Source organism: Pseudomonas sp. KB_15, from assembly GCF_052114525.1.
GTDB lineage: Bacteria > Pseudomonadota > Gammaproteobacteria > Pseudomonadales > Pseudomonadaceae > Aquipseudomonas.
Genome location: NZ_JBFREX010000005.1, coordinates 1 through 57,671, shown reverse-complemented (window position 1 = coordinate 57,671; position 57,671 = coordinate 1). Strand labels below are relative to the sequence as shown.

Below are 57,671 nucleotides of genomic sequence, written 5' to 3'. Positions count from 1 at the left end.
AACAAAAAACGGCTTACTGTCGCAGAGGTCTTTGCATGTCTAAACATCAAAAACAAGTGCCCGGCACCGTGCGGGCGGCTGAGCAGCGCCTACGGCTTACTCGCCTGACGGCGACCTTGCTCGGCTGTTCAGTGTTATCCAGTGCGTATGCGATGGAATTCGACACCGGCAACCCCGACCTGAAGGCCCGCTTCGATACCAACGTCAAGTACTCCAGCGCCTGGCGCGTCAGAGACCAGCAAGACAAACTGGTCGCGGATGCGAACCTGGATGATGGCGACCGAAACTTCAACAAAGGCCTTATCTCCAACCGCCTGGACCTGTTTTCGGAGTTTGACGTCTCTTACCAGAAGGTCGGCGCGCGTGTCACCGGCGCGGCCTGGTATGACGATGTGTACAACAAGGGCAACGACAACACCTCACCGGGAACAGTCAACTCCTATAGCATACGTTACGACCAGTTCACCAAGGATACGCGCGACCTGCACGGGCGGGACGCGGAGTTTCGCGATGCGTTTGTCTACGCCAACTATGACATTGGCGATGAAATGTGGGGGGTGTCGCGCCTTGGCCAGCACTCGTTGATCTACGGCGAAAGCCTGTTTTACGGAAACAACGGCATTGCTGCAGGCCAGCAACCGATCGATGCGGTGCGTGCGCTGACCGTACCCAACTCTCAGTTCAAGGAGCTTGCACTACCGGTCAAGCAGTTCTCCACCCAATTGCAGATCACTCCAACGATCTCGGTCGGCGGTTACTACCAGTTCGAGTGGGAGCGTACCCGCATACCTGGGGCCGGCAGCTATTTCAGCCCGGCTGACCTGCTCGACGAAGGTGGTGAAAGGATCGTCGTGGGGCGCCTGCCGGACGGCGTGCCAGCGGCCTCCTTCTATCGGGGTAAAGACATCGAAGCGCGCGACAGCGGTCAGTGGGGCGTGCAGTTGCGCTACCGCTCCGAGGCCCTGGACACCGATTTCGGCCTCTACGCCATCAACTACCACGACAAGAACTTCCAGACCCAGTTGCGTCCCGGGGTCGGTGCGGGCGCGCGCCCGGACCAGATCGGCGAATACATGCTGGTGTTCCCCGAGGACATCCGCGCTTACGGCTTCAGCGCCAACCGCGGCTTTGGCGACGTCAACATCGGGTTTGAAACCTCGGTGCGCGACAACGCACCGTTGGTCAGCCTGACCATGGTCGATCTGGCGGGCAATGGCGATAACGATGGCAACCCGCTCTATGCCGTGGGGCGCACCGCCCACGCCCAGGTCAACATGATTTACATCATGCCAACCAGTGCGTTCTGGGATACCGCCAGCCTGCTGGGCGAATTGGCCTGGAACCGAACCCTCAGCGTCCAGAAGAATCTCGACAACCTTGACCCCAATGGCACACGCGATGCCACGGCGATTCGTGTCGCATTTTCCCCGACCTATTTCCAGGTCATGAACGGTGTCGACCTCTCTGTGCCAATGGGTTTGAGCTATGGCATAGACGGACGCTCGTCAGCGGTCGGCGGTTTCAGCCAGGCCAAAGGCGGCGACTACAACATCGGTCTGACGGCGGACTACCTGAAGTCGGTCACCTTCACCCTGGCTTACAACGGCTATTACGGGCCTTCAGCGCCCATCAACATCAACGGTATCAAAACCTTCAAACAGACCAATGCTGATCGGGATTTCGTGTCCTTCAGCGTCTCCCACACGTTCTGAGGATTGGACAATGCATAACAACAAAATCGCTCAGTTGTTGACCTGTTTCACTCTTTCCCTGTCTGCCATGACCACCTATGCAGCTGTCAGCGCGGTGGACGCTCAGGCACTCAAAAGCACGCTGACACCGATGGGCGCCGAGCGTGCCGGCAATGCTGATGGCAGCATTCCAGCCTGGACCGGTGGCTACTCCACGGTGCCGGTGGGCTATCAACAGGGCCATCGAGCGGTCGACCCGTTCGCCCAGGACAAGCCGTTGTACACCATCACTGCAGCCAACCTGGCCAAGTATCAGGACAAACTCAGCGACGGCGTGATCCAGCTGTTCAAGGACAATCCGCAGACGTTCCGCATCGATGTGTTTCCGACACGTCGCACTGCATCGGCACCACAGTGGGTGTACGACAACACCCTGAAAAACGCCACCCAGGCCTCTCTGGACAGTGACGGCCTGATAGTTCACGGAGCTTACGGCGGTGTACCGTTCCCGATCCCCAAGTCGGGTATAGAAGTGCAGTGGAACCACCAACTGTTGTGGCGTGGAGAGTCGACCCACAGCAAGTACAAGGTATGGACCACCACTGCCGATGGCCAGCGGGTATTGGCCACGGCGGCCGAGGACGAAGCCCAGTATCCCTACTACTTCAAGGACGGTTCGGCGGAGTCTGCTGGCATCAACTACATGATGGCCATTCAGTTGACATACGCTCCGGCCTTCCGTGCGGGCGAGGCGTTGATGGTTCACAACGTGACGGACTACGTACAGGGCCGCACGTTATGGCAATACCTGTCGGGTCAACGCCGGGTGCGTCGCGCCCCAAGCATCAACTTCGATACACCTAACCCCGTGGCCTCGGGCGTCAACTTCGTCGATGAAAACTTTGGCGGGTCCGGCTCGCCGGAGCGTTATGACTGGAAGCTGATCGGCAAGAAGGAAATGCTCATTCCGTACAACAGCAATCAGCTGTTGGCCAACGCCGATGAGAAAGTCATGGCTCAGCGTCATGCCAACCCGGACTACATGCGCTGGGAGCTGCACCGGGTCTGGGTGGTCGAGGCGACCCTCAAGGCCGGCAAACGTCATGCGGTGCCCAAGCGCAAGTTCTACTACGACGAAGACAACTGGGGTAACGCGATCATCGACGGGTGGGACGCCGAAGGCACTCTGTGGCGCACGTCCCTGACGACTCCGTTCGTGGCCCCGGACATCCCGGCGACTGTGAACTACTGCACCGGTTTCTTCCATGACCATCGAACGAAGGCCTGGATGTACAACTGCGCGTTGGGGGATGCGGGTAACGAGCAATACGCGATCACCGATCGTCGTCGTGAAAGCTTCTTCTCTCCCGAGTCGCTGACCAAGATGAGCGCACGCTGATGTTCTTAGCGAGCCCTGGCCTCGCGGCGGGGCTCGTCTGTCTGACCGGAGGTATGCGGTGAATACACACAAATATGCGTTGGCGTGCTTGCTGCTCCTGGGCGTGATTGGTGAACTGGCGTCAGCCGCCAGCAGCACGGGTGACAGGAAAGTGGCCGACACGCTGGAGCAGAACGCGCCGCTCTCAACGCTGGCCAGCCGTTCCGCGCTCAATGCCGTGGCGATGGCCGGTGAGCGGTTGGTGGTCGCCGGCATGCGGGGCGCCATTCTTTACTCCGACGATCAAGGCCAGCGCTGGCAGCAAGCCAGTGTTCCGGTCTCGGTCAGTCTGACCGGCCTGTGCTTTGCCGATGCCCTCAATGGCTGGGCCGTCGGTCATCGCGGGGTGATCCTCGCCACCCGCGATGGTGGTGTCCACTGGGCCCGGCAACTGCAGGGCGAGCAAGCCGCCCAGGCGATTTTGCAGGAGCGCCAGGACCCCGGGCAGATTGACGAAGCGCGACGCCTGGTAGTCGAAGGCGCCGACAAACCGTTTCTGGCCGTGCAGTGCATGGGCGATGGACGCGTGTTGGCCTTGGGTGCTTATGGCTTGGCCTTTAGCACACAAAACGCCGGTCAGAGCTGGCAGCCTGCGCTGGCGTTACTCAATGGCAGTGAGTCGCAACATCTCAACGCGGTGCAAGCCTTGGGGGGGCGGATTTATCTGGCCGGGGAGCAGGGCGCTTTGATGCGTGTCGACCATGACCTGCAAGGATTCAAGCGTTTCGCCAGTCCTTACGACGGCAGCTTTTTCGGTCTGTTGGCCACGCGTAACAACAGCCTGCTTGCGTTTGGTTTGCGCGGGCATGTGTTCCGCTCCATCGATCAGGGAGCCAGTTGGCAGTCAGTAGCCGTGGCATCGAGCAAGAGCCTGACGGCTGCCACTGAACTGCGCGACGGCTCGCTGCTGTTGGCGGATGAGTCGGGGCAAGGGTGGCTCAGCCATGACGACGGTCGCAGCTTTCGGCCGGTGGCGCCTGAACAACGCTTCCCGCTGATCGCGCTGTTGGCCTTGCCCGATGGCGGCAGCCTGGCTGTCGGTACCCAGGGTATCACTCGTTTCCCGCCGAGCGCGTTGCGCTGAGTCGGCCGGTATAGAAAAAGGAAACTGACAATGGCTATCAGCAATTCAGATGGCTTTACCGCTATCGCCTCCCTGTCGGACTTCGACAAATATTCAGGCAATCGCCTGGAACGCGTGTTGTTCAATCACCGGTTCCTGGTGGTCGGCTTCTGCCTGATTGTCACTGTGTTGCTGGCCGTCGCGGCCAGCCAGGTCAGGCTTAATGCCAGCTACTTGAAAACCATTCCCGCGCACCATCCCTTTACGCTCAACTATCTGGAGCATGCCCGCGATCTCAAAGGCACCGGCAATGCGTTACGGGTGGCCGTGGCGATGCGTGATGAGGGCGATATTTTCAATGCCCGGTACATGGAAACCCTGCGCCAGCTCAATGATGAGTTGTACCTGCTCAACGGTGTCGACCGCGCCTTCATGCGTTCGCTCTGGACCCCGGCGACCCGCTGGCAAGGGGTGACCGAAGAAGGGTTCGACGGTGGTCCGGTGGTCCCCGACGGCTTTGACGGCGACGACCGAAGCCTGGATGACTTGCGCGTCAACGTCGAGCGTTCCGGGGAAGTCGGCCAACTAGTGGCGGGCGATCTGCGTTCGAGCATCATCTACTTGCCATTGTTGGAAATCGATCCTAAAACCGGTCAGGCGCTCGACTACAAACAACTTTCCGACAGCCTGGAAACGTTGCGCGGCACCTATCAACAACGCGGCGTGGACATCCACATCATCGGTTTCGCCAAAGTCATGGGGGACCTGATCGATGGTCTGTATGCGGTGCTGGCGTTCTTTGCCATGGCGGTGTTGATCACCAGCGCGATCCTCTATCAATTCACCCGCTGCGTGCGCAGTACCCTGGTGGTGCAGAGCTGCACGCTGATCGGAGTAATCTGGCTGATCGGCCTGTTGCCGCTACTGGGTTATGAGCTGAACCCGTACTCGATTCTGGTGCCATTTCTGGTCTACGCCATCGGCGTGAGCCATGGCGCGCAGAAGATGAATGGCATCATGCAGGATGTCGGGCGCGGCACTCATAAGCTGATCGCGGCACGTTATACCTTCCGCCGTTTGTTTGCCGCGGGGATGACCGCGCTGCTGGCCGACGTTGTGGGGTTCGCGGTGTTGTCCATCGTCGATGTGCCGGTGATCAAGGAGTTGGCGCTGATCGCCAGTCTGGGTGTAGGCATCCTGGTGTTCACCAACCTGGCCTTGTTGCCGATCATGCTCTCGTTCACCGGTGTTTCACCACGAGCGGCCGCCCGTAGTCTCAAGCATGAAGCCCCGGTTGCAGGACAGCCGTCGCAACTTCTGGTGCGCCTGTTCGAGCATTTCACCAGTCGGCGTTCGGCAGGACTGGCGATCGGTGTGGCGGTAGCGGTCGGGCTCGGCGCATTGTGGATGGGCAAGGACTTGAAGGTTGGCGACCTCGACCCGGGGGCGCCAGAGCTGCGCGCCGATTCGCGCTACAACTTTGATAACCGGTTCATCATTGAGCATTACCAGGCCAGCAGCGACGTGTTCGTAATCATGGTCGAAACCCCGGCCGGCCGATGCGTCGACTACTCGACCTTGCGCAAGGTCGAAGAGCTGGAATGGCGCCTGCGCGAACTGCCTGGCGTTGAAACCACTAAATCCATCGCCGGCTTGTCGCGCAAGATCAACGTCGGGATGAACGAAGGCAACTTCAAATGGGACGAGTTGCCGCCTAACCAATCGATGATCAACGCCGCCGCCATGCGCTCACCGCGCGAGCTGTTCAACGGCACCTGCAGCTTGCTGTCGATCTATGCCTACCTCAAGGATCACAAGGCCGACACCCTCGACTCCGTGGTCAAGGCCAGCGCCGCCTTCGCTGAAAAATACAACGACGAGCAGACCACGTTTCTGATGGCCGCCGGCAATGCCGGGATCGAAAGCGCTACCAACATTGTGGTGAAAAGCGCCAACACGCGAATGCTGCTGGGGGTGTATCTGGCGGTGACGCTGTTGTGCTTCATTGCCTTCCGCTCATGGCGTGCGGTGCTCTGCGCGGTGTTGCCGTTGATCCTCACGTCATTGCTGGCCGAAGCGCTGATGGTCCAGCTAGACATGGGACTGAAGGTCGCGACCTTGCCGGTGGTGGCATTGGGCGTAGGGATCGGCGTCGATTACGCGCTGTACATCCTTAGCGTCACGCTCTTCTGGTTACGCCGTGGCGAAAGCCTGGCGATGGCCTATCGACAGGCCCTGATGTTCACCGGTCGGGTGGTGGTCTTCACCGGCCTGACGCTGTCCCTGGGTGTCGTCACCTGGGTGTTCTCACCGATCAAGTTCCAGGCCGACATGGGTGTGCTGCTGACCTTCATGTTCCTGTGCAACATGCTGGTGGCACTGGTCCTGGTACCAGCGTTGGCCTGCTACCTGCTGCGTCCGGCGAAGCCGATTGCGCAGCCGGCAATATCTCTCAAGGAAATCTGCGTATGAGTCTGGACATTCCCTTTGCCGATACCCAGTTGGCCGACCCGTTAAGCATGGCGGCTGCCCGGTTGGCGCTGGATACGGCCCTGCAGTATGCCGGCAAGCATGGCTGGCGAGTCAGCGTTGCGGTATTGGACGCTGGTGGGCACCTGCTTGCGTTCGGTCGAAGCGCCGGGGCACCGCTACACACCATCGATCTGGCCCAGGACAAGGCTCTGACCGCGGTCTCTTTCGCCTTGCCCACGGCCGATGTCGGCAAGCGCTTGCGTGATGCCCCCGAGCATGTCCGTCAGTGTTTGATCCTGCGGCCGCGACTGGTGCCCATGGGCGGCGCCTTGCCGCTGCAACTGGGCGACCGCCTGGTCGGCGCGATCGGTGTGTCCGGCGCCAGTGAAGACCAGGATTGCGAATGTGCGACGGCGGGCTACGACGCCATCACCCAACACCTGCACCGATAATTTTGCCAACTGTCAGGAGTCGCTCCATGAACCCTTCAACACTCAATCCGCAGCATCTGGGTGACCAGTTGTTCAACGCTCTGGTCGAGGCGCAGGCCATCGCGCCGCTGACCGAAAGCCATCCTGAGCTGACCCTGGAACAGGCGTATGAGATTCAGCAACACCTCATCAGCCGCCGCCTGGCCGGCGGTGAGCGAATCGTTGGCAAGAAAATCGGTGTGACCAGTCAAGCGGTGATGGACATGCTCGGCGTGCGTCAGCCGGATTTCGGTCAATTGACCGATGCCATGGTCGTCAATCCGGGCTCCAGCGTAGCTATGGCCGGGCTGATCCAGCCCAAAGCCGAAGGCGAAATCGCCTTTGTGCTCAAGCACGATCTGACCGGACCGGGCATCACGGTGGCCGACGTATTGCGCGCCACTGAAGGTGTGATGGCTTGTTTCGAGATTGTCGATTCGCGGATCCGCGACTGGAAAATAAAAATCCAGGACACAGTGGCGGACAACGCCTCGTGCGGCGTGTTTGTGCTCAGCGATCGGCTGGTCAGCCCACGGCATTTGGACCTGTACACCACGGGCATGGTGCTGGAGAAAAACGGTCGGATCGTCGGCACCGGGGCAGGGGCCGCAACCATGGGTTCACCGGCGATCGCCGTCGCCTGGCTGGCCAATACCCTGGGCCGTTTAGGGATGAGTCTCAAGGCCGGTGAAGTGATTCTTTCGGGTGCACTGTCGGCGATGGTGCCGGTGGTGGCGGGGGACAACCTGCGGGTCAGTATCGCGGGAATCGGCAGTTGCTCTGTGCGTTTTGACTGAGGATCTACAAGACTATGAACAAGAAAATCAAAGCAGCGATTATCGGCTCCGGCAACATCGGCACCGACCTGATGATCAAGATCCTGCGTAACGCCAAACACCTGGAAATGGCGGTCATGGTCGGCATCGACCCGGTCTCCGACGGTCTGGCCCGCGCCCAGCGCATGGGCGTGGCGGTCACCCATGAAGGGGTTGAAGGCCTGACCCGCATGGATGTGTTCAAGGATATCGACTTCGTCTTCGACGCCACCTCCGCCGGCGCCCACGTGAAGAACGATGCGTTTCTGCGCTCGATCAAACCCGGCATTCGCCTGATCGACCTGACGCCTGCGGCCATCGGTCCGTACTGCGTGCCGGTGGTCAACCTCGAACAAAACCTCGCTCAACTCAACGTCAACATGGTCACCTGCGGTGGCCAGGCGACCATTCCGATGGTCGCGGCGGTGTCGCGCGTGGCGAAGGTGCATTACGCCGAAATCGTCGCCTCGATCGCCAGCAAATCCGCCGGCCCCGGCACCCGTGCCAACATCGACGAATTCACCGAAACCACCTCCAAGGCCATCGAAGTGATCGGCGGCGCGGCCAAGGGCAAGGCGATCATCGTGATGAACCCGGCCGAACCGCCTTTGATGATGCGCGACACGGTGTTTGTGCTGTCCGAAGCCGCCGATCAGGCGCTGGTAGAAGATTCTATCGTCGAGATGACGGCCGCCGTACAGGCCTATGTGCCGGGCTATCGCCTCAAGCAAAAAGTCCAGTTCGACGTCATCCCCGAAGACGCTCCGCTGCACATCCCCGGCCTCGGCAAGTTCTCCGGACTCAAGACTTCGGTGTTCCTCGAAGTCGAAGGTGCCGCCCATTACCTGCCGGCCTACGCCGGCAATCTCGACATCATGACCTCCGCAGCCTTGGCCACCGCCGAGCGCATGGCGCAGTCGATGCTGAACGCCTGAGGAGACCGACATGACTTTTAACCCCGGCAAAAAACTCTATATCTCCGACGTCACCCTACGCGACGGCAGCCACGCGATTCGCCACCAGTATTCGATCCAGAACGTGCAGGACATTGCCCGCGCCCTGGACAAGGCCAAAGTCGACTCGATCGAAGTCGCCCACGGTGATGGCCTGCAAGGGTCGAGCTTCAACTATGGCTTCGCGGCGCACACCGATCTGGAATGGATCGAAGCCGCGGCGGACGTGATCAGCCACGCGAAGATCACTACGTTGTTGTTGCCCGGCATCGGCACGGTGCATGACCTGAAAGCGGCCTACAACGCCGGTGCCCGGGTGGTGCGCATCGCCACCCATTGCACCGAAGCAGATGTCTCGAAACAGCACATCGAATACGCCCGCGAGCTGGGCATGGACACCGTCGGTTTCCTGATGATGAGCCACATGATCCCGCCCGAGCAGTTGGCCGCCCAAGCCAGGTTGATGGAGAGCTACGGCGCGACCTGCGTGTACATGGCCGACTCCGGCGGGGCGATGAACATGCAGGACGTGCGCGAGCGTTTCCGTGCGTTCAAGGCTGTGCTCAAGCCGGAAACCGAAACCGGCATGCACGCGCACCATAACCTGAGCCTCGGTGTGGCCAACTCGATCACAGCGGTGGAGGAGGGCTGCGACCGTATCGATGCCAGCCTCGCCGGGATGGGCGCCGGTGCCGGCAACGCACCGCTGGAGGTGTTCATCGCCGCTGCCGAGCGCCTCGGCTGGAACCACGGCACCGATCTGTACACCTTGCTCGATGCCGCCGATGACATCGTCCGCCCGCTGCAGGACCGGCCGGTGCGGGTCGACCGTGAAACCCTGGCGTTGGGGTATGCCGGTGTCTATTCGAGCTTCCTGCGCCACGCCGAAATTGCCGCCGCCAAGTACGGCCTCAAGACCCTCGATATCCTCGTCGAGCTGGGCAAGCGGCGCATGGTCGGTGGGCAGGAAGACATGATCGTCGATGTGGCGCTGGATCTGCTCAAGCGCTGATCCCCTCACCCCGTAGGAGCCACCCTCGGTGATTTCATGTTTTTCATGTCGATTTTCATGAACCTTCAAAAACTTCTGAATTCGCTCGCGTGGCGAGCCCGCTGCAAAGTGACTTAGAGGTTGCGGTGATTACGTTTAATTATCTGATAAATAAGGATTTATCCTGTTTTTTAGGCTCCGCAAACGGACTGGCACAGTCGTTGCTCTCTTCAAATACAAAGGCAGTTTTTCCCAGGACATCAGCGTGTTGCGTGGTGTTCGCTGCTACTTCACCCCCCCCATAACAAGGTCTAACTCCCATGAGTCGATTCACCCAAGAAAACACCAGTAAATTCGTGCAGACCCCTGAGTGGAAAATGCATTACAACGAGGCCGGCGAAGGGCCGGTCGTGATCATGGTCCATGGTTCTGGTGCCGGTGCAACCGGGTGGGCCAACTTTCACCGCAACGTCGATGCTTTTGTAGACGCCGGCTACCGGGTGATCCTCATGGACTGCCCTGGCTTCGGCAAGTCCGATCCGCTGGTGACCGCTGAGCCGCGTTTTGTCATCAACGCCCGGGCGATCAAGGCCTTGATGGATGCCCTGGACATCGATAAGGCGCACCTGGTCGGTAACTCCATGGGCGGCGGCAGCGCGCTGGGCTTTGCCGTGCAATACCCGGAGCGCCTGGACAAGATGATCCTGATGGGGTCGGGCGGAGTGGGGCGCACCAGCCTGTTCACACCACTGCCGATGGAGGGCATCAAGTTGCTGTTCGGGGTGTACCGCGACCCGAGCCTTGAAAACCTGAAGAAGATGCTCGACGTGTTTGTCTACGACTCAAGCGCCCTCACCGAGGAGCTGATCAGCCTGCGTCACAAGAGCATTCTGGCCAACCCTCAGCACCTGGAAAACTTTCTCAAGAGCATCGATTTGAGCAAGTTCCAGATGGGCGATTTCACCGCGAACTTGCCCGACATCAAGCACCCGACCCTGATTACCTGGGGCCGCGACGACCGCTTCGTACCGATCGACTGGAGCCTGAAGCTGCTTAACGGCCTACCTGACGCGCGCCTGCATGTGTTCAGCCAATGCGGCCATTGGGCACAGTGGGAGCATGCTGATGCATTTAACCGTCTGGTGATCGATTTCCTCAACCACTAAGTCGTGGCGCCTGCCTCTCGTTGCCATAGCGACGAGAGGCAGGGCGGCGATGGCATTGCATCAAATCTCCTCGCTTGTGTTCTCCCTCCGCTGCATGCGCACGTTGAGTCGTGCGCCACTTTACGGTTTTGCTGAAAAGCCCCTTTGGCCGTGCGGGCTAAATCCGCTCGCACGCTTCTGTTGATAATCACGCACGCAGTTCAATGATCAGGAGCGGATATGCAGCCTTATGACGTTATCGTGCTGGGCAGTGGCAATGCCGGGCTTTGCGCGGCCCTTTCAGCCCGCGACCAAGGGGCCCGAGTGGCCTTGCTCGAACGTGCGCCGCAGGAACAGCGGGGCGGTAACTCGGCCCATACCGGCGGCGCTTTTCGCGTGGCGTACCAGGGTGTCGACGACTTGCGCCGGCTGATGCCGGACCTGTTGGATTCCGAGGTGCAAAACAGCGATTTCGGAGCCTACAGCCAGGACGATTTTTTCGCGGAGTTGGCCTCGATGAGTCAATACCGCTCCGACCCCGAAGTGCTGGACACGGTGGTGTCGCAGAGCCTGGATACCTTGCACTGGATGACCGGTAAGGGCGTACGTTTCATGCCGATCTACGGACGTCAGGCTTTCATGGTCGAGGGCAAGTATCGTTTTTGGGGCGGCCTGACCATCGAGGTTTCCGGCGGCGGTCTGGGGTTGGTCGATGCCCTGTTTCGTCGCGTCGAAAAAGAAGCGGTGGAGGTTTTCTACGGCTGCCGCACTCACCGCATCAGCCGCCATCCCGACGGCTTGTGGCAACTCGATTGCGCGGACGGTCGGCAGTTTTCCACCCGCTCGCTGGTACTCGCCACGGGAGGCTTTCACGCTAACCTGGAATGGCGCACCAAGTACCTGGGGCCGGGATGGGATCTGGCCAAGGTCCGTGGGTCGCGCTACAACACCGGTGACGGGATCCGCATGGCCATGGAGGTGGGCGCCGTGGCGCACGGGAACTGGTCCGGTTGCCACGCAGTGTTCTATGACGTCAACGCACCGCAAATGGGCGACCTCAACCGCCTAAACCAGCAAAAGAACTACTTCCACCTGGGTGTAGTGGTCAATGCGCACGGCAAACGTTTCGTTGATGAGGGCCAGGATTTTCGCAACTACACCTACTCCAGCATGGGCGCCAGCGTCATGGCGCAACCAGGGGGCGTGGCCTGGCAGATCTTTGACCAGCACAGCCACCACTTGCTGCCCGATGAGTATCGGGTACGCCAGGTGACGCGTCTCCAGGCAGACACGCTGCAAGGGCTGGTCGAGCAGATGGAGGGGGTCAACGGCAACGCGCTGCTGCAAACTCTGGAGACCTACAACACTGCCGTGCAGCTCGATGTGCCATTCAACCCGGCCATTCGTGACGGTAGAGCGACTCAAGGCCTGGCATTGCCCAAGTCGAACTGGGCCAACCCGCTGGATCGCCCGCCCTTCGTGGCCTACGCGGTGACCTGTGGCATCACTTTCACGTTCGGCGGCTTGAAGGTCAACAGCCAGGCCCAGGTGCTGGACGAAGAGGATCAACCGATTGACGGGCTCTACGCCGCGGGCGAGTTGGTGGGCAATCTCTACTACGTCAAATACGCCGGTGGGGCGGGGCTGACATCGGGTTCGGTGCTGGGACGTATCGCAGGTGCAGAGGCCGCTGTTCAGCGAAAGGCGCATTGAGAAATGCGTCGTTTACGATGGCAAGCAATCGAGCGCCTGACGTCAGGTCATAAGTTGATAGGCGGGTTGGCTCTGGCTGCGGGAATATTCATTGTGTCTGCCCACTTTTCTTTTGATGAAAGTGATCGACTGTTGCCTCAGGGGATAGCCAATATCGATTTGTTCGCGATTGAAACGTGCAGGGCAGAATCCGAACCGGATCAAAAATCAGCTTCCCGCCATGCGCTCGCTACGACTCCCGGAGCTTGTCTGGGGCAACAAACAAGTCATGAGCTGCAGGATGAAATGGAGAGCGCCAAGGCTTATTGTCGACAGTTCGAATACCAGGGCGGGGCTCAATGGATGCCGCATAGTTTTTGAGCACTATCAGCAACAGCATGTGGGGGCATTTGCTAAAGGTTGTTCATTGTCTGGCCCTCTTGGCCTGAGGCTTTAAGCAAGCACTCGCGAAAGTCCACAACGGCATTGTCGATGTAGGGTTCATCGCGCCAGCAGACACCAATGCAGCCTTCTGCATCCATTTCAAAGTTCAAGGCCTTGACCAGGCCACGATTAGTGAAGTGCTCTGCGACCCGGCCGGAGGCTATCGAAAGCATGTCGCTGGTTTGCAGCAGCCACAGATTAGCCATTAGCGATGACGACTCGACCCGACTTGGCAAGGGTTTGAGCCCCGCGTTGCTCAAAGCCGAGTCCAGACGCTGGCGAATGGGCGTTCCCTCCGGCCAGAGAATCCAGTCGAACTTATAGAGATCGTCCCAGCAAAGGTCCGACTTCAAGGTCAATGGGTGGCCGGGGCGGGCGATGACCTGCATGGGCTCGCGAAACAGCATCTGGCTGTTCAGCGTTTGCCGCGGCTGATAGCTGTCGAGACGCCCGACGACCAGGTCCAGTTGGCCAAGCTCCAACCGTTCGAGCAGTACGTTCATGGTGCTCTCTTGCAGAGAGATATGTGCCCGAGGGTGCATGGTCAGGAAATGAGCGATGGCATCGGGTACCAGGCTGGGCGCCGATGCAGGCGAAGTACCGATGGCGATGTTCGGCGCGTTGCCTTCCTTGAGCGCATCCATGTTGTTCTGAGCACGCTCCATCTCACTCAGGATGCGTCGCACGTGGTTGATCAGCAGCTCGCCCTGGACCGTTGGGCGCAACCCGCGAGCGTGGCGCTCGAACAGCGTGGCACCGGCATCTTCCTCCAAGTCCTTGAGCCATTTCGACAGGCCGGGCTGGGTGGTATTGGCGGTGCGGGCGGCGTCGCTGACGCTGCCGGTTTCGGCGAGGCTGATCAATAGCTGCAGGTGTCGCAGGCGCAAACGGGTTGTCCAGGTCATGGTGCTCATATACGTAAAAAAGTATGGATGCATCGGAAAATATCATTATTCGAGTAAGGCTGGCAGGTTTTTAATGGGCCAACGCCGGTGGTAGCTGCATGCCAGCGCAACCTGCTTGCCGTGGTCAGCATGACCCACCCTTTTACCTGGAGCCCTCCCATGAGCTACGTATTCGAGCCACAAGCCCCTGTGACCCTGGAGGTCGCTGGCAGTGAGCAAAAGTTTGCGGTACGCCGCGTTTATTGCGTAGGCCGTAACTACGCCGCTCACGCCCGTGAAATGGGCTTCGATCCCGACCGCGAGCCGCCGTTCTTCTTTTGCAAACCCGCCGATGCGGTGATTTCGGTTGCCTATTACCAGCCCCTGGAACTGCCTTATCCGGCCGAAACCAGCAACTACCACTATGAAATCGAGCTCGTCGTGGCCATTGGTAAGGCGGGTCGCGATATTCCGCTGGAGCAGGCGAACGACTATGTGTATGGCTATGCCGTTGGCCTGGACATGACCCGCCGTGACTTGCAGATGAAAATGCGCGAAATGGGCCGCCCGTGGGAAATCGGCAAGGCATTCGATGCGTCGGCGCCGATCGGCCCATTACACCCGGCGAGCCAGATCGGCCACCCGAGCCAGGCCGGTTTGTGGCTGCAGGTCAACGGCACCGATAAGCAACGCAGCGATATCGACAAGCTGATCTGGTCGGTACCGGAAACCATCAGCTATCTCTCGCGCTTCTTCGAACTGCAGCCTGGCGACTTGATCATGACCGGTACACCTGAAGGTGTGGGGCCAGTGGTGGTCGGCGAGCGCATGACCGGAGGCGTAGAGGGATTGGGCGAGATCCAGGTCGACATCGTTTAATACGTTCCGGGGTCGGCTCCACGCCGTCGACTCCGAATCGAATTTCCAATACGTGGCCCGCACAATTGGCAGGCCCGGAGGATTAGCTCATGTCTTCCACCGATAACAATAAAAGTGTGGACGTACAGGATTTCATCGACAGCCGACCGGTCAGCCGCTTTCAGTGGATGATTCTAGGGTTGTGCTTTCTGGTGACGGCCATTGATGGCCTTGATACTGCCGCCGTCGGTTTCATCGCCCCGGCCCTGCGTGACGAGTGGGGTTTGACTTCTGCGCAACTCAATCCGGTACTCGGTGCGTCATTGCTGGGCCTGATGCTCGGCGCTTTCATCGCCGGCCCGCTGGCTGACCGTTTCGGCCGCAAAACCATTCTGCTGGTTTCCGTTTTGTTCTTCGGCGGCTGGAGCCTCGCTGCCTGCGCCTCACAAGATGTCTTGAGCCTGACCGCCATGCGGTTCCTGACCGGCCTCGGCTTGGGTGGTGCCATGCCCCAAGCGATCACCTTGACCTCTGAATACTGCCCGCAACGCCGTCGCTCGTTGATGGTCACCACGATGTTCTGCGGATTCACGCTGGGATCAGCGCTCGGAGGCGTGATTGCTGCCCAGATGGTACCGCTCTACGGTTGGCGAAGCGTGCTGTTTCTGGGTGGCGTATTACCACTGTTGTGCCTGCCGATTCTCTACGTGTTCTTGCCTGAGTCAGTGCGATTCCTGGTGCAGCGCGCGGCGCCTGCGAAGAAGATCAGCGCCATTTTGCAACGCATCTCGGGGCAGCCTCTGTCAGGTAATCCGCGATACGACATTCATGACGGTGTCGGTGAATCCAACAATCTCCAATCACCGGTTCGGCAAATTCTCAGTGGTAGCCATCGCACAGGAACCTTGCTGCTGTGGAGTTCATTTTTCATGAGCCTGCTGATCATCTACATGATGACCAGCTGGTTGCCGATCCTGATCAAGGACACCGGCCTTTCACTGAGCCAGGCAGCTAGGGTCAGCGCCATGTTTCAGGTTGGTGGCACCCTGGGGGCCATTCTCCTGGGCGCAGCGATGGACCGATTCAACCCCTTCCGGGTGCTGGTCTGTGCCTATATCACCGGCGCTTTCTGCTTGATGCTTATCGGTCTGTTTCACGATCAGTTCACCCTGTTGACCATCGGGGTGTTCGGCATGGGCTTTTGCATCAGCGGTTCGCAAGTCGGGGCCAACGCCCTGGCAGCGAGTTTCTATCCGACCACCATGCGTTCAACCGGGGTCAGTTGGGCCCATGGTGTCGGCCGCATCGGCTCGGTCATCGGTACGTTGGGCGGTGGCTGGATGCTTGGCATGGGCATGGGCTTCAACGGCATTTTTACCGTCCTGATGTTGCCCGCCTTGGTGGCCGGCACCGCGATTTTCGTGATGGGCCTGTGTTACAGCCGCTCGCTGGCGCAACCGTCAATCGCCGCTCATTGATACATCATAGGAATTTGTCACCATGAAGCTCTACAGTTTCTTCAATAGCTCCACCTCCTACCGAGTGCGTATCGCGCTCGCGTTGAAGGGGCTGCCTTACGACTACCAGGGCATCAACTTGCGTGAGGGCCAGCAGTACAGTCCTGCTCATCGCGAGCTGAGCCCGATTGGCGGTGTGCCGGTGCTTGATGCAGATGGCAACCTGTTGACCCAATCCCTGGCCATCATCGACTACCTCGACCGCCAATACCCCGAGCCGAGCCTGATCCCGTTCGATGCCCTGCAGCGTGCCCGCGTCCTGGAAATCACCAACCTGATTGGCTGCGATGTTCACCCGGTGAACAACGTACGTGTGCTCAATTACCTGCAGAACGTATTGGCGGTCACTGTCGAGCAAAAGTCAGCCTGGTACAAACACTGGGTCGCCGAAGGTCTGAGTGCTGTTGAAGCACTGCTGCAACGCAATGACAGCGGCAACTATTGCGTGGGTGACAAACCGGGCCTGGCTGAATGCTGCCTGGTACCGCAGGTGGCCAATGCCGAGCGCATGGGCTGCGACCTGTCCAGCTACCCGCGGATCATGGCCGTGTATCGCCATTGCCTGGAGCTACCAGCCTTCGAGGCCGCTGCACCTGCACGACAACCCGATTTCATTGCATGACTTATCCGCAGGCTTCGCTGCCCATTCAGGAAGCCTGCGCTGCAACATACTGGAGACTCGTATCATGACTGCACAAAACCAAGGACAGTCGATTATCGTCGTCGGCGGCGGCATCGGTGGCCTCGCAGCCGCTCAAGCGTTGACCCAGCAAGGTATCGCAGTGCTGCTGCTGGAGCAGGCTGACCACATCGGCGAGATCGGTGCTGGCATCCAGCTTGGCCCGAATGCGTATGCCGCGCTCGACGCGCTGGGCGCGGGAGCCGCAGCCCGCAGCCGCTCGGTATTCACTGACCACCTGATCATGATGGATGCTGTCGATGCCCACGAAGTGGCCCGCATCGATGTCGGCCAAGCGTTTCGCGATCGCTTCGGCAACCCTTATGGAGTGATCCACCGTGCCGACATTCATCTGTCGATTCTTGAGGCGGTGCAAAACAATCCGCTGATTCAGTTCAAGACGTCCGTGCGTATCGAACAGATCGAGCAGGATGACAATGGCGTGACCCTGACCGACCAAAATGGCACCGTCTACCGCGCTGATGCGGTGATCGGCTGCGATGGCGTTCGTTCGGTGGTGCGCGATGCCTTGCATGGCGAGCCGCCGTGCGTGACCGGGCATGTGGTGTATCGCGCGGTCGTGGAGGAAAAAGACATGCCCGAGGACTTGCGCGTCAACGCGCCGATGCTCTGGGCTGGTCCGCGTTGCCACCTGGTGCATTACCCGTTACGCGGTGGCAAGCAATACAACCTGGTGGTCACTTTCCATAGCAATCAACAGGAAGAGTGGGGCGTTACCGAAGGCAGCAAGGAGGAGGTACTTCGCTACTTCGAGGGTATCCACCCGCGTCCACGCCAGATGCTTGATCGCCCGACCTCATGGCGTCGATGGGCCACCGCAGACCGTGATCCAGTGGAAAAATGGGGCGAAGGCCGCGTCACCATCCTTGGCGATGCTGCTCACCCAATGACTCAATACCTGGCTCAGGGTGCGTGCAGTGCACTGGAAGACGCCGTGGTGCTGGGGCAGGCTATCAAACAATGCAATTTTGACCTGACGGCAGCCTTCCTCTTGTACGAAACCATCCGCATCCCGCGCACGGCCCGGATCCTCTGGTCGGCTCGCGAGATGGGGCGCCTCTATCACGCCAAAGGTGTCGAGCGCCAAGTGCGCAACCAGCTGTGGGAGGGGCGTACGCAGGAGCAGTTCTACGACGCCATACAGTGGCTGTATGGCTGGAGCCTCGACAACTGCATGAAGCACTGACCCGGTCATTGCTTCCCTTGACGCCAGCGCGGGTCTTCGACTTTGAACCGGGCCCGCGCATTGCCACTTATTTGAAAGAGGATACGTAGCCATGTCCAATCATGATGGACTTGAACAGGCCCCCGTTCACAACGCCATGGCACCGGACGACACACCCGAACTGCGCCAGTTGTATGCCGACTTTGAAGCCGGACACATGATGCCGCTGTGGACGCAGATCGGTAACCTGATGCCCAAACACCCCATGCCGTGCGCCGTTGCGCATGTCTGGAAATGGTCCGACCTGTACCCATTGGCCAAGCGCTCCGGCGACCTGGTACCGGTCGGTCGCGGTGGCGAGCGCCGGGCCATTGGCCTCGGCAATCCGGGGCTCGACGGCCGCCCTTATATCAGCCCGACCTTATGGTGCGCCATCCAGTACCTGGGCCCACGTGAAACGGCACCCGAACATCGCCACGCACAAAACGCCTTCCGTTTCGTGATCGAGGGCGAGGGCGTCTGGACCGTGGTCAACGGCGATCCAGTGCGCATGAGTCGGGGTGACCTGTTGTTGACCCCGGGCTGGAACTTTCATGGTCACCAGAACGTGAGCGACCACCCGATGGCCTGGATCGATGGTCTGGACATCCCGTTCTCCTTTCAAAACGATGTTGGCTTCTTTGAATTCGGCTCGGAGAAACTGACAGACCTCACCACGCCTGAGTACTCGCGTGGCGAACGTCTGTGGTGCCATCCGGGTCTGCGACCGTTGTCGGGCCTTGCGAACACCGTCAGCTCACCCATCGGCGCCTATCGTTGGGAGCACACCGACCGTGCGCTCGCCGAGCAGTTGCGACTCGAGGAGGAGGGCTACGCCGGAGTCCTGGAAAAAGGTCATGCGGCGGTGCGCTACATCAATCCCACCACCGGGGGGGATATCATGCCTACTATCCGTGCCGAGTTTCATCGCTTGCGTGCTGGCGCGCTGTCGGCCGAGCGTCGGGAAGTGGGTTCGCGTGTCTTCCTGGTGTTCGAGGGCAAGGGACAGGTGGTTCTGGATGGCGTCATGCGACGGCTGGAAAAAGGCGACCTCTTCGTTGTTCCGTCCTGGATCACCTGGTCGCTGCAAGCTGAAAGTCAATTCGACCTTTTCAGTTTCTCCGATGCACCGATCATGGAACGACTGCACTTCGACCGCACAATGGTCAATGGCCAGTTGGTCTGACAGGGCTTTGCAGGGCTACCATGCCTGCACCCGCACAGACACTGTTGAAATGCAGGTCGAGCCGGTTCGACCTGCAAATTCCGAGAACATTTTTCCGAGTAATGCTGACAGCTGTGTGCCGATTAGCGAATCAACGATCCATAGTGCCGGCAGCCCCGAAGGTCTCCCGCAGACAGTTGCCATGACACAGCCCCGATACTCTTGGGACGCTGCGCCCTAAGAGTCATCCCTTTCAAGGTCATTGCGCCTTGGCCGCCTTGAGCACTCGACCCGGAGCCAGCGGCTGGGCGAATTTCAATCGCAACATCGAGTCGCTGACCTAGGCCGGATACCGGGTGATCCTGATGGACTGCCCGGGCTGCCGGTTCGCGTTCCGACCTCAACGCCTGTGCACTCAAAGGTTTGCTCGATGTGCTGGGCCTGGATCGGGTGGAGAGAGTTTATTCGTGCCGATGCCGACCTAAGGCATCTAGTCGAATCCGCCCGGGAATAAAACGGCCCCCATCTATACGACTTCAATCAACTTGACGAGTCCGGTGGCAAAAGTTTTTGCGCTGCCGGGATAACGCTGTCATCCATCGGAGCGCCGGTGCCGGGAGGGCTTTCTATTATCGGGTCGTGTCAGTGGCGACGCACTTGGGTGCGCCGTTGGAAATGGGTATCGGTGACCAAGTGCCGTACCTGACGAAGTTCTTTGCCTGAGATGCCAACCGATGAAACCAGTACGCCAATGAAGGTTGGTAACTGATGCCTGCTATGGAGTTGATCGCTCATGAGTGATGCGATGTACCGAGTCATCCTGAAGGTCGCCGCGCCGGGTTTTAGCGGAAGGGATTTCGGCGGATATACCCTTTCGTGTGAGCAAGGTGGCCGGAAGTGAGTGCCTATCTGCAATGCCTGTCGCATACCCCACTGGTCGGTCATGTCGACCCGCTTCCAGCGGTTCTGGCCGAGGTCGATGGCGTGGTGGGCGACGCCCGGCAGCGGATCACACAGTTCGATCCGGAGCTGGTGATCCTGTTCGCACCGGATCACTACAACGGCTTTTTCTATGACGTGATGCCATCGTTCTGCATTGGCATGGCCGCCCATGCCATCGGTGACTTCGGCACCGCTGCCGGTCCGCTCAGTGTTCCCAGGGATCTGGCCGAAGCTTGCGCCACGGCGGTACTCGATGCTGGCGTGGACACGGCCGTTTCCTACTGCATGCAGGTCGATCACGGCTTTGCCCAACCGCTCGAACTGCTGCTCGGCGGGCTCGAGCGTTGCCCGGTAATCCCGGTCTTCGTCAACTCGGTGGCCATCCCGCTGCCGGGTTTCCAGCGGGCCCGCCTGCTTGGCGAGGCCATCGGGACTTTTGCCCGCACACTGAATAAACGGGTCCTGTTCCTTGCATCCGGCGGTCTGTCGCATCAGCCACCGGTGCCGGAACTGGCCAAAGTGGATGCCCGCCTGGCCGACCGACTGATGGGCAGCGGCCGAAACCTGCCGGCCGATGAGCGTGAAGCGCGCCAGCAGCGGGTCATCCTCGCGGCTCAACGCTTCATCGAAGACCCGAGCTCGCTGCACCCGCTTAACCCGGAATGGGATCAGCAGTTCCTCGACATTCTGGCCGAAGGGCGCCTTGCCGAACTGGACGGATTGGGCAATGCCGAGCTGTCTGCTCTCGCCGGTAAATCCACTCACGAAGTGAAAACCTGGGTGGCGGCTTTCGCTGCGCTCTCGGCCTTTGGCCCCTATCAGGCAAACGACCGTTACTACCGTCCGATTCCCGAATGGATCGCAGGCTTCGGCTCGCTCAGTGCCCAACCGTCGGTCTGAAGCGACTGCGTAATGCCATTCTCTGAACTCAAGGAGTTAGCCAATGAGAGAAACATCCCAAGCCCTGACCGAAGCGTCCAGCAGCAAGTTCGCTCGTATCAACGAAGGCGATCTTGAGCTGAACATCCATTACAACGACTGCGGCCAAGGCGCCGAGACAGTAGTGATGCTGCACGGTTCTGGTCCGGGCGCCAGCGGCTGGGCCAACTTCAACCGCAACATCGAGCCATTGGTCGAGGCCGGCTACCGGGTGATCCTCATGGATTGCCCAGGCTGGAGCAAGAGCGACTCCATCGTTTGCACCGGCTCACGCTCGGATCTTAATGCCCGCGTGCTGGAAGGCCTGCTCGATGTGCTGGGCCTTGAGCGAGTGCATATTCTCGGCAACTCCATGGGTGGTCACAGCGCTGTCGCCTTCGCTCTGGCCAACCCGCAGCGGGTCGGCAAACTGGTGCTGATGGGCGGCGGTACCGGTGGTGCGAGTTCGTTTGTGCCAATGCCGACCGAAGGCATCAAGTTGCTGCAGGGGCTGTACCGCGAGCCGACCGTCGAGAACCTGAAGAAGATGATGAACGTCTTTGTCTTCGACACCAGCGACCTCACTGAAGAGCTGTTCCAGACTCGCCTGGACAACATGCTGTCACGTCGGGACCACCTGGAAAATTTCGTCGAGAGCCATTCCATCAATCCGAAACAGTTCCCTGACTTCGGTCCGCGCCTGGGCGAAATCAAGGCGCAGACGTTGGTTATCTGGGGTCGTAACGATCGCTTCGTGCCGATGGACACCGGCCTGCGCCTGATTGCCGGCATCCCCAATTCCGAACTGCACGTGTTCAACAGCTGCGGCCACTGGGCGCAGTGGGAGCACGCCGGCACCTTCAACCGCATGGTGCTGGATTTCCTGAGCCACTGATCGAGCACCTGGCGCTGGCGGACTTCGGTTCCTCCCACTCCAGCGCCAGGCATGCCCGATACCCTCTTGGCAGGGTATCGGGCGAAGCTTGAGCAGCGCGCAATCTCTGAGGTGAGTTATGAGTGTTACCCAACAGACCCTGGATCAACTGGCCAGCGCCTTGCGCCAGGCCCAGGCCAGCGGTGAAGCGATCGAACCGCTGCGCGAGCAGATTGGCGAAACCAATGCCGAGGCCGCTTACGCCATCCAGCGGCTCAACGTCGCCCATGCCGTGGCCAGCGGTCGGCGCGTGGTCGGCCGCAAGATCGGCCTGACTAATCCCAAGGTGCAATGTCAATTGGGTGTGGATCAGCCGGACTTCGGCACCTTGTTCGCCGACATGTGCTACGGCGACAACCAGGTGGTGCCGTTCGCCAGTGTGCTGCAACCGAAGATCGAAGCCGAGATCGCGCTGATCCTGGAGCGCGACCTGCCAAGCCTCGACACCACGTTTGCCGACGTAATGGCGGCCACCGGCTGGGTCATCCCGGCACTGGAAATTGTTGGCAGTCGGGTCCAGGGCTGGAACATCCGCTTCGTCGATACCGTGGCTGACAACGCCTCCAGTGGCTGCTTCGTGCTCGGCGGTCCAGCCCGTCGCCTGGAAGGCCTCGATCTGCGTCTGGCAAGCATGCGCATGACCCGCAACGGTGAGGAGGTTTCCAGCGGCAGCGGCGCCGAATGCCTGGGCCATCCGCTCAATGCCGCGGTCTGGCTGGCTCGGACCATGGCGCGTTTGGGTGAACCGCTCAAGGCCGGTGACATCATTCTCACTGGCGCGCTGGGGCCGATGGCACCGGTAGCGGCGGGCGATCGATTCGAGGCCGAGATCGAAGGTATCGGTCGTGTCGGTGTGGACTTCAAGGTAGAGAGTAGCGCCGAGTGATCGGCGACTTGCGTGCACAAAAGGTAAACACCATGAAAAAACTCAAAGTCGCCATCGTCGGCTCCGGCAACATCGGCACCGATCTGATGATCAAAATCCTGCGTAACGCCAGGCATCTGGAAATGGCGGTCATGGTCGGCATCGACCCGGCCTCGGACGGCCTGGCCCGCGCCCAGCGCATGGGCGTGGCCACCACCCATGAAGGGGTCGAAGGCCTGACCCGCATGGACGAATTCAAGGACATCGACTTCGTCTTCGACGCGACCTCGGCCGGCGCTCACGTGAAGAACGATGCGTTTCTGCGCTCGATCAAACCCGGCGTCCGCCTGATCGACCTGACACCCGCCGCCATCGGCCCGTACTGTGTACCAGTGGTCAACCTGGAACAGAACCTCGACCAGTTCAACGTCAACATGGTCACCTGCGGCGGTCAGGCAACCATCCCGATGGTCGCGGCGGTATCGCGCGTGGCCAAGGTGCATTACGCCGAGATCATCGCCTCGATCGCCAGCAAATCCGCCGGTCCCGGCACCCGCGCCAATATCGACGAGTTCACCGAGACCACCTCCAGGGCCATTGAATTGATCGGCGGCGCGGCCAAGGGTAAGGCGATCATCATCATGAACCCGGCCGAGCCGCCTTTGATGATGCGTGACACGGTGTTTGTTCTATCCGAGGCGGCTGATCAGGCGCTGGTCGAAGCCTCTATCGTCGAGATGGCTGCCGCCGTTCAAGCCTATGTGCCGGGCTATCGCCTCAAGCAAAAGGTCCAGTTCGACGTCATCCCTGAAGATGCACCACTGAACATCCCCGGCCTCGGAAAGTTCTCCGGACTCAAGACTTCGGTGTTCCTCGAAGTCGAAGGTGCCGCCCATTACCTGCCGGCCTACGCCGGCAATCTCGACATCATGACCTCCGCTGCCTTGGCCACTGCCGAGCGCATGGCGCAGTCGATGCAACAGGCCTGAGGAGAACTTCATGAACGGTAAAAAACTCTACATCTCCGACGTTACCCTGCGCGATGGCAGCCACGCCATTCGTCACCAGTACTCGATTCAGAACGTGCAGGACATCGCCCGCGCCCTGGACAAGGCCAGGGTCGACTCGATCGAAGTCGCCCACGGCGACGGCCTGCAAGGTTCGAGCTTCAACTACGGCTTCGCTGCACACACCGATCTGGAGTGGATCGAAGCGGCCGCCGATGTGATCAGCCACGCCAAAATCACCACCCTGTTGTTGCCCGGCATCGGCACGGTGCATGACTTGAAAGCGGCCTACAACGCCGGTGCCCGGGTGGTGCGCATCGCCACCCATTGCACCGAAGCGGATGTCTCGAAACAGCACATCGAATACGCCCGCGAGCTGGGCATGGACACCGTCGGTTTCCTGATGATGAGCCACATGATCCCGGCCGAGCAGTTGGCCGCGCAGGCCAAGTTGATGGAGAACTACGGTGCCACCTGCGTCTACATGGCCGACTCCGGCGGAGCGATGAACATGCAGGACGTGCGCGAGCGCTTCCGTGCGTTCAAGGCGGTGCTCAAACCGGAAACCGAAACTGGCATGCACGCTCACCACAACCTGAGCCTCGGCGTGGCCAACTCCATCGTCGCGGTGGAAGAGGGCTGTGATCGTATCGACGCCAGCCTTGCGGGCATGGGCGCCGGTGCCGGCAACGCGCCGCTGGAGGTGTTCATCGCCGCTGCCGAGCGCCTCGGCTGGAACCACGGCACCGACCTCTACACCTTGCTCGATGCCGCCGACGACATCGTTCGCCCGCTGCAGGACCGGCCGGTGCGGGTCGACCGTGAAACCCTGGCGTTGGGGTATGCCGGTGTCTATTCGAGCTTCCTGCGCCACGCTGAAATCGCCGCCGCCAAGTACGGCCTCAAGACCCTCGACATCCTTGTTGAGTTGGGCAAGCGGCGCATGGTCGGCGGTCAGGAAGACATGATCGTCGATGTTGCGCTGGACTTGCTGGCCACCACCAGGTCCTGATCCGGGTACTGGTTCCCCCGGCGGGCAGTCGCCCGCCGGTGGGTCATCGCAAGCGTGTTGGCCAGGGACTCTCGGCCTGGCCACCCTCTACAGGAGTTCGTCATGCTGGCCAACCTGTCCCTGAAAAACAAACTACTGCTCACCATCCTGCCGCTGACGTTGCTGATCTATCTGGCGACAATACTGTTGGTCTACCAGTCGAGTCGCACCTCTACCGAGGCACTGGCAGAAGTCGCGGTGGACGCCATCGTCCATCAACAAGCCGCCGAGATTGCCGCCTGGTTTGACAGCGCGCTGCAAGGCGTGCGGACCAGTGCTGACCTGCTGTCGCGGGAAACAGTCGACGGCAAGCTGGTGGACAGCCGCATCGCTGATCAGTTGCTCGAATCGTTGTTGCAGAACAGCCCGCAGGCAAGCGCCGCCTGGTGGTTACCAGCGCAAACCGGCGACACGCTGTATTGGCTGCGTGGCGAGCAGGGCGTGCAGCCGGCCCCGGGCGCCTCGCGTGAGGCGGTACGCGAGGCGCTGGGAACTATGGGTGGCGAGCGCGAAAGTGTCGCGCCGCCGCGTGCGTTACCTGGCCTTTCTGCATCGCGACCGGTGATCCTCGTGCAAGTGCCGGTGCGCGTGAACGGGCAGTTGATCGGCATACTGGGTTTGGGCCTGGATGCCGATCAACTGCAGCGGCGAGTCGCCCGACTGCGCCCTTTGGATGTAGGTCTGGCGGCGTTGACGGCCTTTGATACGACGCTGGTCGCTCATCCTGATCCGACGCGTGTGGGCCGCCGTTCGGCCGATACCGAAGCGGATTTTCTGGGCGACCACTTGCAGTCGATGATCGACGCAGTGCGCAATGGCAAGTCCCTGTCCCTGCGCTTCGTCTCCCCAGCGATGCGCGAAGAAGTCTTCATGCTCGCGGTGCCGGTCGTCATCGGCAATACCGCTACACCCTGGTCGTTCGGCGTCGCCCTGCCCAGTGCGGCGGTGCTCGGTGGAGTCAAGACCCTCGCGATCGAGATGCTCATTCTCGGCAGCGTCGCCGTGCTGCTGGTCGGTGGTCTGATCCTGTTGCTTGGCCAAGCCATGGCGCGACCGCTGAATGCAGTGGTGCAGGCCATTGCGCAGTTGGCCTCGGGCGAGGCGGACCTGCGGTCGCGCCTGCCGGTCAAGGGGCGCGACGAACTGGCAACCCTGGCGCGTGAACTCAATGGCTTCCTTGGCACCATGGCCGATCTGGTGGGAGAGATCAAAGGCAACAGCGAGTCCCTGCAACAGACCTCCACCAGCCTGCAGCAGGAAAGCCAGTCCACCGGCGTCGTGGTCGATACCCAGCGAGATGAAATCGGTCAGTTGGCCACCGCTATGCAGCAGATGGCCGTGACCGTAGAGGAGGTGGCCGCCAATGCCGTTCAGGCTGCACAGGCCACCCAGGAGGGGGATCTGGCGGTGGCGCAGGGGCAGGCCACGGTGGCCCGGTTAAGCAGCGCCATCGTCGAGGATGCGCAGTTGCTCGGACAGATTTCCCGGCTGACTGGACAACTGGACCAAGCCAGCCAGGCCATTGGCGTAGTGGTGGCGGTGATCCGTGATATAGCCGAGCAAACCAATCTGCTGGCACTCAATGCGGCGATCGAGTCGGCGCGGGCCGGCGAGCAGGGCCGTGGTTTCGCTGTAGTTGCCGACGAAGTGCGCGCCCTGGCGCGGCGCACGCACAGCTCGACCGAGGAAGTCGGCAAGAGCATCGGCATGATCCAGGACAGCACGCGCAGTGTGGTGGCGATGGTCCAGAAGAGCCGCGACACCTCGCAGGCAAATGTTGTCAACGCGCGTGAGGCCGGCATGGCACTGCGGCGCATCACCGAAATGATTGGCCAGGTGCGCGACATGAGCCGGCAGATTGCCACGGCTACCGAGCAGCAGGCCACCACCAGTGAACAGCTGTCGAAAAGCCTGGTGAGCATCGCCAGTTCCGCGCAAAGCGCTTCACAGAGTGCTGGCCAGGTTCACCAGCGCAGTCACCACCTGCAGACCTTGGCGGGACGCCTTGACGGTTTGGTGAGCCGTTTTCGACTGTGATTCGCGCCTGCGGTGTGTGGCGGACCGGTAACGGTTCGCAACGCGCCCGTTGCTCCGAAAAATGCCCGCATCGACATTAATCGGCGCCCAAGGGACAAGTCAGGCAGTGCCGGGATAGTCCCCTGTTCGGCCATGACTTTAGAGTCGAACTGCCTCAGTCGTCAGCGATAGACGACGCTAACCCGGCGGAATCGACCCATGTCAAAACTTATAAAAATCGATCAAACCACGGCCTTGCCGGTGTCGCCCGCGACCCTCGGTCAACGTGCCTTGCATGCCCTGATGGCGGCGCTTCCGTGGGCGATCATCGGCGGCCTGCTGTGGGCCGGTCTGTTCATCAAACCGCAGCCGGTGGGCGCCACGGTGACGCCGCCGCTGCTCGAACGACGGGACCATTTCTACGGTCTGGCCCTGACCCCGGACGGTGAAGTCTGGGCCAGCGGCTCGAATGGCAAGATCCTCGCCTTCGCTGCGGACGGCCAGTTACGCCGCCTGGCCACGCCGACCGAGCGCACTCTGCAGGACATCGCCGCATGGGACAGCAGCCATGCCGTGGCGGTCGGCAACGACGGTGTTGTGCTGTTCAGCCTGGATGGCGGTCGTCTCTGGCAAGCGGCGGCCAATGTGCCGCGTTCGCAGATCGCCAACAAGCTCAACCGCGTGCGTATCGCTGCGGGCGGCCTGGCCATTGCCACCGGCGAGATGGGTGCATTGCTGATCAGCCATGACTATGGCCAGAGCTGGCTGCGCTTGCGCGAGGAAGAAGACGTTGCCTGGAACGATGTGGCCATCCTCGACGGCGGTCGGCTGGTGGTGGTCGGCGAGTTCGGCCGCATCCTGCGCAGCGATGACCTCGGTCAGCACTGGGAAGCAATCGAAGCGCCGCTGCCCGGCTCGCTGATGTCGGTGCAGTTTCGCGATGCACAGATTGGCGTGGCGGTCGGCCTGGAAGGTGCGCTGCTGGTGACCAGCGATGCTGGTCGGCATTGGCAGAACATCGACCTGGGCATAGGCGATCACCTGTTCGACGTGCTGTGGAGCCCGACGCAAGCCCGCTGGTTCGCTACCGGCTCGCTGGGACGCTGGGTGAGTGGCAGCGGCGAGGCCGACAGCTGGAAGGTCGGCGTTCTGGATGACCGCAACTTGTCCTGGCACACCCGTGCCCTGGCCGTCGGCAACGATCTCTGGCTGGCCGGCGCCGACCTTGGTCGCTGGAACGGCCGGCGCTGGTCGCCTCTGAAACCCTGATCCCTGCCATGGCCCACTTCATCCGAGAAAACAGCATGATCGAACATATTGCCGAATTCTGTATCCGCCGACGCGCCTGGGTGGCTGGTGTGCTGCTCGCACTGACCCTGACGCTGGGCTGGTTCGCCCTGCACATCGAAGTCCGCACGGTATTCGAGGACATGCTGCCGTCGCGTCACGAATACGTGCAGACCCACGAGAAATTCAAAGACACCTTCGGCGGCTCGAACATGGTCACCATCATGTTTGAGGTCGATCAGGGCGATATCTTCCGCACCGACGTGCTCGATAAGGTGCGCAATGTCACCCTTGGACTGCGCGAAGTCTCTGCGGTCAACCCCTACCAGATCACCTCTCTGGCCTCGAAGAAGCTCAAAGAGGTACGTGCCTCCACCGTTGGCATCGAGAGTCGCCCGCTGATGTGGCCGGACCTGCCGGCCAACGCCGAGGCGATGGCCGAGCTGAAGCAGGCGGTACTGCGTAACCCGCTGGTGTATGGCCCGTATGTGTCCAAGGACCTGCAGGCGACCCTGATCACCGTCGACTTCATCGACCAACAGGTCGACTACGCCAAGGTGTTCAGCGAGATCCGCGGTCTGATCGCCAAGGTCGACGATGGCAGCGTGAAAATTCGCGTAGCCGGCGACCCGATCCTTTACGGGTGGGTTGGCCATTACTTGCCGCAAACCCTGCAATTGGTGATCGGTGCCCTGACGCTGACCCTGATCCTGCTCTTTGTTCTCCTGCGTACCTGGCGTGGCGTAAGTCTGCCGTTGCTCGCCGGCGCGGTCAGTGCGCTGTGGGCGCTGGGCATCTGCCGTCTGCTGGGCATCAACTTCGAGCCGCTGGTCATTGTCGTGGCGATGCTGATCACCTCTCGGGCGGTGTCGCACTCGGTGCAGATCGTCAACCGTTTCGATGACGAAATCGAGCTGCTTGCACCCGGTGCCGATATCTCCCGCATCGCCGCCCGGGTCGCTCTGGCGGATCTGTTCCGCCCCGGCATGCTCGGGGTGATCGCCGATGCTGCCTGTATGGCGGTGGTCGCACTCAGTCCGATTCCGATGCTGCAGAAACTCACTGTGCTGTCGGTGGTCTGGGTGTCGACGCTGACCATCAGTGCGGTGATCCTCACCCCGGTGCTGCTGTCCTTCATCCGCAAGCCGCACGGCACCGCGCACCCGATCAACTGCTTGCCGGTACTACGCAAGGTGCTCGACCTGAGTGTTTGGGTCAGCCTGTCGAAAGCCCGTTACTGGGTGCTCGGTGGCAGCCTGCTGGTGGTGCTCAGTGCCGGCGTGTACTCGCTGAACCTGAAGATCGGCGACGCCAACCCCGGTTCGCCGATCCTCTGGCCGAACTCGCCATACAACCTCGACTCTGCTGCGATCAACGCCCGCTTTGATGGGGTCGACCGGATGTTCGTGGTGCTCGGCGAGGACGGCCATGCCGGTCTGGTCAAGCGCAACGACGCGCTGAAGGCGATGAACAGCTTCCAGCGTTTCATGGAAGCGCAACCGGAGATCGGCGGCTCGGTCTCGATCTCCGACGTGCTGCCGCTGGTCAACAGCAGCCTGCGCGAAGGCAACCCACGCTACCTCGAACTGGCCGATAGCGAGGGCCTCAACGGCAGCCTGATGGCCATGCTCGACTCGATTTCCGAGCCGGGCGATACCTCGCGATTTGCCGATGACCAGTACGCCAACGGCTCAGTGACACTGATGTTCCGCGATCGTCAGGGCGAGACCATCCGGACCGCCGTGGAGCGGATCAAGGAGTTCATCGCCAGCCATCCGCTCAGTGAAGGTCACTGGCAACTCGCGGGCGGCCTGGTCGGTGTGATGGCGGCGATCAACGAAATCATCCTGTCCAGCCAGATCGAGGCCATCGCCCTTGCCCTGCTGGTACTCGCCGTTCTCTGCACCCTGGTCTACCGCTCCAGCATGGCCGGCATGCTGTTCATGGTCCCGGTGATCATCTCCAACATGCTGACCTTCGCCTTCATGACCTGGAAGGGCATCGGCATGAACATCAACACCGTACCGGTGGCTGCGCTCGGCATTGGTCTGGGTGTGGACTACGCGTTCTACATCGCCGACCGGATCAAGGAAGAAGTCGCCGCTGGCGCCAGCGCCGAGGAGGCGGTCCGCAGAGCTCTGCATTCGGCCGGTATGGGTGTGATCGTCACCGCCAGCGTGCTGATCCTCAGCACCCTGCTGTGGTGGATGTCGTCGCTGCGCTTCCAGGCGGAAATGGGCCTGCTCATGGCCATCTGGCTGAGTGCCTCGGCGTTCTGCGCGTTATTCGTCATGCCATCGCTGATCTATGTGTGCCGCCCGCGCTTCATCTTTGGCGAGCGGTCACAGGCATCGGTCGCTGCACCCGCTTCGGCGTGTCAGCTGACCTGAGACGAGATTCCCAAAACAACAACCAACGGTTCCTCGCTGCCACCATCTCTTGGGGAGACATCATGAGCAAACACCACAACCCGGGCGCATGCATGCGCGCACCGATCGACAAACTCGCTTTAGCGATCGCGCTGAGTACGCTGGCCATGCCACTGCTGGCTGAGGACAGCTTCAAATACGATGGTTATCTGCGCGAAGAACTGTCGTGGAACGCCAAGAACTGGGAGGACACACCGAACTACAACGACAAGGGCAAACTGTCGATGGCGCGCAGCACCGCGCGGCTCAATCTGGATTGGCAGGCCACCGACAAGGTCTCGGTCGTCGCCAAGCTGCGTGCCTCGCGCGAGGTCAAGACCGGCTTCCTCGAACATCTGGAGGACATGGGCGCGAACAACTACCACCACGCCGATGGCCAAGGCGACATCATGGATCTCTACAACAAGCAGGAGATCCGTGAGCTGTACGTCGACTTCCCGGTTGGCGAACGCACCTCGTTCCGTATCGGCAAGCAGCAGATCGCCTGGGGCGAAACCGATTTTTTCGCCGCCAACGATCTGGTGCATGGCTTCGACTACACCTGGCGCAGCTTCCTCGAGCCAGCCAACGAGGAGCTGCGCAAGACCAACAACATCATCAAGATGAATGTCGATGTGCCCGAGCTGGACGGTGGCCTGGAAGTCTTCGTCCGCCCTGGCCTGGATCGCAAAGAGGACATCGGCACCGAGATCGACATCTATGGCGGACGCTGGTCGAGCCAACCCTATGCCGGTGTCGATTTTCGCAACATTGACCCGTACAACTTTGAAAACGACGAGGGCGACTACCGCGATTTCACCGGTGGCTTGCGGTGGAGCGGTATGGTTGGCGACACCAACTACTCGTTGTCGTACCTGAAGACCTTCTACAACTCGCCTATCCTCAATGCGTCGAACAACCTCGCCATCATCGGCCAGCCGAACACGCCGTCCGGCGCGGTCACCCATGGCACCGACCAGACGCGTGGCGTCGCCGGCGAAGTGATCTATCCGATCGTCGATATCTTCGGTTTCAGCGCCAGCCGCTACTCAGAACTGGCCGATGCGGTGCTCAGCACCGAGGTGGCCTACATCAAGGATGCGCCTTACCAGATCGAACTCTCCACGCCAACGCTGATCAGCCAGATCGTTGCGCCCGGCTTCGACGGTTTCACCCGCAAGGACGTGGTTGCCATGATGCTGCGCATGGACAAGAACATCGCTGCCACCCAGACCCTGTTGGGCACGGAAAAGCCAATGTTCTTCTCGGTGCAGTTGTTCGACAAATGGGTACAGAACTTCGACAAGGACGATCAGCTGCTCTACAGCGTCGGCTGGGGCGGCAAGGTCAAGGAACACTCGGTCCTCGCTACTACCATCTTCGACCTCAGCTACGGCAGCGGCCGCATCCACCCGAACCTGGTACTGGGCGCTGACCTGAGCAACGGCGGCGGCTTCGCCGTGCCGTCGGTGACATTCGAGCTGACCAGCAAATGGCGCTGGAAGGTCGAATACGACGCCTTTTGGGACGACGCGTCGCGCAACAGTGACAAGTGCACTGCGCCGAACGCCGCGACCTGTGACAGCACCACCATGTTCGGTTACTTCCACAACCGCGATCAGCTGTACACCAGCCTGACCTACCTCTTCTGAGCCACGCCGGAGATTTTGTCATGACCGTATCCCGTTTTATCCTGCGCCAGTCCCTGGCCCTGAGCCTCATCGCCGTTGCCAGCAGCCTGTCGTGCCTCGCCGGCGCTGCCGAGCTGCCAGTCGGCACGGTGATTTCCGCTGCCAACCTCGACCAGATCAAGAACGACACATTTGAAGGGCACACCATTTCCAGTCTGCTCACCGAGAAGATGGAGTGGCGCATCCGCAACAGCGGCTGGAAATTGCCGCTGGCCAAGTCGAAGAACGTTGCGCTCGATCCTCGCTGGGTCGCGGCGACAGCGGCCAACGCCGGCAAGACCTCGATCAACAAGGAAGCCTGCCGGATCGATGGCTGGGGTGCCGGCGCTCCCTTCCCGAACATTGATGAGAAGGACCCTCAGGCGGCAGAAAAAATTGTCTGGAACTTCCACCTCGGCCAACTCATCGGTGACGTGTCCCAGGTGCAGAACTTCACCCAGCTGCTGATCGACGGCGGGCGCGGCATTCATGCCGAGCCGGTCGCCGAGTTTTCCCGGTACACCATGAAAGGTCGTCTGACCGGGGGGAGTTCAGTGGAAGGCGATGGTAGCGAGCGCGGTCGGCAGTTGCTGTACTTCAAGTCGCCGTCCGATATGAAAGGGCTCGGTACTTACACCGTCATGTACGACGACGCGAAGGTCAACGACGTGTGGGCCTACATCCCCGCGGTACGCCGGGTACGTCGCCTGTCCGGCGGGGCCTGGATGGATCCGGTCGGCGCTTCCGACCAATTGCAGGATGACCTGGAGGGCTTCAACGCCCGGCCTTGCTGGTATTCGCAATACAAACTGCTGGGCAAGCGCTGGGTGTTGGCGGCCGCGAATGGCAAGGTCGACTTGTGGAACACCCAGGGCACGTCTGCCCAGGAAAAATATGCGGTGCTGGAGAACCAGCCACCGTACTGGAACATGAACAACGACCTGTACGAGCCGCGTGAGGTTTATGTGGTCGAGGCCATCACGCCGTCGACCCACCCGTACAGCAAGAAAGTGCTGTACATGGAAACCAGATACCCACGCGTCCATTTCGCCGAAGCCTACAACCGCAAGGGCGAGTTCTGGAAGTTCATGGAGTGGCACACCGCCTACAACGCGGCCGACGGCGACATGCGCACCACCGGCAGCGCCGTGATCGACTTCCAGCGCAATCACGCCACGCTGTCATTGATCGACACGAAGACCTGGAAGACCAACTTCGACGCCAAGTCCAATGACTTCTCCCTGCAGGCCCTGCAAAAGGCGGGGCGCTAGTCCGCCTGCGCGCCCGGCCGTCGTGCGGTCGGGCACTCGTCTGAATTGCTCCACACCCACTCCAACCCACACAGATCAAACGGTCGGATGCCCCCCATGCGGGGTGTCACGACCAGAGGAGTCTAACCATGTCGATGATGAAAGCCGCGCGCCTGCACGAGATCGGCGGTCGATTCACTTTTGATGAAGTCCCCCTGCCGATACCCGGTGACCACGACGTGCTGGTCAAAGTCGAGGCCAGCGGGGTGATCCCCAATCTGAAGAACGTCACCACCCATTTCCCCGAGTGGTACCCGTTTCTGCCGCTGCCAACGCTGCCGGCGGTCTTCGGTCTCGACAGTGCCGGAACCGTTAGCGCGGTAGGCGCGAAGGTCTCGGCGTTCAAGCCCGGAGACCGCGTCTACGTCAATCCTGGCGTCGGCTGCGGCGAGTGTCGTTATTGCCGGCAGGGTGAGGCACCGCGCTGCGACGCTTATACCTTCCTGGGCTATTTCGGTTTCGGCCCCGGCTCGCAGGCGATTTTCAAGCGCTATCCCCACGCCGGCTATAGCCAGTACATGACTGCGCCGTCGACCAGTCTGGTGCGTCTGCCGCAGAAGCTGAGCTTCGCCCAGGCGACTCGCTTGGGCTACCTGGGCACGGCCTATTCGGCGATCCGCAAGTCAGCACTGCGGCCGGGGCAGAGCATCCTGATTCTCGGCGCCTCCGGTACGCTCGGGGTCGGTGCGACACTGCTCGCACTGGCGTTCGGCGCGGCACGCATCGTGGTCGCGGCGCGTGACGAGGAGGCTCTGGCCAGGCTCAAGCAATTGTCGCCTGAGCGCATCGTCACGGTATGCATCGGTGCCAACGACATCCAGGAACACGTGCGTGAGCTGGTTCCCGGGGGCGTCGATGTGATGCTCGATACCTTGGGCGCCAAGGCGCCGGCGACGCTGTCGGTGAATGCCATGCAAGCCGTCGCACGGGGTGGCCGGATCATCCAGATCGGCGGCGTCGCGGGTCCTGTTCCGATTGATCCGCACCCGTTCATGTGCGCTCAGTTGCAGTACATCGGCTCGCTGTGGTTCACCACCGCCGAGGGTGACGAGATGGCCCGCATGATCGAAGCCGGCAGTGTCGACCTGTCGTTACTGGAGGAGCGCCGCTATCCGCTCGAACAGCTCAACGAAGCACTCGAGGATATCCAGACCCAGGCCAACGGCTTCACCAACTTCCATATTGTTCACGCTTGAATATCCTGCCCGCGCCGCGAAGACCGGCGTGGGCCTCACACTTACTCGGAAGCATTCAGACAATGACAACAATGCGCATCGTGACTGGCCGAGACAGTTCCGGCAGTTCAGTCATCATCAGCAACGGCCCGCTCGCCGGCGCCGAATCCTTCACCCATTCCCCCGGATTTTCTGCCGCACTGATATGGCAGACCGAACCGCAGGCGCGCATCGTCGATTGGCCCGTCGACCCGACGCCGCAGGTGGTATCGGTAGTGCCGGGGCCGGGCGGTACCAGCGCGCTGCTGGTCACCTTTGCACCAGACAATCTCATCGGCATCGCCGACTTCGATCCAGTAGCTGCCGGGCTGGAGCTCTGTGCCCGACTACCAGGACTCGGTGAACGCTTCGAAGCGGACCATCCGGGTTTCCATTGCACCGACACCATCGACTACGGCGTAGTGCTCGAAGGTGAAGTCGACCTGGAGCTCGATAACGGGTGCACTAACCGGTTGCGCCAGGGCGATATCGTGGTGCAAATGGGTACTCGTCATGCGTGGCGTAACCCCGGTAACACTCCGGCTCGCCTGCTGTTCGTTCTGGTGGGAGCTACACGGTCGCCAAACCCGGTCTGAAAGGGCGTAAAACACCGTAAAACACGGGGTTTCGGACGCTTTTGTGGCGTTTGTCAGAAACAGCGGGGCGCTTGGCTTTCAGGGCATGCTTCTTGCCTTTTCATAACGTCGAACTGGCCTTGCGAAAATGCGCAGCGATCCAGCAGGAGTACACCACATTGCACGCCCGAGATTAGCCGAAAAAAACAATTAAGCGTGTTTGTCTTGCAGTAGCAAAGTTGTCTGCCCACAGCATTGGGCGGAGGGTAAAAGCAATGGAAAATCTGGTTTTTGCGGCAACAACGCCGCCCGAAACAGTCCTGTCCCGATTCGAAGTATGTCGCACTCAGGACATAGAAGAAGCCACTCAATGGGGGGAGCGCATTTTCTGCGCGAATCGCCTGCGCAGTATGAGTAGCAAGGGGGCGGTCAATACCAGCATCTACTATCGCCGATTGGGGGGCATCGGTATCGGTCGCATGAGCTACGGTGGTGATATCACCATCGAGCCAGGCGTCCTCGATTCTTTCGCGCTTATTCAGATGCCCATCCGTGGTCAGGAAATGATTGAGTACGGCAATCAACGGGTGCATTCCACACCGCAGCTCGGGTCGATTCTCAATACCCATGCACCGTTCAAGATTCATCATTGTCCCGGTACCGAGAAGCTGATCATTCGCGTCGAGCGCAGTTTGCTTGAACGGCATTGTCAGCAGCACCTGGGCCGCACGTTACGCAACACCATCGAGTTTCAACCGTCGATGCCGCTGGACACCGCCGAGGGTCGGCGCTGGATGCGCATGGTCGGCTGGCTCTACGACAGTCTGTCGGTCGATGAGGACATGCCTGCGCTGCTCACCGCACAGTTCGAAAATATCCTGGTCGACACGCTGCTGACGTGCCAGCCGCACACCTACAGCGTTGAGCTGTGCAGTGACCCGCGAACCTCTGTCACCCCATCGTTCGTCAAGCGCGTGGAACGCTTCATCGAAGATCACGCCCATGAGCCGATTTCGATCGTCGAGATGGCCGAGCATGTCGGGGTCAGCAGCCGCTCTCTGTTCACCGGCTTTCGCCGTTACCGCAACACCTCGCCGATGCTCTACCTCAAAGAGGTGCGCCTACGCCATGTCCACGAGGAGCTGCAGCGCCAGAGTCCTGGTTCCGTCACAGTGACCACTGTGGCTTTCCGCTGGGGTTTCAGTCATCTCGGCCATTTCACCACCGACTACAAGCGTCGCTTCGGCGAGAGCCCGTCGGAGACGCTGTCCCGCTGATTTCAATGGACAGGGATGTCCGCCCCTCTGACCTCTCTGCGCATTTTCTGCGCTGGCGGGATAAGCCGCACAGTCTCGGGAGCGTCAGCTGCGTCTCTACTTCCTAGGATGACCGTCAAGCGTGCCGTAGTGCGACGCCAATGTCCTGTCAGCCTTTTGGGAGTCCCCACATGTCCGAGCAACCCATCATTCGCCGTCGCGTGGTTAAAACCGGCATCAGCGATGCCCGCGCCAACAACGCCAAGACCCAGAGCCAGTACCAGCCGTACAAGGATGCTGCCTGGGGCTTCGTCAACCACTGGTATCCAGGGCTGTTCAGCAACGAGCTGGCTGAAGACCAGGTCGAGGGCATCCAGATCTGCGGCATCCCGATCGTTTTGCGCCGGGTCAATGGTCAGGTTTATGCCCTCAAGGACCAGTGTCTGCACCGTGGTGTGCGCCTGTCGGAGAAACCGACCTGCTTTAGCAAGAGCACCATCTCTTGCTGGTATCACGGATTCACCTTCGACCTCGAAAGCGGCAAGCTGGTGACCATCGTCGCCAACCCGGACGACAAGCTGATCGGCACTACCGGTATCACCACCTACCCGGTGCACGAGGTCAACGGCATGATCTTCGTCTTCGTCCACGAGGACAGCTTCCCCGATGAGGATGTACCACCGCTGGCCGACGACCTGCCGTTCCGTTTCCCGGAGCGCAGCGAGCAGTTCCCGCATCCGATGTGGCCGGCTTCTCCGGGCGTACTCGATGACAATGCGGTGGCGCTCGGCATGCACCGCACCGGTTTCGGCAACTGGCGGATCGCCTGCGAAAACGGCTTCGACAACGCTCACATCCTTGTGCACAAAGACAACACCATCGTCCACGCCATGGACTGGGTGCTTCCGCTCGGCCTGCTGCCGACCAGCGATGACTGCATTGAAGTGATCGAGGAGGAGAACGGTCCGAAAGGCATGATGCAATGGCTGTTCACCGACAAGTGGGCGCCGGTGCTGGAAAACCAGGAACTGGGCCTGAAAGTGGAAGGGCTCAATGGTCGCCCATACCGCACTTCGGTGGTGCTGCCCGGTGTCTTGATGGTGGAAAACTGGCCCGGCGAGCACATGACCCAATACGAATGGTATGTGCCGATCACCGATGATACCCATGAGTACTGGGAAATCATCGTGCGCGTATGCGACACCCCTGAAGAGCGCCAGAAGCACCAGCACCGCTTTGACCATGTGTACAAGCCGTTGTGCCTGCACGGCTTCAACGACTGCGACATCTATGCCCGCGAGGCGATGCAGAACTTCTATGCCGACGGTACGGGCTGGGATGACGAGCAACTGGTGGCCACCGACATTTCACCGATCACCTGGCGCAAGCTGGCTTCGCGCTGGAACCGCGGTATCGCCAAACCGGGACGTGGTGTGAAGGGCGCCGTGAAGGACACCAGCCTGATCTTCAAGGAAACCGCCGACGGTCACCGTCCGGGCTACAAGGTCCGGCAGATTGCCGAAGAGTGATGTGCTCAGCTGTCCGGTGCCTGCTGCCGGACAGCCTCAGGCGAGGGTATTTTCGATGGACAATGAATTCGCTTCCACCAGCCGCTGGGTCACCGTCGACGGCGTGCGTTTGCACTACCGTCTGGTCGATGGACCGGACGACAGCCTGCCGGTGATCTTTACCCATGGCGGAGGCCCGGGCAGTACTGCCTGGAGCAATTTCCGCCTCAGCGCCACGCCATTCGCGATGCGTCACACTTGTTACTTTCTCGACTTTGCGCAGTTCGGTGGCTCGGACATGGTGGCAGTCGACGGCCCGGTATTCAGCTGGCATGCGCGCAAGCTGCTGGGATTCATGGATGCCTTGGGCATCACTCAGGCGCACCTGGTCAATCAGTCGTTCGGTGGCTGCGTGGCGATCCGCCTGGCGGCCGATCATCCAGAGCGGGTCGCACGCCTGGTCCTGATCGGCTCGCAGCCGGTAGCACGCGGTGTGATGCAACCGCTGGCGCTATCCAGCAAGCATGCTGCGATGCTGATGAGCGATTACTTCTTCGCCAATGGCGGGCCGAGTCAGGACAAGATGCGCACGCTGATCCAGCGCTACGAGCTGCACGACGACGCTGCAATCGACGAGGAGAACCTGCGCCTGCGCTATGAAGCGAGTTGCAACCCGGGTTTGCGTGCGCTGTTCGAGCAGCCCGGCGCCTTCGGTGAACCGGAAGACCTGATGCCGCTGTTTGCTCGAGTGCAGGCACCGACCTTGATCCTCTGGGGGCTGCATGACTGGTTTGGTGGCATCGATGTACCGATGCTGATGGTCAACCAGTTTGCCGATGCTCGCCTGCATGTGATGGGCAACGCTGCCCACCACCTGCAGAGCGAACAGCCAGCAGAATTCAACGCGTTGGCATTGAATTTCCTTGGAGGCTACCGATGATCGGCAGTAGCGATCTGCACTATCTTGAGCTGCACGAACTGTCACTGCTGATTCGCACCGGCAAGCTCTCTCCGGTAGAAGTCACCGAGGCGCAGTTAGCGCGAATCGAACGGCTTGACGGGACGTTGCACGCCTTTGCCACGGTCACTGCGCAGCGGGCGCTCGACCAGGCACGCGAGGCGGAACGCGAACTGTCGCGTGGCGAATGCCGTAGCCCGCTGCATGGCATCCCGCTGGCGGTAAAGGACTTGCTGCACACGGCCGGCGTGCCCACGGCAGCGGGCATGCCGATTCACCAGGCATTCATCCCGCAGGAAGATGCCACCGTCGTCACCCGCTTGCGCGAGGCGGGGAGTGTGCTGCTTGGAAAGCTGCAGATGACGGAGGGTGCTTTCGCCATCCATCACCCGGACCTGCCCACGCCGATCAATCCCTGGCATCCGGGCCATTGGGCCGGCGCTTCTTCCAGTGGAAGCGCAGTGGCCACTGCCGCGGGTCTGTGTTATGCCTCAATTGGCAGCGACACCGGTGGCTCCATCCGTTTCCCTTGCGCAGCCAATGGCCTCACAGGGCTCAAGCCGACCTGGGGTCGGGTCAGCCGTCATGGTTGCTTCGAGCTGGCCGCGAGCCTTGACCACATCGGTCCCATCACCCGCAGCGCACGCGATGCCTTGTTCCTGCTATCGACCATCGCCGGCCACGATCCCAAGGACCCCACTTCGTTGCCCAGCGTTTGCCTGGAGGTGCCCGGCATCGAGGATTCGTTCCGCGGCCTGCGCGTCGGCATTGACGAGGCCTGGTTGAGTGATGGTGTCGACCCGGTGATTCAGCAAGCACTGGAACGGATCATGGCGATTGTCCGTGATGGCGGTGGCACGCTGCAGCGCGTGTGTATGCCGGACACCCGTGCGGTGAGCGGCAACTGGGAGGCTCACTGCGGCGTGCAGACTGCCGTTGCACACGCCGCCACTTACCCGCAACGTGCAGCGCAATACGGTCCGGCACTGAGCCGACTGATTGACGGTGGGCGAGCGCTCAGTGGCATGGACTACCAACGCGTACTGCTCGACGCGCAGCGTTTCAGCGGTGAGTTGGACTACGTGCTGAACGACGTCGACCTGCTGCTCGCCCCGGTACAGCCCTACGCTGCGCCGACCCACGAACAGCTGGCCAGCCTGGCTCTGGACCCGGAGGCCAATCGCCGGCTGATCCAGTTCACGGCACCGTTCAACGTCAGCGGTCACCCCTGTATCAGCCTGCCTTGCGGCTTCACCGACGATGGCCTGCCGATCGGTTGCCAGTTCATTGCCGGCCGGGGCGGTGAGGCCGTGTTGTGTCGCGCAGGTATGGCTGTGCAAAAGGTTACCGACTGGCACCGACGGCGTCCTGCCGGTCTCTGATGACTCCTTGGTTTGCCCGTGCCATTTGGCACGGGTTTTTTTTGCATGCGTTGTGCCAGCAGGATTTTGCGCTGTCGGGATAAGCCTGTAGCCCAAGGGAGCGCCGACACCCACCAAGGCTTTCTATGATCGGCCCATGTCAATAATCCGGCCGCTTACGGCCGTAGCCCGATGCCTGCCAGGGAGCCGAACTCTCATGAACGATAAACAGCACCAAGTCACTGTCAATTTCTCCGATGGCGTCAGCCGTAGCTTTAGCGTCGCCGAGCAAACCAACATTCTTGATGCCGCGCTCGCAGCGGAAATTCCATTGCTCTATCAATGCCGTTCCGGCAGCTGTTCAAGTTGTATCGCCCAACTCGCAAGCGGCGATGCGTGCACCCGCCCGGGCGCCAGCTCGACGCTGCTGGCCAGCGAGTACAGCGCCGGACAGCGCCTGCTGTGCCTCTGCCAAGCGCAGTCCGACTGCACTTTCGATGTCGCTTACAGCAGCGAAGTCGGCTCCAGCACGGCGCAGCAAGTGCACGTCTTCGTCAACGCTGTCGAGCGTATTGCCAGCAATGTGATGCGCCTGACCCTGGAGTTGGCCGATGGCGACTGGCTGGAATTCCGACCCGGCCAGTTCATGCAGATTGAAGTGCCCGGTTATGGCGTGGTGCGCAGTTACTCACCCTCGAGCACTGCAGCGCAGCTGCCGACGCTGGAGTTCCTGGTCCGCCTGTTACCGGGCGGCGCCATGTCCAGCTATCTGGAAGAGAAGGCTACGAATGAGGACGTGCTGACGCTGAGCGGCCCTTATGGCGCGTTTTTTCTGCGCGAGGAGAAACGTCGCGCGCCACATATTTTCGTCGCCGGTGGCACCGGCCTGGCGCCGATTCTGTCGATGATCGATGCCTTGCGCCAAGGTAGCGGACGCAAGCCGCCGATGCTGCTCAGCTTCGGTTGCGCGGTCCCGGACGCGCTGTTCTGTCTCGAGGACATTGAACTGCGCCAGCAATGGCTGCCAAGCCTTGAGGCGCGGATCTGTGTCGATCGCGAGCCGCGTGACGGCCTGCACCAGGGCAGCCCGGTCAGCGCGCTGCGCGAGGGCGATGTGAGTGCCGACACGGTCGCCTATCTCTGCGGCCCGCAGCCGATGATCGATGCCGCTACAACGCGGCTGATCGAGCTGGGCGCCAATCCCGCGAACATCTTCGCCGAACAGTTTGTCGCCAGCCACTAAGGAACCCGCCATGCAATCCACCATGCAATCCACTGCGGCCGTCAACTTCTCCACCGAGCAAATGAAGTGGTATGAACAGGCCTGCGCCAGGATCGACCCCAAACGCCTGCAGAACCTGTTGTACACCATCACCAACATCCATAGCCCTACCGGTGCGGCCCGTGCAGCCAGCGAGCACATGAAGGGCTACCTCGAAAACATTGGCATGGCCGCACGTTACCAGCCAATGAGTTTCACCAGTGGCAATGTGTTGGCCGAACTGCGCGGCAGCGGCGGCGGCGCCAGCGTTCTCTTGTATTCACCGATCGATACCCACCTGGAGCTGGACGAAGCCGAGAAGATCCTCACCGGTCCCGCCGACGAAGCGGACATGCAGCCATCGGCGCAGCAGATCGACGACTGGGTTTTCGGCCTTGGCGCTTCCAATCCCAAGGGCATGATCGCGACCCTCACCGAGGTGGCCACTGCACTGATCGAGGCCGAAATACCGCTGGTAGGCGACCTGCTGGTCGGCCTGGCCGATGGCGGCATGCCGGTGGACATTTCCGCCCGCCAACATGCCGGTATGTCCAACGGTGTGACACACCTGATCAACCGTGGCGGAGCGCCTGACTTCGCGATCGTGATGAAGCCGTGGAACTGGGTCTATCACGAGGAACCAGGCATGGGCTGGTTCAAGCTGCGTGTGTACGGAACCCTCGGCTATGCCGGTGTCCCGCGCGGCACGCCGGGTTTCCGTAGCTCGGTAGTGCCGGCGGCGACGGTGATCCAGGACCTCGAGCAGTGGATCATTGAGTATGCCGAGCGCAACACGTCCGGGCAGATCAAGCCGCACGGCTGGATCGCCGGGGTGCGCGGTGGCAATCCGGAACGCCCGGCCTTTCCATCGGCGGTTACCGAGATCTTCTTCGACGTGCGGATCAACCCGCGCACCAGCCCCGCCGAGGTCAAGACGCAGTTTGCCGAGTTCGTCCGCGATCTGCAGGCGCGACGCCCGGAACTGGTCCTCGACTGGGAGATGTACGGCTCGGTGGCCGGCGGTAGCACCGATGCACAGAACTGGATCGTGCAGTCCGCCCGGCGTGGCTGGGAGCATATCGAGCGGCGTCCCCATGGCGAGGCCGACCTGCTCGGTGGGCAGACCGACGGTGCCGCGCTGCGTCGTCTCGGCATCCCCACTGCGCGCATCGGCTGGCCATGGCCGGCCGAAGGTGCACCGCTGCCGGTCGCCGAGGGGCTTGGGGGCATGGGCGCGACCTACATCCCGGATCTGCTGCCGTGCGCCAAGAAAATCATGTACGCACTGATCGATACCCTGACCCGGCCTCGTAGCGAGTTGGGCCTGTAGTCAGCGACTCGAGTTCTTTGATGGTAATTTTGGCCATGAAATGGGTTCCCCCTACTTTTCCCCCCACAAAAACGTCGGCTCTTGATGGGTGTTCCTGGACACTCGTAGAGCAGAACACCGCTGGAGCTCAAGTAAATACTGGATTCGAAGAATCCAGGGTGAAATTTTGGAGTCTTTCAAGAAGTATGCAAAAGGAGATGGGGGGTATGACTCACCCACATAGGTAACAAAACAGTTCAAGCACATAGGTAACAGTTTTTAACTGGCACTGGTCGATTCCGAGGATCTGACCATGCCGCCGCAATCAGCTGATCCAGTTCTGCCGCCGAGTAGTGACTGGTGATGCTTCCGTTCTTGTGGCCGAGCAGCGCTTTCCGATCTTCCTCTGTCACGCCTGCCGCACGCAGCCTTCTCCCAAAGGTGTGCTTCAAGTCGTGAATGCGGATTCTGGCAAAGCCGTCATATGCCGGCCGCAAGAACTTCTCCTGCCACTTCTTCGCCGCCCTGATCCGTGCCTTCTTCCAGGCTGAGTCATTCATGCGGTGAACGGTCGTTTCATTTCCCTCGCGATCTGGCTTGCCAAACGGGAACACGTAGAGCGGATGCTTGCCGCGCTGCTTCTCGATCACTGACTTGGCCACGTCATTCATCACGACCAGACGCTCGTCTCGGTTCTTCACCCCAGACCGGGCACTTCTTCTCCCGAACCCAGCTGGGATCAGGAACACACTCGTCCCCAAATTCCGGTACCGCAATCTCCCAATTCCACTGAAGCTTGCAAACTTCCTGCTCCCGGCACCCCGTGTTGACCTTGAACATGGTCATGGTCTGAAGGTGCGCCGGAAGCTCCGCGAACAGGATCGACTGCTCTTCCCACGAAAACGGGTAGGGTTTTCGGCTGTTCGTTTTCTCGTCCAGTAGAGAGATCATCGGTACAACGTCGAGCAATGGCCGGCGTTCCTCGTCACGCCACTTGCGTGCACACAGGTTCAAAACCCTGATCACCCGCTGCAGTGCAATGGTCTAAGCGACCGGCGCCCAGGGATTAGGTGCAGGCAGACATTGCTTGCTTTTTGGAGGCCAATTGCTGCGGGCGCCGCTAGATTTTTCCCTGTGGCGCCGGGTCCATTTATGAGGTCAGGGGCTTTAGCTCCGCCTGCTTCCAACACACTATACTTACTGCAATACCCTTAATCCCTAACCGCCCTCAGGGATTATCCTTTCAAAGGAGCATGATCGTGAAACAGCTCCTGGCCTTAGTCCTCGCGACCTCCATCAGCCTGCCTCTGATGGCTGCTGAGACCGCCCCTGCAGCAAGCGCCGCAGTGCCCAGCGCTACCTCAAGCCTGACGCTGTCGACTCCACTCGTCGGTGGCGTAACGGTTGGCACTGGCCTGGCAATCAGCGCCGGTGTTATCGCTGCTGGTGTCGCCATCTCCAGCGGCGGCGGTAGTGGTGGCAACGACGCCACCCCGGGCACCGGCGGCACTTCAGGTACCAGCGGAACTACTGGCACGACCGGCACCACCGGCACCACCCGGTAACAGCCCCCTTGTTGATGTCGCAGGGCGTTAACTGACTCGGTCTGTTGCAATTGGGAGTTTCAAAGGTCTGTATCAGTGGCGCGGAGAGCACATCATATGTGGCGAGGGGGATCGCGATCAGCTCGGCTCCTGCAAAAATAACCTGCTGCCGGCGCCCAAGGATTAGGCGCCGTATTGGGAGTCAGGTTGTTCGTTCGGCAGGACGCCGGGGAGGAGGGCCGATAGGGCTCAGTGACTTTTCGAGTGACTTTGTAAAACACGGTTGCGCACTGTTGGGCATCGTTGCAGCGAGCGCCAAGCGCGAAGCCTTGTGTTTGGCGGGTTCCAGCGGTCTCCGCTTGCATGGGGTGCCTGGGGTCGAGTGTTCGAATCACTACGTCCCGACCATATTATTCAATGACTCAGGCCAATGTTCACAGCATTGGCCTTTTTCATGTGCGTGACTTTTGCGCGACTCCTCGATTTTTCACGCCTGCTTTCTCTTCAAGATTGTCAGCACCGGTCCACGCGAATCGGTTGCTGATACCATGTTCGCAGCTTCAATCAAATGCTTGAGCTCGGCGCCCGAGTAGTGACTGGTGATGCTGCCATTCTTGTGGCCCGGAAGTGCCTTGCGGTCTTCCTCGGTGACGCTTGCTGCGCGTAGCCGACGGCCAAGCGTGTGTTTGAGGATCATGAATCCTTATGGATGCATAACCTGGGTGAGCGGGGCGAAGGTTTTCCTCCTGCCAGAGTTTCGCCGCTCTCACCCGCGCCTTCTTCCAGGCTGAGTCGTTCATCCGGTGCATCGCGGTGTCCTTGCAAGGAAAAACTCATTTCTTACTCAGGCCTCGCTGCAGGTCGATGATCGACTTCGCCACGTTGTTGAGCACGACCAGTCGCTCAATGTGGGTCAGCGGCATGTCGCCTATGAACGGCTCCAGTCAAATGCGATGGGCGCAAATATTGCTCGCAGATGACCTTGTGCACAGAGGCCAAAAACTTTCTGCAAAATTGTCCCGGAATGGAAATGGACGGAGACCACGACGGGATACCTTGTGAGACGCAGGGGTGCCGGTGACTATTCGCCGTTCACTGGCAGGCTATATGGTTTAATGAGAGGAATTCTTAATGGAGATGTTGCTATGGAAAAGGCGTTTCGAAACCCGTTGTTTTTAACCGGGCTGCCGCTGGCGATCTGCGGCGTTGCTTTCACCGCGCCCGGCCTTTGGATTCCTGGGTTGGTACTGATGATTGCGGGTTGGGCAAAGGGAAACAAGCGGGCCTGACTTCATCGACGTGGTCCCTTGTAGATGAGCCCGAGCATGTAGAGCGGGGCGAAGATCATGGCGCACCTCACTGGGCTTTTCGGTCAGGTTCCAGTTGGTGTTGTTGCTCTGGCTGTGATCGGCCTCGACCAGCCCATCGCGTGCGCTGCGGTGACCATCACCGGGCCAATCAGCGTCAGTTCACCCTTGACTGAAACGACACTTGAGATGTCGCACTGGAGGACGTAGTCCTCGATGATCACTTCACAGGTCATGGTCGCCTCCAGATTGGCGGGGGGTTGATCCAGCAAAACTCGGCTGCACTCATCCATTCCGCTGGTTGCCGTTGGGCGCGCAGGGGAGTGCATGCGGGGGGTGTCGGATGTTTGATTCGGGTGTCGAGAGGGCTGTTTGAACTATCTGAAATTGTGCGCAATCAAACGGATACAGCGACAGGCATTGTTTGTCTGGAGAAGATCTGATGAAACGCACAACTGCATTAATTCTGGTGGTGTCAGCAACCCTTCTGCTCGGTGGCTGCTGGCCGTATTATCGGCATCATGATGGTCACGGAGGTGACCATGGGCGCTACTACGGTGGTGACCGCGGAGGTCAGGAGTATCACCGGTATTAGTAAGTAGGAGAGCCAGCGAGTGGTTTCCAGCTACTGGGTCATGGTGTCCGGTGTCAGCGAGAGCAGCAAGGGAAGCTCCTGGAGCCCTGTTTTCAATCAGCGCCGACAAGTTGTGAGTTGACCGGCGAGCAGGAATGGAAATACGCGGCCCCTGTTGGCTAATTCTCGGAGAGGATTCGACTCCAGCACGGCCAGTCCAGCGCTATTAATGCCGTCAGCCTGTAGATAGGACTTGATAGCGTGGCTTGGAGTCATTCAAGTCCATCCCCAGGAGATATCACTTTTTCAGCGATTTACTGCTGGAAGGAATATGCAGGTAAGACATCACGCTTTCGGTCAGTTCGGTCGCCAGCTTGACGGCTTCTTTATTGCGAGCCATCACACCCGCCACCAATCCTTCGATCAATGCGAGCACGGCGATGTTGGAACTGGTCAATACTGGATGGTCGGCGGGGGCAAATAGCACGTGTTCGGCAATGCTGGTGAGAGGTGATGCAGGTGAGTCGGTGATTGCCAGCACCGAGGCGCCGCGTTCATTGGCAAAACGTGCGAGTTGCAGGGTGTCGAGGGAATAGCGCGGCAGGGAGATCGCCAGCAATACATCCTGGTCGGTGATTGCGGCCAGACGGTAAGCGGCGTTTTCGTTTCCGCCCTCCATGCTGATCGCGGTGGCGTCCGCACAGAAGGGCATCAGGGTCGAGGCGGCGAGACCAGCGAAATAGACACTGTTGCCAAAGCCCAGGATGTAGATTTTGCGCGCTTTGATCAGGCGAGTGACGAACGCTTCGAAGGTGTCTGCATGGTTATTGGTCGCAGCCGAGGCGAGGTTGCTGCTGGCGCTCTGGATTTGCTCATGCAGGCCAAATGCGCCACCGGGACGATGCGCCAGTTCGTTGCGCAGTTTGTCGACCGGCGACACCATCTGCTGCAACGTCGCGACCAGCTCGGCTTTCATGCCGGTGTAGCCCCCCAGGTTCAGAGCCTTGGCCAAACGATTCACCGCGGCTGGCGAGGTGGATGTTTCATGAGCCATTTCTTCGATAGTCAGCGTCGCGGCCTTTAGCGGATGACGCAGGATAAAATCCGCCACCTTGCGCAGTGAAGGCGGTAACTCAGAAACGATTTCCGCCAGTTTGCGCATCACCGGCGCGGCATAGACCGTGGTGTTTTTCGTGGGGGTCGGCATGTCCGGCTCAACAATTCCTGAGGGTTAGAGAGGGCTGGCTGGAGTGTATCCGAAGCCGCGGGCCGGTCGGTTAAGCAATTTCAGCCACAACGCATACCTTGTAGCAGCTGGCGAAGCCTGCGTTCGGCTGTGCAGCAGCCGTAAAACCTGAGCGCACGGTATATCTGACGCATCGCATTGGCTGATTTCACGACTGCTGCGCAGCCGAACGCAGGCTTCGCCAGCTGCTACGGACTGTGTTGCGGCTCAGGTTATTTCAGACTTCCGGCCAGAAATTGCTGGAGACGCTCGGACTGTGGATTGACCAGCACTTCACGCGGACTGCCGCGCTCTTCGACCAGCCCCTTGTGCAGAAACACCAGTTGATTGGATACCTCGCGGGCAAAGCCCATTTCGTGGGTCACGACCACCATGGTGCGTCCTTCGAGTGCGAGATCCTGCATGACTTTAAGTACTTCGCCGACCAGCTCGGGGTCGAGTGCCGAAGTCGGTTCATCGAACAGCATCACTTCAGGTTCCATGGCCAGTGCACGGGCAATTGCCACACGCTGTTGCTCACCACCGGACATATGAGCCGGCCAGGCGTCCATGCGGTGCGCCACGCCGACTTTGTTCAGGTAGTGCTCCGCTTTTTCCCGGGCTTCTTTCTTGTTCATGCCCAGCACATGCACCGGAGCTTCCATGACGTTTTCAAGGGCACTCATGTGCGACCAGAGGTTGAAGTGCTGAAACACCATCGATAGCCGCGAACGCATGCGCTGCAGCTGCTTGGGTTCGGCAGCCTTGAGCCCGCCGAGTTTATTGGTCACCAGCTTGAGCTGCTCGCCATTGAGGACGATATTGCCGGCGTTGGGTTGCTCCAGCAGGTTGATGCAACGCAGGAAGGTGCTTTTACCAGAACCACTGGAGCCGATAATACTGATGACGTCACCGGCTTTCGCTTCCAGGGACACGCCCTTGAGCACTTCGTGGGCGCCGTAGCTTTTGTGAAGATCCTGAATTTCAAGTTTGTACATGGTTTCAACTCTCTGGAATCAGTCGCTGAGCAAGCGGCCTTGGCGAATAGGGGTACTGCCGGCCACTTTGGCCAACCACAATCCGGGCTGGGCGAAGCGCAGGCGTTCGCGGGCATACAGGATGCCGTCGGTGCTGGCGTGCACCACGCTGTGGTGATCGGTCAACGGATCAATCACTTCGAACAGTGGATCGCCGACCTTGACATGGGCACCCAACGGTTGCAGATAACTCACCACCCCCGGGTGCGGCGCATAGGCATACTGCGCGCCGGCGAACGGTGTCGCTTCACAGCGGCTCGGTGGCGCGGCAGGCCAGTCTCCGTTGATCAGGCCTTGCTCGGCGAGATAGCCGAGAATGGCCTGCGCACTGTCGACGCATTGCTCGCGCCCGGTGTCAGCCATGCCGCGCAATTCAATCGTGGTGGCCACGCACGCCAACGGAATATTGGCTTGAGGAAAGTGCTTGGCCAGGTGCAGCCAGGGGATTGCGCAGGCTTCATCGAAGGCGTTGCCTCCTGCAGCCTCGGCCAGCAGGGCCACGCCAGCGCCGAGGCGGGCGGCCAATGAGCGCAAGCGTGACCAGTTTTGCGGCATGGCATACAGCAGCATGATCGACTCGAAGTCGCAGTGCAGATCCAGCACCACATCGGCATCACAAGCATGCTGCATCAACAGGCGCCGCAAGCCATCGAGTTCCGATGTCGGTTCCGGCATGTTGGTGAGGGCATCGCTCATGGCGCGACGGATCAGTGCGATGTTGGCGTCGGCATCGTCGCCCAGTCGACCTTCCAGTTGCTGCGCTACTGCCTCGGCGAGCTCCGGGAAGTCGCGATTGAAATTCTTCCCGCTGGAGAACTCGAAACGACCCTGGTGGGTGGCCTGGAACATCTGGGCGATACCAATCGGATTGGCCATCGGCACCAGCTCGATCACTCCGCTCAGGCGACCTTGCTCTTCCAGTTCTTGCAGACGGCGCTTGAGTTCGACCGCGACGCGCATCCCCGGCAGCTCGTCGGCATGCAGGGAGGCCTGGATGTATGCCTTGCGCGGCCCGCTGCCAAAACGAAACAGCGACAACTTTCGTTCTGTGCCCGAGGCACTCCACGGCAAAAGGTATTGAATGTGCTTCATAAAGCTCCTTAGTGCTTGCGCGGTGCCAGATAGGCCAGCCAGCGGCGCTCGGCCAGCTTGAACAGGCGAACCAGGATGAAGGTCAGGGCCAGGTAGATCAGGCCGGCAGTGATGAACGCCTCGAATGGCAGATAGAAGCGCGAACTGACGGTTCGCGCGGCTCCGGTGATATCCACCAGCGTGACGATGGACGCCAGGCTGGTGGTCTGCAGCATCATCAGCACTTCGTTGCTGTACTGCGGCAGCGCCCGGCGCAAGGCCGACGGCAGGAGAATGCGGCGGTACAGGGTCAGGCGCGACATGCCCATGGCCCGGGCCGCTTCGATCTCACCGTGAGGCGTGGCTTTCAAACTGCCGGCCAGGAGTTCCGCGCTATAGGCACTGGTATTGATCGCAAAGGCCAGGCAGGCACAAAAGGTTGCACTGGACAGGTAAGGCCAGAGCGCGCTTGTACGTACCGCTTCGAACTGCGCGAGGCCGTAATAGATCAGGAACAATTGCACCAGCATCGGCGTGCCGCGAATCACGTAGGTGTAGAGCCAGGCCGGGGCGTTGATCAGCGGTGACCGGGACACTCGCATCAGCGCCAATGGAATCGCCAGCACCAGGCCAGCGGCCAGGGAAATCAGCAGCACCTTCAGGGTCACCCATGCACCGTTGAAATACAGCGGCAGGTTCTCCCAGATCAGGTTGTAGTCGAGAATCATGGGGTTGCTCCCAATCACAGTTCGGCGGCTTTGATGCCGACCGAGTAGTGTTTTTCCAGATAGCGCAGGACCAGCAAAGACAGGCTGGTCAGCATCAGATAAAGCGCCGCTACCGCGAGGAAAAACGTAAATGGCTCATGGGTGGCGTCCGCGGCGTTCTTGGCTTTGAACATCATGTCCTGCAAGCCGATCACCGAGATCAACGCGGTGGATTTGGTCAGCACCAACCAGTTGTTGGTGAACCCGGGAATGGCGAAACGAATCATCTGCGGCACCAGAATCCGCCAGAACACTTGCGTGCTACCCATGCCATAGGCCGCGCCAGCCTCGGCTTGACCTTTAGGGATTGCCATAAAGGCACCCCGAAAGGTTTCCGAGAGATAGGCGCCGAAAATGAAGCCCATGGTGCAGACGCCGGCGATAAAGGGATTGATATCGATGTAGCGGGTGTAGCCGAATGAGAGCGCAATGCGGTTCACCAGATCCTGCCCGCCGTAGAAGATCAGCAGAATCAGCACCAGATCGGGAATACCGCGAATCAGGGTTGTATAACCTTCGCCCAGCACCGCCAGCCATTTAAACGGCGACAAACGAAAGGCGGCGCCGATCAGGCCCAAGGCAATCGCCATGGTCATGGAGGTCAGGGCCAGGTTAATGGTCAGCCAGGCGCCATCGAGAATGCTCGATCCGTAGCCGTGAAGCATGATGAAGTTCCTCAAACGAGCGCCGGGAGGCGCGCGAGACAAGTCCAAAGCGGCGCCTGCGGGGAGCCGGCGCCAGGGTTGCGGGTCAGCGTTTATTCGCCGTAGATATCGAACGCGAAGTACTTGGCCATCACTTGCTGGTACTTGCCATTGGCGCGGATGGCGTCAATCGCTGCACTCAGGCGTGCAACGTTCGCACTGTCGCCTTTACGCACCGCGATCCCGGCGCCTCTGCCGAAATATTTCGGGTCGTTGATGTCCGGCCCAGCCAGCGCGAAACCTTTACCGGCCGGTGTTTTGATAAAGCTCTCATCGGTGTTGACGATGTCGGCGAGCGTGGCGTCCAGGCGACCCGCTGCCAGGTCAAGGAAGGCTTCATTTTGTGATCCGTAGCGCACCACCTCGACCCCGGCTTTCTCAAGCTGCTCGGTGGCGAAACGGTCATAGGTCGAGGAGCGTTGCACGCCGAGTTTCTTGCCTTTGAGATCGACCAGCGGGTCGTTGATCACGTTGCCGGCCTTCATCGCGAACTTGCCCGGCGTGTGGTAGTACTTTTTGCTGAAATCGACCGACTTCATTCGGTCTTCAGTGATCGACATCGACGACAGCACAGCATCGATCTTGCGCACTTTCAGCGACGGGATCATGCCGTCGAACTCCTGGATGACCCACTCGCATTTGACCTTCATCTCTTCGCACAGCGCGTTGCCAATGTCGTAATCGAAACCACTGACGTTGCCCTCTGGCGTCTTGAAGGAGAAGGGTGGGTAGGCCGCTTCGATACCGATACGCAGGCTGTCGTCGTCGGCGTGTGCCAGGAAGCTTGCGACGCACAGTGCCAGAGCACCTAGAAGTTCTGTCTTGTACATATTGTTGACTCCTTGGATGGGGCGTTTGGGTGGTAGGGAGGGCTGCCGTCCGGTCTGGCAATGTGGACTGTCCCGATAATTCACGAGGGTATAAATGACACAATAAATTTCACAAATCAATATGTGTGAAAAAAATCATATCAAAGCGAGGCGGCACGCAGGGTACTGGTGGACGGTTACCCCCGATGCCACCGAACCTTTGAACAAAAAAAACGGGCGCCGAAAAGGCGCCCGTTTTTTATTCCAGTACCAAGGTTTTTGCGCTGTCGGGATAAGCTCACACTGGATTCTGGTCCAGTCCGGAGTACTGCGCTGTCCTTAGCGTCGATCCAGCCAAACCGTTTGTGCATTACAGAACTCGCGCACCCCGAAATGCGAGAGCTCCCGGCCAAAGCCACTCTTCTTCACACCTCCAAAGCTGACACGCGGATCGCTGGCGCTATAGCCGTTGATGAACACGCCGCCGGTTTCAAGTTCGCCGGCCATCTGCCGGGCGAGTTCGACATTGCGCGTGTAGAGGGTGGCGGTGAGACCGAATTCACTGTCATTGGCCAACTCCAGCGCATGGGCTGCGTCTCTGGCTGTGATGATCGAAGCCACAGGACCAAACAATTCCTGTTTGAATGACGTCATCTGATCGGTCACATCGCCGAGTACAGTGGGTTCGTAGTAGTTGCCGGTGCCTTCGACCTTCTTTCCACCCATCAACAACGTCGCGCCTTCTTCCAGTGTGTCGCGCACCTGTTGGTCCAGTTCGTCGCGCAGATCGAAGCGCGCCATCGGGCCGATGTAAGTGGTGGTGGCGAGTGGATCGCCGACGACCAGTCGTTGGGTGGCCTCGACGAACTTGCGGGTAAATTCCCGGGCAATGCCTTGCTCGACAATCAGGCGTTTGGCGGCGGCGCAGACTTGTCCGGTGTTTTGATAACGCCCGATCACGGCGGCTTTCACTGCCTCATCGAGGTCGGCGTCGTCGAGCACAATAAATGGGTCGGAGCCGCCCAATTCCAATACGCACTTCTTCAGTGCTGCGCCGGCCTGAGCGCCGATGGCCATGCCGGCACGCACGCTACCGGTGAGGGTGACAGCCGCGATACGTGGATCGGCGATCGCCCTGGATACACCCTCCGGTGTGACATTGATAACCTCGAAAACACCTTCAGGAAAGTCCGCTTGCCGGAAGGCTTCCAGCAGCAGGTAGGCGCTGCCCATGACGTTTGGTGCGTGCTTGAGCACGTAGGTATTGCCTGCGAGCAACGTGGGGACCGCGCCGCGCAGGACTTGCCAGATGGGGAAGTTCCACGGCATGACGGCGAGAATCGGGCCGAGGGGGCGATATTCAATGCGTGCCTTGCCGCCTTCAACCAGGGTTGGCTCCGAGCTCAGCATGGCGGGGCCGTGTTCGGCGTACCACTCGCAGAGCTGTGCACATTTTTCAATTTCACCGCGGGCCTGGGCAATCGGCTTGCCCATTTCCAGGGTGATCATGTTCGCCATGGCCTCGGCATTGTTGCGCAAGGCCTGGCCGAGGTTGATCAAAAGCTGCGCGCGTAGTTCAACCGGTTCGCTGCGCCAGGCGCGAAACCCGGTAGCGGCCCGCGTCAGCGCGGCCTGCAGTGCCGAATCGGATTCGAAAGGGTAATGGCCGATCTGCTCGCCCGTGGTCGGGTTGATCGAAATGGCATGGGTAAGGCTGGAAACGTTGGTCATGGCACCGTCCTGCGAGGTAGGAATGTGCTCAGGTTATGGGGGTATACGTTTTCTGGAAACTGAATAATACTGAGCATAATGTTCACGTTTGGAGAATGACTTGGATCTGGTTCAGCTCGAAATTTTCAAGGCTGTCGCCGAGCACGGCAGCATCAGCTTGGCCGCCCAGCATATCCACCGGGTGCCATCGAATCTGACGACCAGAATCAAGCAGCTTGAGCTGGACCTGGGTGTGGATCTGTTTATCCGCGAGAAGAGTCGCCTGCGCTTGTCGCCGGCCGGATGGAGTTTCCTGGATTACGCTCGACGAATTCTCGACCTGGTCCAGGAAGCGCGGGCCACAGTAGCGGGTGAAGAACCGCAAGGAGCCTTCGCCCTGGGTTCGCTGGAAAGTACGGCAGCGGTACGTATTCCAGAGCTATTGGCCGCCTATAACCAGAAACACGCCAAGGTCGAACTGGACCTGTCCACCGGCCCTTCCGGGACGATGATCGATGGGGTGCTGTCGGGGCGGCTGGCCGCGGCATTTGTCGATGGTCCGGTGTTGCATCCGGCACTGGAGGGTGTGCCGGCATTCGAAGAGGAAATGGTCTTGATCGCACCCCTCAATCATGACCCGATTCATCGGGCGAAGGATGTGAATGGTGAAAACATCTATGCCTTCCGCTCCAACTGCTCCTATCGCCATCATTTCGAAAGCTGGTTCGCCAATGGCGCGGCGGTACCCGGCAAGATTTTCGAAATGGAGTCCTATCACGGCATGCTGGCCTGCGTCAGCGCCGGTGCCGGCCTGGCGCTGATGCCCCGCAGCATGCTCGAAAGCATGCCGGGATGCACGACGGTCAGCGTCTGGCCGTTGTCGGAGTCTTTCCGCTATTTACGCACCTGGCTGGTGTGGCGCAGGGGGACGGTGTCGCAGAGCCTCACGATGTTTGTGCGCTTGCTCGAGGAGCGCGGTGTCGTGTTGATCGATAAATAGTGGAAAGTTAACGGTCTGTGCTGAAAAACAGGATAATGGCGGCCAAATCGTTTAGCTCGTTATTCTGGTAATCGCGCATGGAAATCAAGGTCAACTTTCTCGACAACCTTCGACTTGAGGCCAAGTTCGACGACTTCACGGTGATTGCCGATCAACCCATTCGCTACAAGGGCGATGGCTCGGCACCGGGGCCGTTCGATTATTTCCTGGCTTCGTCGGCGTTGTGTGCGGCGTACTTCGTGAAGTTGTATTGCGAAACTCGCAATATCCCCACCGAAAATATCCGCCTGTCGCAAAACAACATCGTTGACCCGGAAAACCGCTACAACCAGATTTTCAAGATTCAGGTCGAGTTGCCTGCGGACATCTCCGCCAAGGACCGTCAGGGGATCTTGCGCTCCATTGACCGTTGCACGGTAAAGAAGGTGGTGCAAACCGGGCCTGAGTTTGTGATTGAAGAGGTCGAAAACCTCGACGCCGATGCCCAGGCGTTGCTGATGCCGCACTCGACCAGCGAAGCGGGCACCTACATTGTGGGCAAGGACCTGCCGCTGGAGCAAACCATCGCCAACATGTCGGGCATCCTGGCCGACCTGGGCATGAAGATTGAAATCGCTTCGTGGCGCAATATCGTTCCCAATGTGTGGTCGCTGCACATCCGCGATGCGCACTCGCCAATGTGTTTTACCAACGGCAAAGGCGCGACCAAAGAAGGTGCGCTGGCATCGGCACTGGGCGAGTTTATCGAGCGGCTCAACTGCAACTTCTTCTACAACGATCAGTTCTGGGGTGAAGACATCGCCAATGCGGCGTTTGTGCATTACCCGGACGAGCGCTGGTGCAAGCCTGGCCCGAAGGACGAACTGCCGACCGAAATCCTCGACGAGTACTGCCTGAAGATTTACGACCGGGATGGCGAGTTGCGTGGTTCGCATCTGTACGACACCAACTCCGGCAACACCCAGCGGGGCATTTGTTCACTGCCATTTGTGCGTCAGTCGGACAATGAGGTGGTGTACTTCCCGTCCAACCTGATCGAAAACCTGTTCCTGAGCAATGGCATGAGCGCTGGCAACACGCTGGCCGAAGCGCAGGTGCAGTGCCTGTCCGAGATCTTCGAGCGTGCGGTCAAACGCGAAATCCTCGAAGGCGAAATGGCACTGCCGGATGTGCCGCAGGAAGTACTGGCGAAATACCCGGGCATCCTGGCGGGTATCCAGGGCCTGGAAGAGCAGGGCTTCCCGGTGCTGGTCAAGGATGCATCGCTGGGCGGGGAGTTCCCGGTGATGTGCGTCACCTTGATGAACCCGCGTACAGGTGGCGTGTTTGCCTCGTTCGGCGCGCACCCAAGCCTGGAAGTGGCGCTGGAGCGCAGCCTGACGGAACTGCTGCAAGGCCGCAGCTTCGAAGGCCTGAACGATCTGCCTCAGCCGACCTTCGAAGGTCAGGCGGTGACTGAGCCGAACAACTTCGTCGAGCACTTTATCGATTCCAGCGGTGTGGTCTCGTGGCGCTTCTTCAGTGCCAAGCCGGATTTCGAATTCGTTGAGTGGGATTTCTCCGGTCAAGGCGAAAACTCGAATGTCGAAGAGGCCGCGACCTTGTTCGGCATTCTCGAAGACATGGGCAAAGAAGTGTACATGGCGGTCTATGAGCACATCGGCGCCAAGGCCTGCCGCATTCTGGTGCCGGATTACTCGGAAATTTATCCGGTAGAAGATTTGATCTGGGATAACACCAACAAAGCGCTGCAGTTCCGCGCCGACATCCTCAACCTGCACAGTCTGAGCAAAGTCGGCCTGAGAACGCTGGCCAAGGGATTGGAAAACAGCGAGCTGGATGATTACACCGACATCACCACCTTGATCGGCATCGAGTTCGACGACAACACGCCTTGGGGCAAGTTGACGATCCTGGAGCTGCGGCTGCTGATTTATCTCGCTTTGCAGAAGTTTGACCAGGCGAAGGATCTGGTGGAAGCCTTCTTGCAATACAACGACAACACCGTCGAGCGCGGTTTGTTTTATCAAGCCGTGAACGTCGTGCTGGAAATGCAGCTGGACGATGATCTGGAACTGAGCGACTACGAGGTCAACTTCCGCCGGATGTTCGGTAACGAACGGATGGATGCGGCGATAGGGTCCGTGGATGGCAGTGTACGTTTCTATGGCCTGACGCCGACGAGCATGAAACTGGAAGGGCTCGACAGGCACCTTCGTCTGATCGACAGCTACAAAAAGCTGCACATGGCGCGGGCGAGGGTGGCGGCCTTGTACAGCTGATAGCGATAACAAAAAAGCACCTTGGGTGCTTTTTTGTTTTTTGGAGGCAGGCTAATCGCCTGTACGCGGTGGTCTCGTTTTTTGGCTCTGTCATGGGCTGTTGCTGCCTATGAGGAGGCCCTTCTATATAGACGGGCGTTTGGGCTAATGCCAGTCAGTCAAGCGGTAATGCGATCTGTAGCAGCTGCCGAGCCCGCGAGGCTGCGTTCGGCTGCGAAGCAGTCGTGAGTCCAGCTGACGCGGCCTGCCTGACGTACCGCAATGACTGATTTTACGACTGCTTCGCAGC

General features: G+C 60.1%; 47 protein-coding genes and 5 pseudogenes. 41 read left to right on the top strand and 11 right to left on the bottom strand.

Annotated features, from left to right (window positions below):
* Window positions 1–35: 35 nt before the first annotated feature.
* The 11 genes from AB4Z35_RS08430 (at window position 36) to AB4Z35_RS08380 (ending at window position 13,111) form a co-directional block, all read left to right on the top strand.
* Window positions 36–1,712, top strand: coding sequence for a DUF1302 domain-containing protein (locus tag AB4Z35_RS08430; protein WP_442096654.1), 1,677 nt, complete (start codon window positions 36–38; stop codon window positions 1,710–1,712).
* Window positions 1,713–1,722: 10 nt separating this feature from the next.
* A complete protein-coding gene (locus tag AB4Z35_RS08425) occupies window positions 1,723–3,090 on the top strand; it encodes a DUF1329 domain-containing protein (RefSeq protein ID WP_442096653.1) in 1,368 nt (455 codons plus the stop codon).
* A 58-nt stretch (window positions 3,091–3,148) separates the two neighbouring features.
* Window positions 3,149–4,213, top strand: a complete 1,065-nt coding sequence (locus AB4Z35_RS08420; protein ID WP_442096652.1) for a WD40/YVTN/BNR-like repeat-containing protein — start codon at window positions 3,149–3,151, stop codon at window positions 4,211–4,213.
* Between the two features lie 30 nt (window positions 4,214–4,243).
* A complete protein-coding gene (locus AB4Z35_RS08415) occupies window positions 4,244–6,664 on the top strand; it encodes an efflux RND transporter permease subunit (RefSeq protein ID WP_442096651.1) in 2,421 nt (806 codons plus the stop codon).
* A complete protein-coding gene (locus tag AB4Z35_RS08410; RefSeq protein WP_442096650.1) occupies window positions 6,661–7,116 on the top strand; it encodes a GlcG/HbpS family heme-binding protein in 456 nt (151 codons plus the stop codon). The genes AB4Z35_RS08415 and AB4Z35_RS08410 overlap by 4 nt, the downstream gene beginning before the upstream one ends.
* A gap of 26 nt (window positions 7,117–7,142) precedes the next feature.
* Window positions 7,143–7,931, top strand: a complete 789-nt coding sequence (gene dmpE / locus AB4Z35_RS08405; protein ID WP_442096649.1) for a 2-oxopent-4-enoate hydratase — start codon at window positions 7,143–7,145, stop codon at window positions 7,929–7,931.
* Between the two features lie 14 nt (window positions 7,932–7,945).
* Window positions 7,946–8,884: an acetaldehyde dehydrogenase (acetylating) gene (locus AB4Z35_RS08400; RefSeq protein WP_442096648.1), complete on the top strand. Its 939-nt coding sequence runs from the start codon at window positions 7,946–7,948 to the stop codon at window positions 8,882–8,884.
* A 10-nt stretch (window positions 8,885–8,894) separates the two neighbouring features.
* Complete coding sequence (gene dmpG / locus AB4Z35_RS08395) at window positions 8,895–9,914, top strand: 4-hydroxy-2-oxovalerate aldolase (protein ID WP_442096647.1); 1,020 nt, start codon at window positions 8,895–8,897, stop codon at window positions 9,912–9,914.
* Between the two features lie 299 nt (window positions 9,915–10,213).
* Window positions 10,214–11,059 carry an alpha/beta fold hydrolase gene (locus tag AB4Z35_RS08390; protein WP_442096646.1) on the top strand — a complete coding sequence of 282 codons (846 nt, stop codon included), beginning with the start codon at window positions 10,214–10,216 and terminating at the stop codon, window positions 11,057–11,059.
* Between the two features lie 219 nt (window positions 11,060–11,278).
* On the top strand, window positions 11,279–12,751 hold the full coding sequence (tcuA, locus tag AB4Z35_RS08385) for an FAD-dependent tricarballylate dehydrogenase TcuA (RefSeq protein WP_442096645.1): 1,473 nt from the start codon (window positions 11,279–11,281) through the stop codon (window positions 12,749–12,751).
* A 3-nt stretch (window positions 12,752–12,754) separates the two neighbouring features.
* Window positions 12,755–13,111, top strand: a complete 357-nt coding sequence (locus AB4Z35_RS08380; RefSeq protein ID WP_442096644.1) for a hypothetical protein — start codon at window positions 12,755–12,757, stop codon at window positions 13,109–13,111.
* A gap of 32 nt (window positions 13,112–13,143) precedes the next feature.
* Here AB4Z35_RS08380 and AB4Z35_RS08375 read toward each other — a convergent pair whose 3' ends face one another.
* Window positions 13,144–14,079, bottom strand: a complete 936-nt coding sequence (locus tag AB4Z35_RS08375) for a LysR substrate-binding domain-containing protein (protein WP_442096643.1) — start codon at window positions 14,077–14,079, stop codon at window positions 13,144–13,146.
* Window positions 14,080–14,238: 159 nt separating this feature from the next.
* Here AB4Z35_RS08375 and AB4Z35_RS08370 point away from each other — a divergent pair, with 159 nt between their 5' ends.
* From AB4Z35_RS08370 to AB4Z35_RS08250, 25 genes and pseudogenes are all read left to right on the top strand, one after another.
* Window positions 14,239–14,937 carry a fumarylacetoacetate hydrolase family protein gene (locus AB4Z35_RS08370; protein WP_442096642.1) on the top strand — a complete coding sequence of 233 codons (699 nt, stop codon included), beginning with the start codon at window positions 14,239–14,241 and terminating at the stop codon, window positions 14,935–14,937.
* Window positions 14,938–15,026: 89 nt separating this feature from the next.
* On the top strand, window positions 15,027–16,394 hold the full coding sequence (locus AB4Z35_RS08365; protein ID WP_442096641.1) for an MFS transporter: 1,368 nt from the start codon (window positions 15,027–15,029) through the stop codon (window positions 16,392–16,394).
* Between the two features lie 22 nt (window positions 16,395–16,416).
* The gene (gene maiA / locus AB4Z35_RS08360) at window positions 16,417–17,055 is read left to right on the top strand and encodes a maleylacetoacetate isomerase (protein ID WP_442096640.1); all 639 of its coding nucleotides are present in this window, start codon (window positions 16,417–16,419) and stop codon (window positions 17,053–17,055) included.
* 64 nt (window positions 17,056–17,119) lie between these two features.
* Window positions 17,120–18,319, top strand: coding sequence for a 3-hydroxybenzoate 6-monooxygenase (locus AB4Z35_RS08355; protein ID WP_442096639.1), 1,200 nt, complete (start codon window positions 17,120–17,122; stop codon window positions 18,317–18,319).
* Between the two features lie 91 nt (window positions 18,320–18,410).
* Entirely contained in the window at window positions 18,411–19,523 is a 1,113-nt protein-coding gene (locus AB4Z35_RS08350) for a cupin domain-containing protein (RefSeq protein ID WP_442096638.1), read from the top strand.
* Window positions 19,524–19,792: 269 nt separating this feature from the next.
* A pseudogene (locus AB4Z35_RS08345) lies at window positions 19,793–19,955 on the top strand (alpha/beta fold hydrolase); the annotation flags it as partial.
* 444 nt (window positions 19,956–20,399) lie between these two features.
* On the top strand, window positions 20,400–21,344 hold the full coding sequence (mhpB, locus tag AB4Z35_RS08340; RefSeq protein WP_442096637.1) for a 3-carboxyethylcatechol 2,3-dioxygenase: 945 nt from the start codon (window positions 20,400–20,402) through the stop codon (window positions 21,342–21,344).
* Between the two features lie 43 nt (window positions 21,345–21,387).
* Window positions 21,388–22,257, top strand: a complete 870-nt coding sequence (locus AB4Z35_RS08335) for an alpha/beta fold hydrolase (RefSeq protein ID WP_442096636.1) — start codon at window positions 21,388–21,390, stop codon at window positions 22,255–22,257.
* 118 nt (window positions 22,258–22,375) lie between these two features.
* Window positions 22,376–23,182 (top strand): 2-keto-4-pentenoate hydratase, encoded by an 807-nt coding sequence (mhpD, locus tag AB4Z35_RS08330; RefSeq protein WP_442096635.1) that lies wholly within the window; start codon window positions 22,376–22,378, stop codon window positions 23,180–23,182.
* A gap of 32 nt (window positions 23,183–23,214) precedes the next feature.
* Entirely contained in the window at window positions 23,215–24,150 is a 936-nt protein-coding gene (locus tag AB4Z35_RS08325; protein ID WP_442096634.1) for an acetaldehyde dehydrogenase (acetylating), read from the top strand.
* A 10-nt stretch (window positions 24,151–24,160) separates the two neighbouring features.
* A complete protein-coding gene (gene dmpG, locus AB4Z35_RS08320; protein ID WP_442096633.1) occupies window positions 24,161–25,180 on the top strand; it encodes a 4-hydroxy-2-oxovalerate aldolase in 1,020 nt (339 codons plus the stop codon).
* 102 nt (window positions 25,181–25,282) lie between these two features.
* A pseudogene (locus tag AB4Z35_RS08315) lies at window positions 25,283–26,389 on the top strand (HAMP domain-containing protein); the annotation flags it as partial.
* 15 nt (window positions 26,390–26,404) lie between these two features.
* Window positions 26,405–27,256, top strand: a complete 852-nt coding sequence (locus tag AB4Z35_RS08310; RefSeq protein ID WP_442096779.1) for a methyl-accepting chemotaxis protein — start codon at window positions 26,405–26,407, stop codon at window positions 27,254–27,256.
* Window positions 27,257–27,454: 198 nt separating this feature from the next.
* Window positions 27,455–28,504 carry a YCF48-related protein gene (locus AB4Z35_RS08305; RefSeq protein WP_442096632.1) on the top strand — a complete coding sequence of 350 codons (1,050 nt, stop codon included), beginning with the start codon at window positions 27,455–27,457 and terminating at the stop codon, window positions 28,502–28,504.
* A gap of 35 nt (window positions 28,505–28,539) precedes the next feature.
* On the top strand, window positions 28,540–30,912 hold the full coding sequence (locus AB4Z35_RS08300) for an efflux RND transporter permease subunit (RefSeq protein WP_442096631.1): 2,373 nt from the start codon (window positions 28,540–28,542) through the stop codon (window positions 30,910–30,912).
* A 62-nt stretch (window positions 30,913–30,974) separates the two neighbouring features.
* A complete protein-coding gene (locus AB4Z35_RS08295; protein WP_442096630.1) occupies window positions 30,975–32,582 on the top strand; it encodes a DUF1302 family protein in 1,608 nt (535 codons plus the stop codon).
* A 20-nt stretch (window positions 32,583–32,602) separates the two neighbouring features.
* Complete coding sequence (locus AB4Z35_RS08290; protein ID WP_442096629.1) at window positions 32,603–33,871, top strand: DUF1329 domain-containing protein; 1,269 nt, start codon at window positions 32,603–32,605, stop codon at window positions 33,869–33,871.
* Between the two features lie 128 nt (window positions 33,872–33,999).
* Window positions 34,000–35,106: an alcohol dehydrogenase catalytic domain-containing protein gene (locus AB4Z35_RS08285; protein ID WP_442096628.1), complete on the top strand. Its 1,107-nt coding sequence runs from the start codon at window positions 34,000–34,002 to the stop codon at window positions 35,104–35,106.
* 62 nt (window positions 35,107–35,168) lie between these two features.
* The gene (locus AB4Z35_RS08280) at window positions 35,169–35,720 is read left to right on the top strand and encodes a cupin domain-containing protein (RefSeq protein ID WP_007994906.1); all 552 of its coding nucleotides are present in this window, start codon (window positions 35,169–35,171) and stop codon (window positions 35,718–35,720) included.
* A 254-nt stretch (window positions 35,721–35,974) separates the two neighbouring features.
* A complete protein-coding gene (locus AB4Z35_RS08275) occupies window positions 35,975–36,976 on the top strand; it encodes an AraC family transcriptional regulator (protein WP_442096627.1) in 1,002 nt (333 codons plus the stop codon).
* A 170-nt stretch (window positions 36,977–37,146) separates the two neighbouring features.
* Window positions 37,147–38,484 carry a Rieske 2Fe-2S domain-containing protein gene (locus AB4Z35_RS08270; protein ID WP_442096626.1) on the top strand — a complete coding sequence of 446 codons (1,338 nt, stop codon included), beginning with the start codon at window positions 37,147–37,149 and terminating at the stop codon, window positions 38,482–38,484.
* 55 nt (window positions 38,485–38,539) lie between these two features.
* The gene (locus tag AB4Z35_RS08265) at window positions 38,540–39,403 is read left to right on the top strand and encodes an alpha/beta fold hydrolase (RefSeq protein WP_442096625.1); all 864 of its coding nucleotides are present in this window, start codon (window positions 38,540–38,542) and stop codon (window positions 39,401–39,403) included.
* Window positions 39,400–40,803, top strand: a complete 1,404-nt coding sequence (locus AB4Z35_RS08260; protein ID WP_442096624.1) for an amidase — start codon at window positions 39,400–39,402, stop codon at window positions 40,801–40,803. The genes AB4Z35_RS08265 and AB4Z35_RS08260 overlap by 4 nt, the downstream gene beginning before the upstream one ends.
* 196 nt (window positions 40,804–40,999) lie before the next feature.
* Window positions 41,000–42,025 (top strand): FAD-binding oxidoreductase, encoded by a 1,026-nt coding sequence (locus AB4Z35_RS08255; RefSeq protein WP_442096623.1) that lies wholly within the window; start codon window positions 41,000–41,002, stop codon window positions 42,023–42,025.
* Window positions 42,026–42,035: 10 nt separating this feature from the next.
* Complete coding sequence (locus AB4Z35_RS08250) at window positions 42,036–43,373, top strand: acetylornithine deacetylase (RefSeq protein WP_442096622.1); 1,338 nt, start codon at window positions 42,036–42,038, stop codon at window positions 43,371–43,373.
* A gap of 293 nt (window positions 43,374–43,666) precedes the next feature.
* Here the strand turns inward: AB4Z35_RS08250 and AB4Z35_RS08245 are convergent.
* A pseudogene (locus AB4Z35_RS08245) lies at window positions 43,667–44,393 on the bottom strand (tyrosine-type recombinase/integrase); the annotation flags it as partial.
* A 212-nt stretch (window positions 44,394–44,605) separates the two neighbouring features.
* Between AB4Z35_RS08245 and AB4Z35_RS08240 the strand changes: the two are divergent.
* The gene (locus AB4Z35_RS08240) at window positions 44,606–44,917 is read left to right on the top strand and encodes a hypothetical protein (RefSeq protein WP_442096621.1); all 312 of its coding nucleotides are present in this window, start codon (window positions 44,606–44,608) and stop codon (window positions 44,915–44,917) included.
* A gap of 466 nt (window positions 44,918–45,383) precedes the next feature.
* Here AB4Z35_RS08240 and AB4Z35_RS08235 read toward each other — a convergent pair.
* Window positions 45,384–45,801: pseudogene (locus AB4Z35_RS08235) on the bottom strand (tyrosine-type recombinase/integrase); the annotation flags it as partial.
* Between the two features lie 29 nt (window positions 45,802–45,830).
* On the opposite strand from AB4Z35_RS08235, the pseudogene AB4Z35_RS08230 reads away from it, so the two are divergent.
* Together AB4Z35_RS08230 and AB4Z35_RS08225 are read left to right on the top strand one after the other, a co-directional pair.
* Window positions 45,831–45,977, top strand: a pseudogene (locus tag AB4Z35_RS08230) (excalibur calcium-binding domain-containing protein); the annotation flags it as partial.
* Window positions 45,978–46,041: 64 nt separating this feature from the next.
* The gene (locus AB4Z35_RS08225) at window positions 46,042–46,185 is read left to right on the top strand and encodes a hypothetical protein (protein WP_008003762.1); all 144 of its coding nucleotides are present in this window, start codon (window positions 46,042–46,044) and stop codon (window positions 46,183–46,185) included.
* An 83-nt stretch (window positions 46,186–46,268) separates the two neighbouring features.
* Here AB4Z35_RS08225 and AB4Z35_RS08220 read toward each other — a convergent pair whose 3' ends face one another.
* The 8 genes from AB4Z35_RS08220 to AB4Z35_RS08185 all read right to left on the bottom strand — a co-directional run bounded on the left by AB4Z35_RS08220 (window position 46,269) and on the right by AB4Z35_RS08185 (window position 54,121).
* Window positions 46,269–46,439, bottom strand: a complete 171-nt coding sequence (locus AB4Z35_RS08220) for a hypothetical protein (protein ID WP_442096620.1) — start codon at window positions 46,437–46,439, stop codon at window positions 46,269–46,271.
* Between the two features lie 636 nt (window positions 46,440–47,075).
* Window positions 47,076–47,984 (bottom strand): MurR/RpiR family transcriptional regulator, encoded by a 909-nt coding sequence (locus AB4Z35_RS08215; RefSeq protein WP_442096619.1) that lies wholly within the window; start codon window positions 47,982–47,984, stop codon window positions 47,076–47,078.
* A 251-nt stretch (window positions 47,985–48,235) separates the two neighbouring features.
* Entirely contained in the window at window positions 48,236–49,000 is a 765-nt protein-coding gene (locus AB4Z35_RS08210) for an ABC transporter ATP-binding protein (protein WP_008003768.1), read from the bottom strand.
* A gap of 18 nt (window positions 49,001–49,018) precedes the next feature.
* The gene (locus tag AB4Z35_RS08205) at window positions 49,019–50,131 is read right to left on the bottom strand and encodes a succinylglutamate desuccinylase/aspartoacylase family protein (RefSeq protein ID WP_442096618.1); all 1,113 of its coding nucleotides are present in this window, start codon (window positions 50,129–50,131) and stop codon (window positions 49,019–49,021) included.
* A gap of 8 nt (window positions 50,132–50,139) precedes the next feature.
* Complete coding sequence (locus AB4Z35_RS08200) at window positions 50,140–50,838, bottom strand: ABC transporter permease (protein WP_442096617.1); 699 nt, start codon at window positions 50,836–50,838, stop codon at window positions 50,140–50,142.
* 14 nt (window positions 50,839–50,852) lie between these two features.
* Window positions 50,853–51,542: an ABC transporter permease gene (locus tag AB4Z35_RS08195; protein WP_442096616.1), complete on the bottom strand. Its 690-nt coding sequence runs from the start codon at window positions 51,540–51,542 to the stop codon at window positions 50,853–50,855.
* Between the two features lie 92 nt (window positions 51,543–51,634).
* The gene (locus AB4Z35_RS08190) at window positions 51,635–52,411 is read right to left on the bottom strand and encodes an ABC transporter substrate-binding protein (protein ID WP_442096615.1); all 777 of its coding nucleotides are present in this window, start codon (window positions 52,409–52,411) and stop codon (window positions 51,635–51,637) included.
* Window positions 52,412–52,729: 318 nt separating this feature from the next.
* Window positions 52,730–54,121 carry an aldehyde dehydrogenase family protein gene (locus AB4Z35_RS08185; RefSeq protein ID WP_442096614.1) on the bottom strand — a complete coding sequence of 464 codons (1,392 nt, stop codon included), beginning with the start codon at window positions 54,119–54,121 and terminating at the stop codon, window positions 52,730–52,732.
* Window positions 54,122–54,221: 100 nt separating this feature from the next.
* Between AB4Z35_RS08185 and ptrR the strand changes: the two genes are divergently transcribed.
* Both ptrR and AB4Z35_RS08175 read left to right on the top strand, forming a co-directional pair.
* Window positions 54,222–55,100 carry a putrescine utilization regulator PtrR gene (gene ptrR, locus AB4Z35_RS08180; RefSeq protein WP_442096613.1) on the top strand — a complete coding sequence of 293 codons (879 nt, stop codon included), beginning with the start codon at window positions 54,222–54,224 and terminating at the stop codon, window positions 55,098–55,100.
* Window positions 55,101–55,177: 77 nt separating this feature from the next.
* Window positions 55,178–57,382 (top strand): OsmC domain/YcaO domain-containing protein, encoded by a 2,205-nt coding sequence (locus AB4Z35_RS08175; RefSeq protein WP_442096612.1) that lies wholly within the window; start codon window positions 55,178–55,180, stop codon window positions 57,380–57,382.
* Window positions 57,383–57,671: the final 289 nt, after the last annotated feature.

Bases quoted from the DNA above. Each gene is read 5' to 3' on its own strand.
- AB4Z35_RS08430 (WP_442096654.1), top strand. From the start codon at position 36: ATGTCTAAACATCAAAAACAAGTGCCCGGCACCGTGCGGGCGGCTGAG.
- AB4Z35_RS08425 (WP_442096653.1), top strand. From the start codon at position 1,723: ATGCATAACAACAAAATCGCTCAGTTGTTGACCTGTTTCACTCTTTCC.
- AB4Z35_RS08415 (WP_442096651.1), top strand. From the start codon at position 4,244: ATGGCTATCAGCAATTCAGATGGCTTTACCGCTATCGCCTCCCTGTCG.
- AB4Z35_RS08410 (WP_442096650.1), top strand. From the start codon at position 6,661: ATGAGTCTGGACATTCCCTTTGCCGATACCCAGTTGGCCGACCCGTTA.
- dmpE (WP_442096649.1), top strand. From the start codon at position 7,143: ATGAACCCTTCAACACTCAATCCGCAGCATCTGGGTGACCAGTTGTTC.
- AB4Z35_RS08400 (WP_442096648.1), top strand. From the start codon at position 7,946: ATGAACAAGAAAATCAAAGCAGCGATTATCGGCTCCGGCAACATCGGC.
- dmpG (WP_442096647.1), top strand. From the start codon at position 8,895: ATGACTTTTAACCCCGGCAAAAAACTCTATATCTCCGACGTCACCCTA.
- AB4Z35_RS08390 (WP_442096646.1), top strand. From the start codon at position 10,214: ATGAGTCGATTCACCCAAGAAAACACCAGTAAATTCGTGCAGACCCCT.
- tcuA (WP_442096645.1), top strand. From the start codon at position 11,279: ATGCAGCCTTATGACGTTATCGTGCTGGGCAGTGGCAATGCCGGGCTT.
- AB4Z35_RS08380 (WP_442096644.1), top strand. From the start codon at position 12,755: ATGCGTCGTTTACGATGGCAAGCAATCGAGCGCCTGACGTCAGGTCAT.
- AB4Z35_RS08375 (WP_442096643.1), bottom strand. From the start codon at position 14,079: ATGACCTGGACAACCCGTTTGCGCCTGCGACACCTGCAGCTATTGATC.
- AB4Z35_RS08370 (WP_442096642.1), top strand. From the start codon at position 14,239: ATGAGCTACGTATTCGAGCCACAAGCCCCTGTGACCCTGGAGGTCGCT.
- AB4Z35_RS08365 (WP_442096641.1), top strand. From the start codon at position 15,027: ATGTCTTCCACCGATAACAATAAAAGTGTGGACGTACAGGATTTCATC.
- maiA (WP_442096640.1), top strand. From the start codon at position 16,417: ATGAAGCTCTACAGTTTCTTCAATAGCTCCACCTCCTACCGAGTGCGT.
- AB4Z35_RS08355 (WP_442096639.1), top strand. From the start codon at position 17,120: ATGACTGCACAAAACCAAGGACAGTCGATTATCGTCGTCGGCGGCGGC.
- AB4Z35_RS08350 (WP_442096638.1), top strand. From the start codon at position 18,411: ATGTCCAATCATGATGGACTTGAACAGGCCCCCGTTCACAACGCCATG.
- AB4Z35_RS08335 (WP_442096636.1), top strand. From the start codon at position 21,388: ATGAGAGAAACATCCCAAGCCCTGACCGAAGCGTCCAGCAGCAAGTTC.
- mhpD (WP_442096635.1), top strand. From the start codon at position 22,376: ATGAGTGTTACCCAACAGACCCTGGATCAACTGGCCAGCGCCTTGCGC.
- AB4Z35_RS08325 (WP_442096634.1), top strand. From the start codon at position 23,215: ATGAAAAAACTCAAAGTCGCCATCGTCGGCTCCGGCAACATCGGCACC.
- dmpG (WP_442096633.1), top strand. From the start codon at position 24,161: ATGAACGGTAAAAAACTCTACATCTCCGACGTTACCCTGCGCGATGGC.
- AB4Z35_RS08310 (WP_442096779.1), top strand. From the start codon at position 26,405: ATGGCCGATCTGGTGGGAGAGATCAAAGGCAACAGCGAGTCCCTGCAA.
- AB4Z35_RS08305 (WP_442096632.1), top strand. From the start codon at position 27,455: ATGTCAAAACTTATAAAAATCGATCAAACCACGGCCTTGCCGGTGTCG.
- AB4Z35_RS08300 (WP_442096631.1), top strand. From the start codon at position 28,540: ATGATCGAACATATTGCCGAATTCTGTATCCGCCGACGCGCCTGGGTG.
- AB4Z35_RS08295 (WP_442096630.1), top strand. From the start codon at position 30,975: ATGAGCAAACACCACAACCCGGGCGCATGCATGCGCGCACCGATCGAC.
- AB4Z35_RS08290 (WP_442096629.1), top strand. From the start codon at position 32,603: ATGACCGTATCCCGTTTTATCCTGCGCCAGTCCCTGGCCCTGAGCCTC.
- AB4Z35_RS08285 (WP_442096628.1), top strand. From the start codon at position 34,000: ATGTCGATGATGAAAGCCGCGCGCCTGCACGAGATCGGCGGTCGATTC.
- AB4Z35_RS08280 (WP_007994906.1), top strand. From the start codon at position 35,169: ATGACAACAATGCGCATCGTGACTGGCCGAGACAGTTCCGGCAGTTCA.
- AB4Z35_RS08275 (WP_442096627.1), top strand. From the start codon at position 35,975: ATGGAAAATCTGGTTTTTGCGGCAACAACGCCGCCCGAAACAGTCCTG.
- AB4Z35_RS08270 (WP_442096626.1), top strand. From the start codon at position 37,147: ATGTCCGAGCAACCCATCATTCGCCGTCGCGTGGTTAAAACCGGCATC.
- AB4Z35_RS08265 (WP_442096625.1), top strand. From the start codon at position 38,540: ATGGACAATGAATTCGCTTCCACCAGCCGCTGGGTCACCGTCGACGGC.
- AB4Z35_RS08260 (WP_442096624.1), top strand. From the start codon at position 39,400: ATGATCGGCAGTAGCGATCTGCACTATCTTGAGCTGCACGAACTGTCA.
- AB4Z35_RS08255 (WP_442096623.1), top strand. From the start codon at position 41,000: ATGAACGATAAACAGCACCAAGTCACTGTCAATTTCTCCGATGGCGTC.
- AB4Z35_RS08250 (WP_442096622.1), top strand. From the start codon at position 42,036: ATGCAATCCACCATGCAATCCACTGCGGCCGTCAACTTCTCCACCGAG.
- AB4Z35_RS08240 (WP_442096621.1), top strand. From the start codon at position 44,606: ATGATCGTGAAACAGCTCCTGGCCTTAGTCCTCGCGACCTCCATCAGC.
- AB4Z35_RS08225 (WP_008003762.1), top strand. From the start codon at position 46,042: ATGGAAAAGGCGTTTCGAAACCCGTTGTTTTTAACCGGGCTGCCGCTG.
- AB4Z35_RS08220 (WP_442096620.1), bottom strand. From the start codon at position 46,439: ATGACCTGTGAAGTGATCATCGAGGACTACGTCCTCCAGTGCGACATC.
- AB4Z35_RS08215 (WP_442096619.1), bottom strand. From the start codon at position 47,984: ATGCCGACCCCCACGAAAAACACCACGGTCTATGCCGCGCCGGTGATG.
- AB4Z35_RS08210 (WP_008003768.1), bottom strand. From the start codon at position 49,000: ATGTACAAACTTGAAATTCAGGATCTTCACAAAAGCTACGGCGCCCAC.
- AB4Z35_RS08205 (WP_442096618.1), bottom strand. From the start codon at position 50,131: ATGAAGCACATTCAATACCTTTTGCCGTGGAGTGCCTCGGGCACAGAA.
- AB4Z35_RS08200 (WP_442096617.1), bottom strand. From the start codon at position 50,838: ATGATTCTCGACTACAACCTGATCTGGGAGAACCTGCCGCTGTATTTC.
- AB4Z35_RS08195 (WP_442096616.1), bottom strand. From the start codon at position 51,542: ATGCTTCACGGCTACGGATCGAGCATTCTCGATGGCGCCTGGCTGACC.
- AB4Z35_RS08190 (WP_442096615.1), bottom strand. From the start codon at position 52,411: ATGTACAAGACAGAACTTCTAGGTGCTCTGGCACTGTGCGTCGCAAGC.
- AB4Z35_RS08185 (WP_442096614.1), bottom strand. From the start codon at position 54,121: ATGACCAACGTTTCCAGCCTTACCCATGCCATTTCGATCAACCCGACC.
- AB4Z35_RS08175 (WP_442096612.1), top strand. From the start codon at position 55,178: ATGGAAATCAAGGTCAACTTTCTCGACAACCTTCGACTTGAGGCCAAG.